Origin of the sequence: Streptomyces sp. CB02414, assembly GCF_001905385.1 — a bacterium.
Lineage (GTDB): Bacteria > Actinomycetota > Actinomycetes > Streptomycetales > Streptomycetaceae > Streptomyces.
Genome location: NZ_LIPF01000018.1, coordinates 1 through 57,671, shown reverse-complemented (window position 1 = coordinate 57,671; position 57,671 = coordinate 1). Strand labels below are relative to the sequence as shown.

Annotated in this window: 46 protein-coding genes and 2 pseudogenes (1 of these 48 running past the window's edge); 24 read left to right on the top strand and 24 right to left on the bottom strand. The window is 71.6% G+C overall.

Annotated features, from left to right (window positions below; genetic code table 11):
- Both AMK11_RS36410 and AMK11_RS36405 read right to left on the bottom strand, forming a co-directional pair.
- Positions 1-81, bottom strand: the start of a protein-coding gene (locus tag AMK11_RS36410) for a PP2C family protein-serine/threonine phosphatase (RefSeq protein WP_079187930.1). Its footprint begins 1,530 nt before the window's first position; the window shows 81 of its 1,611 coding nt (coding positions 1-81); its start codon is at positions 79-81; its stop codon lies off the left edge, out of view.
- A gap of 254 nt (positions 82-335) precedes the next feature.
- Positions 336-1,496 carry a PP2C family protein-serine/threonine phosphatase gene (locus AMK11_RS36405; protein ID WP_073732421.1) on the bottom strand — a complete coding sequence of 387 codons (1,161 nt, stop codon included), beginning with the start codon at positions 1,494-1,496 and terminating at the stop codon, positions 336-338.
- Positions 1,497-1,644: 148 nt separating this feature from the next.
- Between AMK11_RS36405 and AMK11_RS36400 the strand changes: the two genes are divergently transcribed.
- Positions 1,645-2,127 carry a MarR family winged helix-turn-helix transcriptional regulator gene (locus AMK11_RS36400; RefSeq protein WP_073732420.1) on the top strand — a complete coding sequence of 161 codons (483 nt, stop codon included), beginning with the start codon at positions 1,645-1,647 and terminating at the stop codon, positions 2,125-2,127.
- A gap of 1,419 nt (positions 2,128-3,546) precedes the next feature.
- Here AMK11_RS36400 and AMK11_RS39080 read toward each other — a convergent pair.
- The gene (locus tag AMK11_RS39080) at positions 3,547-3,804 is read right to left on the bottom strand and encodes a triose-phosphate isomerase (protein WP_274535694.1); all 258 of its coding nucleotides are present in this window, start codon (positions 3,802-3,804) and stop codon (positions 3,547-3,549) included.
- 1,632 nt (positions 3,805-5,436) lie between these two features.
- A complete protein-coding gene (locus tag AMK11_RS36385; RefSeq protein WP_073732417.1) occupies positions 5,437-12,813 on the bottom strand; it encodes a type I polyketide synthase in 7,377 nt (2,458 codons plus the stop codon).
- Between the two features lie 222 nt (positions 12,814-13,035).
- Here AMK11_RS36385 and AMK11_RS36380 point away from each other — a divergent pair, with 222 nt between their 5' ends.
- The 8 genes from AMK11_RS36380 to AMK11_RS36340 all read left to right on the top strand — a co-directional run bounded on the left by AMK11_RS36380 (position 13,036) and on the right by AMK11_RS36340 (position 21,467).
- Positions 13,036-13,998, top strand: coding sequence for a 3-oxoacyl-ACP synthase III family protein (locus AMK11_RS36380; RefSeq protein ID WP_241847182.1), 963 nt, complete (start codon positions 13,036-13,038; stop codon positions 13,996-13,998).
- Positions 13,995-14,936, top strand: coding sequence for an alpha/beta fold hydrolase (locus AMK11_RS36375; protein ID WP_241847181.1), 942 nt, complete (start codon positions 13,995-13,997; stop codon positions 14,934-14,936). Before AMK11_RS36380 ends, AMK11_RS36375 begins: the two co-directional genes overlap by 4 nt.
- Complete coding sequence (locus AMK11_RS36370; RefSeq protein WP_073732414.1) at positions 14,933-16,510, top strand: AMP-binding protein; 1,578 nt, start codon at positions 14,933-14,935, stop codon at positions 16,508-16,510. The genes AMK11_RS36375 and AMK11_RS36370 overlap by 4 nt, the downstream gene beginning before the upstream one ends.
- Positions 16,507-17,547 carry an NAD-dependent epimerase/dehydratase family protein gene (locus AMK11_RS36365; protein ID WP_073732413.1) on the top strand — a complete coding sequence of 347 codons (1,041 nt, stop codon included), beginning with the start codon at positions 16,507-16,509 and terminating at the stop codon, positions 17,545-17,547. The genes AMK11_RS36370 and AMK11_RS36365 overlap by 4 nt, the downstream gene beginning before the upstream one ends.
- Complete coding sequence (locus tag AMK11_RS36360; protein ID WP_073732412.1) at positions 17,511-17,771, top strand: acyl carrier protein; 261 nt, start codon at positions 17,511-17,513, stop codon at positions 17,769-17,771. Before AMK11_RS36365 ends, AMK11_RS36360 begins: the two co-directional genes overlap by 37 nt.
- Positions 17,768-18,997, top strand: a complete 1,230-nt coding sequence (locus AMK11_RS36355) for a beta-ketoacyl-[acyl-carrier-protein] synthase family protein (RefSeq protein WP_073732411.1) — start codon at positions 17,768-17,770, stop codon at positions 18,995-18,997. The genes AMK11_RS36360 and AMK11_RS36355 overlap by 4 nt, the downstream gene beginning before the upstream one ends.
- 103 nt (positions 18,998-19,100) lie before the next feature.
- Positions 19,101-19,568, top strand: a complete 468-nt coding sequence (locus tag AMK11_RS36350; protein ID WP_073732410.1) for a hypothetical protein — start codon at positions 19,101-19,103, stop codon at positions 19,566-19,568.
- A gap of 705 nt (positions 19,569-20,273) precedes the next feature.
- Positions 20,274-21,467: an RCC1 domain-containing protein gene (locus AMK11_RS36340; protein ID WP_073732408.1), complete on the top strand. Its 1,194-nt coding sequence runs from the start codon at positions 20,274-20,276 to the stop codon at positions 21,465-21,467.
- Positions 21,468-21,581: 114 nt separating this feature from the next.
- Here the strand turns inward: AMK11_RS36340 and AMK11_RS36335 are convergent, their stop codons facing one another.
- Positions 21,582-21,824: a DUF6411 family protein gene (locus AMK11_RS36335; RefSeq protein ID WP_073732407.1), complete on the bottom strand. Its 243-nt coding sequence runs from the start codon at positions 21,822-21,824 to the stop codon at positions 21,582-21,584.
- Positions 21,825-22,271: 447 nt separating this feature from the next.
- Positions 22,272-22,772: a TetR/AcrR family transcriptional regulator gene (locus AMK11_RS36330; protein WP_073732406.1), complete on the bottom strand. Its 501-nt coding sequence runs from the start codon at positions 22,770-22,772 to the stop codon at positions 22,272-22,274.
- A gap of 213 nt (positions 22,773-22,985) precedes the next feature.
- On the opposite strand from AMK11_RS36330, the gene AMK11_RS36325 reads away from it, so the two are divergent.
- Positions 22,986-24,047 carry a glycoside hydrolase family 5 protein gene (locus tag AMK11_RS36325; protein ID WP_079187928.1) on the top strand — a complete coding sequence of 354 codons (1,062 nt, stop codon included), beginning with the start codon at positions 22,986-22,988 and terminating at the stop codon, positions 24,045-24,047.
- Positions 24,048-24,156: 109 nt separating this feature from the next.
- Here the strand turns inward: AMK11_RS36325 and AMK11_RS36320 are convergent, their stop codons facing one another.
- From AMK11_RS36320 to AMK11_RS36305, 4 genes are all read right to left on the bottom strand, one after another.
- Entirely contained in the window at positions 24,157-25,116 is a 960-nt protein-coding gene (locus tag AMK11_RS36320; protein ID WP_073732439.1) for a glycoside hydrolase family 43 protein, read from the bottom strand.
- A 377-nt stretch (positions 25,117-25,493) separates the two neighbouring features.
- Positions 25,494-25,922 (bottom strand): alpha/beta hydrolase fold domain-containing protein, encoded by a 429-nt coding sequence (locus AMK11_RS36315; RefSeq protein WP_198941552.1) that lies wholly within the window; start codon positions 25,920-25,922, stop codon positions 25,494-25,496.
- Between the two features lie 382 nt (positions 25,923-26,304).
- Entirely contained in the window at positions 26,305-27,918 is a 1,614-nt protein-coding gene (locus AMK11_RS36310) for an MFS transporter (RefSeq protein ID WP_073732405.1), read from the bottom strand.
- Between the two features lie 129 nt (positions 27,919-28,047).
- On the bottom strand, positions 28,048-29,055 hold the full coding sequence (locus tag AMK11_RS36305; protein WP_073732404.1) for an NAD(P)/FAD-dependent oxidoreductase: 1,008 nt from the start codon (positions 29,053-29,055) through the stop codon (positions 28,048-28,050).
- A gap of 92 nt (positions 29,056-29,147) precedes the next feature.
- Between AMK11_RS36305 and AMK11_RS36300 the strand changes: the two genes are divergently transcribed.
- Positions 29,148-29,762 carry a helix-turn-helix domain-containing protein gene (locus AMK11_RS36300; protein ID WP_198941551.1) on the top strand — a complete coding sequence of 205 codons (615 nt, stop codon included), beginning with the start codon at positions 29,148-29,150 and terminating at the stop codon, positions 29,760-29,762.
- Positions 29,763-29,893: 131 nt separating this feature from the next.
- Complete coding sequence (locus tag AMK11_RS36295; protein ID WP_073732402.1) at positions 29,894-30,784, top strand: class I SAM-dependent methyltransferase; 891 nt, start codon at positions 29,894-29,896, stop codon at positions 30,782-30,784.
- Positions 30,785-30,923: 139 nt separating this feature from the next.
- Here AMK11_RS36295 and AMK11_RS36290 read toward each other — a convergent pair whose 3' ends face one another.
- Positions 30,924-31,790, bottom strand: coding sequence for a hypothetical protein (locus AMK11_RS36290; protein WP_073732401.1), 867 nt, complete (start codon positions 31,788-31,790; stop codon positions 30,924-30,926).
- Positions 31,787-32,410 (bottom strand): ATP-binding cassette domain-containing protein, encoded by a 624-nt coding sequence (locus AMK11_RS36285; RefSeq protein ID WP_073732400.1) that lies wholly within the window; start codon positions 32,408-32,410, stop codon positions 31,787-31,789. Before AMK11_RS36285 ends, AMK11_RS36290 begins: the two co-directional genes overlap by 4 nt.
- Positions 32,411-32,523: 113 nt before the next feature.
- Between AMK11_RS36285 and AMK11_RS38080 the strand changes: the two genes are divergently transcribed.
- The 3 genes from AMK11_RS38080 to AMK11_RS36270 all read left to right on the top strand — a co-directional run bounded on the left by AMK11_RS38080 (position 32,524) and on the right by AMK11_RS36270 (position 34,813).
- Positions 32,524-33,120: a phosphatase PAP2 family protein gene (locus AMK11_RS38080; RefSeq protein WP_073732399.1), complete on the top strand. Its 597-nt coding sequence runs from the start codon at positions 32,524-32,526 to the stop codon at positions 33,118-33,120.
- 113 nt (positions 33,121-33,233) lie between these two features.
- Positions 33,234-34,292 (top strand): SDR family NAD(P)-dependent oxidoreductase, encoded by a 1,059-nt coding sequence (locus AMK11_RS38075; protein WP_158071014.1) that lies wholly within the window; start codon positions 33,234-33,236, stop codon positions 34,290-34,292.
- Positions 34,293-34,447: 155 nt separating this feature from the next.
- Positions 34,448-34,813, top strand: a complete 366-nt coding sequence (locus tag AMK11_RS36270) for a nitroreductase/quinone reductase family protein (RefSeq protein ID WP_079187926.1) — start codon at positions 34,448-34,450, stop codon at positions 34,811-34,813.
- Positions 34,814-35,283: 470 nt separating this feature from the next.
- On the opposite strand, the gene AMK11_RS36265 is transcribed toward AMK11_RS36270, so the two are convergent.
- Positions 35,284-35,883, bottom strand: a complete 600-nt coding sequence (locus AMK11_RS36265) for a TetR/AcrR family transcriptional regulator (protein ID WP_073732397.1) — start codon at positions 35,881-35,883, stop codon at positions 35,284-35,286.
- A 112-nt stretch (positions 35,884-35,995) separates the two neighbouring features.
- Here AMK11_RS36265 and AMK11_RS36260 point away from each other — a divergent pair, with 112 nt between their 5' ends.
- Together AMK11_RS36260 and AMK11_RS36255 are read left to right on the top strand one after the other, a co-directional pair.
- Complete coding sequence (locus AMK11_RS36260) at positions 35,996-36,568, top strand: hypothetical protein (protein WP_073732396.1); 573 nt, start codon at positions 35,996-35,998, stop codon at positions 36,566-36,568.
- Between the two features lie 490 nt (positions 36,569-37,058).
- The gene (locus tag AMK11_RS36255; protein ID WP_073732395.1) at positions 37,059-37,592 is read left to right on the top strand and encodes an EF-hand domain-containing protein; all 534 of its coding nucleotides are present in this window, start codon (positions 37,059-37,061) and stop codon (positions 37,590-37,592) included.
- 87 nt (positions 37,593-37,679) lie between these two features.
- Here AMK11_RS36255 and AMK11_RS36250 read toward each other — a convergent pair whose 3' ends face one another.
- The 4 genes from AMK11_RS36250 to AMK11_RS36235 form a co-directional block, all read right to left on the bottom strand.
- A complete protein-coding gene (locus AMK11_RS36250; protein WP_073732437.1) occupies positions 37,680-38,585 on the bottom strand; it encodes a class I SAM-dependent methyltransferase in 906 nt (301 codons plus the stop codon).
- Positions 38,586-38,665: 80 nt separating this feature from the next.
- On the bottom strand, positions 38,666-39,772 hold the full coding sequence (locus AMK11_RS36245) for an NAD(P)-dependent alcohol dehydrogenase (protein ID WP_073732394.1): 1,107 nt from the start codon (positions 39,770-39,772) through the stop codon (positions 38,666-38,668).
- 2 nt (positions 39,773-39,774) lie between these two features.
- Positions 39,775-41,178: an aldehyde dehydrogenase family protein gene (locus AMK11_RS36240; protein WP_073732393.1), complete on the bottom strand. Its 1,404-nt coding sequence runs from the start codon at positions 41,176-41,178 to the stop codon at positions 39,775-39,777.
- An 8-nt stretch (positions 41,179-41,186) separates the two neighbouring features.
- Complete coding sequence (locus tag AMK11_RS36235; protein ID WP_073732392.1) at positions 41,187-41,942, bottom strand: (5-formylfuran-3-yl)methyl phosphate synthase; 756 nt, start codon at positions 41,940-41,942, stop codon at positions 41,187-41,189.
- A 448-nt stretch (positions 41,943-42,390) separates the two neighbouring features.
- Here AMK11_RS36235 and AMK11_RS36230 point away from each other — a divergent pair, with 448 nt between their 5' ends.
- A complete protein-coding gene (locus AMK11_RS36230; RefSeq protein ID WP_073732391.1) occupies positions 42,391-43,194 on the top strand; it encodes an SDR family NAD(P)-dependent oxidoreductase in 804 nt (267 codons plus the stop codon).
- A 161-nt stretch (positions 43,195-43,355) separates the two neighbouring features.
- The gene (locus AMK11_RS36225) at positions 43,356-44,465 is read left to right on the top strand and encodes an urea transporter (protein WP_398566415.1); all 1,110 of its coding nucleotides are present in this window, start codon (positions 43,356-43,358) and stop codon (positions 44,463-44,465) included.
- 58 nt (positions 44,466-44,523) lie between these two features.
- Here AMK11_RS36225 and AMK11_RS36220 read toward each other — a convergent pair whose 3' ends face one another.
- On the bottom strand, positions 44,524-44,994 hold the full coding sequence (locus AMK11_RS36220) for a hemerythrin domain-containing protein (protein ID WP_073732389.1): 471 nt from the start codon (positions 44,992-44,994) through the stop codon (positions 44,524-44,526).
- A gap of 243 nt (positions 44,995-45,237) precedes the next feature.
- Positions 45,238-45,517: pseudogene (locus AMK11_RS36215) on the bottom strand (hypothetical protein); the annotation flags it as partial.
- Between the two features lie 273 nt (positions 45,518-45,790).
- Here AMK11_RS36215 and AMK11_RS36210 point away from each other — a divergent pair.
- Positions 45,791-47,917 (top strand): SpoIIE family protein phosphatase, encoded by a 2,127-nt coding sequence (locus AMK11_RS36210; RefSeq protein WP_443333934.1) that lies wholly within the window; start codon positions 45,791-45,793, stop codon positions 47,915-47,917.
- Positions 47,918-48,240: 323 nt separating this feature from the next.
- Here AMK11_RS36210 and AMK11_RS36205 read toward each other — a convergent pair whose 3' ends face one another.
- The 4 genes and pseudogenes from AMK11_RS36205 to AMK11_RS36190 form a co-directional block, all read right to left on the bottom strand.
- Positions 48,241-48,426, bottom strand: coding sequence for a hypothetical protein (locus tag AMK11_RS36205; protein ID WP_073732388.1), 186 nt, complete (start codon positions 48,424-48,426; stop codon positions 48,241-48,243).
- 137 nt (positions 48,427-48,563) lie between these two features.
- Positions 48,564-48,867, bottom strand: a pseudogene (locus AMK11_RS36200) (TetR family transcriptional regulator); the annotation flags it as partial.
- A 143-nt stretch (positions 48,868-49,010) separates the two neighbouring features.
- A complete protein-coding gene (locus AMK11_RS36195; protein ID WP_073732387.1) occupies positions 49,011-50,225 on the bottom strand; it encodes a phospholipase D-like domain-containing protein in 1,215 nt (404 codons plus the stop codon).
- A 218-nt stretch (positions 50,226-50,443) separates the two neighbouring features.
- Positions 50,444-50,866 carry an ATP-binding protein gene (locus tag AMK11_RS36190; protein WP_073732386.1) on the bottom strand — a complete coding sequence of 141 codons (423 nt, stop codon included), beginning with the start codon at positions 50,864-50,866 and terminating at the stop codon, positions 50,444-50,446.
- Between the two features lie 464 nt (positions 50,867-51,330).
- On the opposite strand from AMK11_RS36190, the gene AMK11_RS36185 reads away from it, so the two are divergent.
- Positions 51,331-53,229 carry a CASTOR/POLLUX-related putative ion channel gene (locus AMK11_RS36185; RefSeq protein WP_073732385.1) on the top strand — a complete coding sequence of 633 codons (1,899 nt, stop codon included), beginning with the start codon at positions 51,331-51,333 and terminating at the stop codon, positions 53,227-53,229.
- A gap of 104 nt (positions 53,230-53,333) precedes the next feature.
- On the opposite strand, the gene AMK11_RS36180 is transcribed toward AMK11_RS36185, so the two are convergent.
- Positions 53,334-53,867 carry a GNAT family N-acetyltransferase gene (locus tag AMK11_RS36180; protein ID WP_073732384.1) on the bottom strand — a complete coding sequence of 178 codons (534 nt, stop codon included), beginning with the start codon at positions 53,865-53,867 and terminating at the stop codon, positions 53,334-53,336.
- 164 nt (positions 53,868-54,031) lie between these two features.
- Between AMK11_RS36180 and AMK11_RS36175 the strand changes: the two genes are divergently transcribed.
- The 3 genes from AMK11_RS36175 (at position 54,032) to AMK11_RS36160 (ending at position 57,473) form a co-directional block, all read left to right on the top strand.
- Positions 54,032-54,514, top strand: a complete 483-nt coding sequence (locus AMK11_RS36175) for a GNAT family N-acetyltransferase (protein WP_241847180.1) — start codon at positions 54,032-54,034, stop codon at positions 54,512-54,514.
- A 334-nt stretch (positions 54,515-54,848) separates the two neighbouring features.
- Positions 54,849-55,247, top strand: coding sequence for a hypothetical protein (locus AMK11_RS36165; RefSeq protein ID WP_143194624.1), 399 nt, complete (start codon positions 54,849-54,851; stop codon positions 55,245-55,247).
- Between the two features lie 495 nt (positions 55,248-55,742).
- The gene (locus tag AMK11_RS36160; RefSeq protein ID WP_073732380.1) at positions 55,743-57,473 is read left to right on the top strand and encodes a SpoIIE family protein phosphatase; all 1,731 of its coding nucleotides are present in this window, start codon (positions 55,743-55,745) and stop codon (positions 57,471-57,473) included.
- The last annotated feature ends 198 nt before the right edge of the window (positions 57,474-57,671 follow it).

Here is a 57,671-nt window from a genome sequence, read left to right as displayed (position 1 = left end):
GACCACCACCGGATAGGGGGCGGTGGCAGCGCTCATCGCGCTGACGGCACCGGTGCGGTGGCGGGCCGGGGAAGAAGTCATGCAACGGGGCCCCTACGCGTGGACCCTCACCTCACTCAGCGAAGAAAAAAGATGTCTAAAGGCAACAGTCCCCCAGCTCGGTGGTTTCGTGCAACCACCGAGCTTCCCCGTGAACGTCGGTTCATCCGGGCGAAGGGCGACTGCCCTTCGTTTCTGGGGAGTTGCCGGGTTCCGCCCGGCCGCGAGAGCGCCAACATTCACACTCTGCGCACATCCCCCTGTCGACCGGGTGAGATCGGCCGCCGCGCCCTTGCTCAACGACCCAGCCAGTCCAGGCAGACCACCAGGGCATCATCGTCCACGGCCGACCGGCCGCGGTGATCGGCCAGTTCCCGCAGGACGGCACGAGGCACCTCGGCCGCGGGCAGCAGGCGTGTGGACTGGATGGCCCGGGCCAACGTCGCGTCTCCGTACCGCTCCCCACGTGAAGAGGCAGTCCCGTAGACACCGTCGCTGACGAAGATCAGCCGATCACCGGGCTCTGCGCGCAGCTCCTGGGACACGTAGTCGGTCTCGTCGAACATGCCCAGGGGCAACTGCGCCTCGAGCTCGACGCGATCGACCACGCCGTCCCGCAGCCGCAGCATCCGCGGCGAGCCGGCGTCCACCACGGACACCCGCCCGGTGGCCAGTTCGAAGTCGAGCATCAGCACCGACAGGTAGCACTGGCCCCGGTAGTGGGCGTAGAGCGCCTGGTCGGCGAGAACCGCTTGGTCGGCCAGGGGGAGCCCGGCCCGCCGGGCGTTGCGCAGGGCACTGATGGCCAGGTTCGTCAGCACGGAGGCCGCTGTCCCCTCCCCCATTCCGTTGGTGACGTAGAGCATCAGGTGGTCCGCGGTGGCGGACCAGTCGAAGTTGTCACCGAAGATGGCGTAGGCGGGCTCCAGTTGGGCGCCCAGCTCGTACTCCGGCCGGGCGCAGGAGCGGCCGGGCAGCAACTGCCACTGCATCTCCGCGGCCAGCGTCAATCGGTCCCTGCGCCGCGCCTGCGTGTACACGTCCGTGTCGCGTTCCGCGACGACGACCTCGTGCGCGAGCACTTGGGCGACGTCCCCGAGTTCGCCCAGAGCTCCTGCGGCCTGATCACCGTCGGGCAACGTCACCGAGAGCACGCCGAGTCGGTCACCGCGCACCGTGACGGGCAGGTGCAGGCGCGCCAGGCCGTCCCCGACCCTTTCGACGAAAGGCTCCTGGGCACCGAAGGCCCGACCGGCGGCACTGCTGTGCACCGAGATCGGTTCCATGGTGTGCGGCAGCACGGACACCGGCTGCAGTACGGTCAACCCGTAGTCGGCCATGAACAGCTCCACCGACTGCGCCGCGTAGTGTTCGGTCAGCACGCTCCGAACGGCGTCGAGCAACTTGTGCGGCGCCGCCGTACGCAGAGCGCGCTCAGCGGCCACGAATCTGTTCACGAGGATGGAAACACCAATCTCTTGCCGGGCCCGTACGGGCCTCGCTCGGTACCTGGCTCGTTCGACCGGCCGTCCCGGTCGCCCGAGTCGTCTGCGTCCAGCTTCGCGCGCCTAGTACGCTGAGATACGTACCAGCGCCTGCGAGAGTGTGACCGTGACTGCTTCCCGTCCCCGCCCCCGGCCCGACGAGGTCGCCCGCGTGACGTCCACGGCCGCGGAGCTGCTGGAAGTGCTCTGGGGCAGAGCCTCCACGGCGCCCGCTTCGGCGTCCCAGTTGCGCGTGCTGTTCATCCTCGAACACCACGAGGGCATCAACCTGCGCACGCTCGCCGATTCCCTCGCCTCCACTCCGCCGTCGACCAGCCGGCTGTGCGACCGGCTGCAGGCCTCCGGCTTCGTCGAACGCGCCGTCAGCGCGACCAGCCGGCGCGAAGTGCGCCTGTATCTCAGCGAGCGGGGCCGCGCCTTCCTCGACGACCTGCGCGAGCGAAGGGAGCGGGAACTGCGAGCGGTTCTGGACCAGATGCCCGCCGCGAAACGGACCGCCCTGCTGGCCGGCCTGGAAGCCTTCTGCGACACCGCGGCGAGCCGGATACACCATGACGCGGGCTGGGAGGCCCACTCCGCCTGATGGGACAGGTGAGGCCGCGGCTCCTGCCACCGGCCACGACACCGCCGGTCGGCGCCTCACTGGCCAGTGGCCTTCCACCGGACTACGACCGTTCCTCCCCGCACACATTTCTGCCATCCGCCCCTAGCTGTCTCCCCGCCCCGGCTGTCCGGTGACAGCGGCGCGCCTCGGTTGGCACCTGCCTGACCGCGTGTGCATCCGAATACCCCGTACCACCACGTCAAACGAGCCTGTGGCCCGTATCTCCCCCAGAGCGCTCAAACGTGCAGGTATCGGGTGTGCCGGGCACGCCAGGGTCCCGGACAGGACAGAAGGATCACCGACTTCGGGTCGTAGCGTGGGAGGACCTGTCATCCGTGCGGGGGGCATTGTCAAGCGCGAGCCACTCCGAAGGAGCGCCGCAGCAGCGACATCCGGCTCCGCGTGCGGCCGTGGAGGCCGCTTCTCCGTCGATGTCCCATCCCGGAATCGGCGGTTTGTTCCGTCGTGTCGGGTCGCCCCCGGTGATGGTTCTGTCGCCGGTGAGGCGGCCGGCCATGAGGTCGCGCTGATCTCCGTGTCGACGCCGAGGGGGGCCGGGTGCTGCGTCGAGCCGCCGCTGCGCTGATCACGACCGGCCGGTGCCATCGTCACTGTCCGGTGGGAGTTGCACGGAGATCCCGTCACCCCGCTCTTCCGGGCTCGCATTCCGGTCGGATACACGGACAGGTCTGGTCGAACTCGCGGTGGGCATCGACAGGTCCGTCGTCGCGGGCAGCGTCGTCGCCGGACGGGCGAACCGTCGCTCTTCGGCGGCGTCGCAAGGCGTAGTACCGCTGCGGCAGCCGAGGAAGGACCTCGGCGTCAGCGGCGGCTCCCCGCATCGCGGCCGAGATCAGGCCGGCCGCGTTCGACGAAGGTTGGGGGCTTCCTCATCGCTGTCCGTCACCGCCATGCCGGTGCGCGCGGCCGAGGTCTCCTCCGCAGTTCCCGTTCCGGCTGCGGCAACGAGGCAGAATCAGCCGGAGGGGCGCGTCAAGGCCGACCTTCACGTCGATGGCAGGCAGGCATCACGCCGAGGCCAAGGTCCCCGCTGTCCTCAGCTCGCCGAACAGGTCACCCGGGTGCTTGAGCGCATCGCCCAGCACATCGGGACCTTCGCCTCGCCCATTGACCTATCGGCACGGGGAACCGTCGTGGTCGGGCTCGCTACTGTGGCAGCCAGCACGGAGCGGGCGCCCCGCCGCTATGACGGCCGCGACCTCAGCGGCCGGGATCGAGCGCGGAGAAGTCACCTTCAGGATGTGGCCGACACCGTTCGGGTCGAGCTTCGGGCACCGCCGATGGCCCAGACGGATTCATACAGGACGACCGTCGGCCGATCGTCGCGGACACCGGCCGGCGCTGCGTTCACCTGGGCAACGAGGTGCTCACCGGCTGTTACGGGGCTCTGCGGTGTCGTCTCCCCAACGCGTACGAGGGAACGACGGCGTCCGGTGCGGCAGCGGCCTCGCTGCCGACGAGGTCGTCGTCCTCCTGGAAGAGGCCGCGACGTTCCGCGTGGCCGACCCTCACGTACGTGCAACCGATCTCGGACGGCAGGGCGGCCCACCGTGCCGGGCTCGTGACGTGAAGCTCTGAACGTCCCGCGCGGGCGGACGGGGCACGCCGGGCAGCGCTCTGCGCGATGCCCGGCACAGAGGTGTGCTCATTAACGGGGCCGGGTGTGACCGTCCCCGTCACCGGCCGAGGCCGGCAACGGGAGCAGGCCGGCGCCCGCAGCACGCGTTCCGGACCCCGGGCACCTGGCGGGCGCCGACCGCCCTGGGAGACTGCCGTTCACCGCCTGCCACCCCGGTGCCCTGCGGGCGGCTCCCATAACACGGACCGCAGCGGGTAAACGGGGCTCAGCCCGCCAGGCGGGACAGAAAGCTACAACTCACACGACTGAGAGTGACGATCTCCATGTCTCAACCGCTAATGAAGCAGGCGGACGGGCAGGAACCGACCGCACTCTGCGTCGGCACCTGGCCTGGAGCGGCCCCCCGCCGCCAGCCGCCTCGAACCGCTCCGCCCCGTCGGGCAGGACTGCGGGCACCGGCGTGGTCACCAGCCGTACGGCGTTCCGGCCGCCCCGCAGGAACGGCGCGAGCTGTTCCGGCTCCCATACGTCGTCCAGCACGATCAGGGTGCGGCCTGTGGTCCAGCAGCCGCCCGAGGTGGTCGCCGGCCCGGTCGGGGTCCTCGAAGACGCTGGTGTCTCCGGTGACGAAGGCCGTCACCTCCCCGACCTTGGCCGCTACGGCCGACCTGCCGCGGACGTCCCGCCCGACGGTGACGACGTAGACCCGGCCCCTGAACCGGCGGCGCACCCGTCGGTCGGCGCAGACGCGGGTGGCGAGCGTGGTCTTGCCGAAGCCGCCCGCCCCCTCCAGGGCGGTGGTGAGGCCGACCGCCCCTGCCCGGCGCCGGCACACCGCCGCCGCGGCACGGCGGCACTCCGCGCGGTCCACCACCCAGGAGGGCACCGCGGGCGCGCCGGGCGGGGGCGGGTCCCCGGCCGTCGCCGGCGCTCCACCGCCGGCCAGGACCCCCGTCACCGCCGAGACCACCGCCGCTGCCCCGAGACCGCCGACCCAGGGCCACGGGTCGGCCCGGAGGGCGTCCAGTACGCCTGGCCACCGGTCGTGCGCCGTCGCGGCGTTGGCCGCGAGCGAGGCCAGCAAGGCGACGGCCGCGGTCAGCGCCGCCGCCAGGCACATGGCCGCGGTCCTCCAGGCCCGCCGCACTCGTCCACCCCCTCGCCCCGGGATCACCCGTCCGCCCGACGCGCCGCCCGTCCGGGCCGAGGCGCGCCGGCAGCGGACGGGTGGACCGCTCCCACCACGCCTCGGCCCACCGGCCGATCATGCCTCAACCGCGCGACGGGCAGGGCCCGATCCGCGAGAGGCAGCGCAGGCTCCCGGGTGGGTGCGCGGCACAGCTGCTCAGGCGTGCAGGGCCGGCCCTCCTGCCATGTCGCATCCGAGTCGCACCCGGCACCTCCCTCGAGGATGTCGCGGGCGACGCCCGCGACTGCTGGGCGGCTCCGACGGAACCACCGCGTCCGCGTCGTTGCCGGGGCCGGTGTCGCCGTCCAGTTGCTGGGCACGGCGAAGCTCGCACCGCCCCCTCAGTCGGCCTCAGGGCTCCGCTGCACCGCCGACGAGGTGGTCTTCGGGGGCATCGAAGCCGCCAAGTGCTTCGCCGGGGAGACACCGTGGCGAGCCGCTTCCGGCTGCGGTGTCCGCCGTGCCGGGCTGCCCCGCACGTCGGACACCGCCCTTGCGTCTACTGCCGCTCGTCGGCGCCCAGGTCCAGCCGCTGGTGGACCAGACGAGCGAAGTGGGCCAGGGTGCGCCCGGTGGCCAGATCGGCCGGTCCGAGGCGGATGTCGAACAAATCCCGGGCCTGCATCAGGAACTGCATACCCAGCAGCGAGTCCAGTCCGAAGTCGGTGACGTTGACCGTGGGGTCGAGGTCGGCCGGGTCGGTTTGCAGGACACCGGCGAGGAGACGGGTGACCACGTCGGTGATCTGGCGCACCGCCTCGTCCGCGGGGAGGTCCGCCAGCGCGTTCAGGAGCTCGTTGCGGGCGTCCGGGGACGCCGCGGAGGACGCCGGAGCCAGCGGGGCGAACCGGGCGGTGGCCAGGGCAGGCAGCAGATGGCGTGCGGTCCCCCAGCGGTAACGACCGGCTCCTGCGACGTCGGTGCCGGCGGCCAGGAGGTGGTCGGTGGTGGTCAGTACCTCGGTGGGGGTGAGCAGTTCGAGGCCGCGTCCGGCCATGGCGGCCTCCATGCCGCTGCGGGCGACGTAGCCCGTTTCGCCGATCGGCCCCCAGGCCAGTGCCGTACCCGTCCGTCCGGCCCCGCGCCGGGCCCGGACGAGGGCCTCCAGGTAGGCGTTGGCGGCCGCGTAGGCGGACTGTCCCGGGTTTCCGATACTGGCGGAGACGGACGAGTACGCGAGGAACAGGTCCAGGTCGCGGTCGGCGGTGAGGTCGTCCAGAAGGGCCGCGCCCGCCGCCTTGGGCGCCAGGACGGCGGCGAATCGGTCGTCGGTGAGGTCGGACAGCACCGCGTCGTCCATGTGCATCGCCGCATGCACGATGCCCCGCAGGGCGTGCCCGGTGGCGTCCACGGCGGCGAGGACCCGGCGCAGCGCCGATTCCTCGGTGACGTCGGCGGCGTGTGCGGTGGCCCGCACACCGCGGTCGGTGAGTTCCCGGAGCAGGGCGTGCGCACCGGGGGCGCCGGGTCCGCTGCGGGAGAGCAGGGCCAGGTGCCGGGCCCCGCGGTCGGCCAGCAGGCGGGCGGTGGCGGCGCCGAGCCCGCTGAGTCCGCCGGTGATCAGGTAGGTGCCCTCGCCGTCGAGGCGGAGGGAGCCGAGTGCGGGTTCGACGGGTACGGGTTCGTCCAGGGGGTCGAAGGTGACGACGACCTTGCCGGTGTGCCGGGAGTGCTGCAGGAGGTGGAAGGCCTCGTCGACGCGGGCGGCGGGGTAGGCCGAGTGGGGCAGGGGCCGGTAGGTGCGGGAGCCGATCGCCGCGTCGAAGTCCTCGACGAGCCGGGTTCGCAGGGCCGGGTCGTCCACGACGGTGTCGAGGTTGAAGCCGATGAAGGTGAGGCTGCGGTGGAAGGGGCGCAGCGTGATCGGGGTGTTGAGGAAGATGTCCCTCTTGCCGAGTTCGATGAAGCGGCCGTTGGGGCGCAGCAGGTCCAGGCCCTGGGCGATGGCCTCGCCGCTGAGCGAGTTCACCACGACGTCCACGCCCTGACCACCGGTCAGCTCCCGCACCCGGGGGACGAAGTCCAGGCTGCGGGAGTCGAGGACGTGCTCGACGCCGAGCGTGCGCAGCAGGTCGCGTTTGGTCTCCGTGCCGGCGGTGGCGATGACGCGGGCGCCTTGCCGGCGGGCGCACTGCAGGACGGCCAGGCCCACCGCCCCGGCTCCGCCGTGGACGAGCACGGTCTCCCCGGCATCGAGACGGGCCTGGTGGACCAGTGTCTGATGAACGGTCAGGAAGGCGACGGGGAAGGTCGCCGCCTCCGTGAAGCTCATCTCGTCGGGAACACGCACGACGGCGAAGGCGGGGGTCGTGGCGTGCGAGGCGAGTGCGGCGGGCACGAGGCCGCAGACCCGGTCGCCGGGCTTCAGGTCCTCCACCCCCGCTCCCACGGCGCGCACGATGCCGGCACCGTCGGTGCCCAGTCCGCGGCCGAGCGGACTGTTCTCCACCGCCTCGGGCGGCAGCAGGCCGTTGGCCCGCATGGGGTCGCGGTAGTTCAGTGCCACGGCCCGCATCTCCAGTGCCACCTCGCCCGGCCCCGGCTCGGGGGCGTCCGTCTGCCGCCAGACGAGCCGCCGGTGCAGGCCCGGATCACGGGCTTGCAGGATGAACGGCGTACCGGCGGGGACGCCCGGGGGTTCGTTCACCGGGTGCTGTACCTGCCGGGGCACGAACCGGCCCCGTGCGGTCAGAACGATCTCGTCCTCCCGAGCGCTCCGGTCGTCGTCGCCGGGTGCGAGAAGCTCGTCGGCCAGGCGGTGGGCGTCGGTGTCGGCGTCACCGGTGCGGTGGCAGGACAGGCGGCGCAGGCTCAGGTCCGGGCGTTCGTTGGCGAGGGTGCGGCAGGCCGCCCAGACGGCCGCGTCCACCGGGTGGGCCGGCTGCTCCGGGGCCGGGAAGAGGCCGGTCGGGCGGGTGACGAGCCATACCTGAGGGTTGGTTCCGCCTGTCGGGCCGTCGTAGGCGGTGGCCAGGGAGCGAAGGAGGGCCGCGCGGCGGGTGGTCCGCGTGACGGTCTCGTGCGGGCCGGGTGCGGCGAGCAGCAGGACGACGCGCGGATCGGAGGCCGTGGGCAGGGCCGCCTTCCAGGCGGCGGCCTCGGCGGGCGCGGTGATCACGACGGCCTTTCCGAGGCGGGCGGCCAGAGCTCGCGCGGTCGCCGTCTCGGTGTCGTCCTCGACGGCGATCACCCAGGTGGTGCCCGGAACCGGCCGCGCTGTGTCGGTGGTGGCCGCCGCCTGGCCGTGATCCGCTGCGGCGAGGAGGACGGTGCGGTCCTCGGGCCCGGTCTGCACCACACCGGAGTAGCCGCACCGGTGCAGCAGTGGCACCCACCGGTCCCGGGCGAGGACGCGGGAGACGGGACGCAGGGTGTGGTCCCCACGCTCCCAGAAGTCGTTCAGCGTGCCGTACAGCAGGGCCTGGAGCGGGGCGTGGTGCGGTTCGGTGACCAGCAGGTGTCCGCCGGGGGCCAGCACGCCGTGCAGCCGGCGCAGGGTCGCGGCCAGGTCGGTGGTGGTGTGCAGGGCGTCGCCCGCGAGGACGAGGTCGAATCCGCCTCGGGTCAGGCCCTGGTCGGCCGGATCGGCGTTCGGGTTCACAGTCCGGTAGTCGACGAAGCCGTGGGCCGAGAAGCGGTGTTCGGCGCGGGTGAGGGTACTGCCGTTGGGCGCGGTGCAGGTGTAGCGGGTCCGGTCGGCCGGCAGCACGGGCAGGACCGCTGCCGTCAGGGCGGTGGTGGTCGCGCCGAACTCCAGGACGCGCAGCGGACGGTCGGCGGGCCAGCGGGCGACGATGTCGCCGAGCAGGGCCTGCACGGCACGGTGGGCGAAGCGGAGTGCGGGGCCGGACTCGTGGAGTTGCTCGTAGGCGCTGTCCCCGGCCGGCAGGAGTTCGCGTGCGTCGGCGTGTCCCCGCACCGCGTCGGGCAGCCGGCGCAGGTGCCGGTTGAGCAGCAGTGTCTCGGCGCCGTACGCGGGATGGTCCTCGACCAGGCGGCGCAGCAGGGCCTCGGCGTGGGTCTCCGCGCCGCTGAGCCGCCAGGTCTGCCCGGCCGGCCGGGCGAGACCGTGTTCGGCCAGCAGGGGCAGCATCAGCCGGGCGAGCCGCCGGTGCCGGGGCTGGAGGCCCCCGGCCACCAGGTCGTCCATCGAGAACGGGGCCGCCGGCTCGGCGAGTAGACCGCGCAGCGTCCCGGCCCAGCAATGGGCACCGGCCTGCTCGGCGGCCGCGGTGAACCGGCGGTGGCCCCCGTCGTCCAGGGCGGTGCGGGCGGCGGCGATGCGCGGCTCGGCCGCGGACGCCACCTCGGTGGGCGTGGGAAGCGGGGAGGGCGGGGCGGCGGCGTCCGGGTGGGGGGCGGCCCTGAGGACGGTGCGCTGGACGGTCAGCGGGGTGCGTTCGGCCAGGTGTGCCCGACGGGTGCGGCAGCCGTCGATCTCGACGGTGACCGTGCCGTCGGGATCGGCGTAGGTGATGTCCCAGCACATCTCGTTGGCGCTGCGGCTGCGACGGCGCAGATGCACGACGCCGGTGGGCGCGGGAGTGCGCCACACGCGTACGGCTCCGAACACGGTCGGCAGGAACGCGGCGGACTCCCCCTGCGCGTCGGCGAGGGCCACGGTGGCCTGCAACGGCGCGTCGATCAGGACCGGGTGGGCGGTGTAGGCGTCGGCGGGGTGCGCCAGCCGGTAGCCGACCAGTGCCTCTCCGTCGCCGGTGTCGACGCGGTCGATGAGCTGGAAGTCCGGCCCGCAGTGCAGACCGATGTCGTGGCACATGCGGTAGAAGCCCGGGCCGTCGACGCTCCGGTCGCAGCGTGCCCGGAGCGCGTCGACGTCGAGCGGGGCCGGTGCCGTGCCGAGCAGGCTGCGGACCTGTGCGCGGACCACGGGCAGGCACTCACCGCCATGTTCCTCACGGACGCTGATGGTCACGGCGCCGTCGCCGGGGGTGACCGCGGTCTGCAGGGCGGCCGGCGTCGGGTCCGGCCACCGCAGGGACAGTGGGCGGCCGATCTCCAGGTGCCGTACCTCGACCGGACGGTCCATGGCCCGGCGGCCGGCGCTCAGGGCCATCTCCACGTAGGCGGCGGCCGGCATGAGGACGTCGCCGCCGATCCTGTGATCGCCCAGCCAGGGCACCAGTTGCGGCTCGACGGTGCCGTGCCACACGGGGTGCGGGGCGGGCATCCGCTCGCCCACCAGCGGATGATCCAGCAGGCCGCTGCCGCTGGTGTGGGCGACCAGGTCCTGCGCGGTGCCGTGCCAGTGCCGTTCGTGCTGCCACGCGTAGGCGGGCAGGTCGACCACCCGGCCGGGGCGCGGGAAGTGCTGCCGCCAGTCGGTCGCGGTGTCGGCGGCGAGTACGGCGGCGGCGGCCGCCGCGGTCTTGCGGAGGCCGTCCCCGTCGCGGTGCAGGGTGGGGACGCAGATGGCGCGGGTGTGGCGCAGATAAGGGCGCAGCACCGGGTGCGGTCCGATCTCGACCAGGACGCCCGCGTGCTCGGTGGCGAGGTGAGCGGCGGCCTCGGCGAACCGTACGGGTTCACGGACGTTGCGCCACCAGTACACGGCGTCGAGACCGGGCCCGTCCACCGGGGTGCCGGTGACGGTGGAGACGAACGGGATGCGGGCCGGGGCGGGTTCGAGTCCGTCGAGGGCGTCGAGGAGTGGCTCCCTGATGGGGTCCATGACCCGGCTGTGGAAGGCGTAGTCGAGGTCCAGCTCACGGAAGAAGACGCCGCGGCCGGTCAGTTCGGCTCCCCAGGCCGCGAGGGCGTCGGCGTTCCCGGCGACGGTCACGTCCCGGTCGCTGTTGATTCCCGCGATCTCCAGTGCGCCGTCGTGGCGGAGCAGTTCCTCACGTGCCTGTGCCTCGGGCAGGCCGACGGCGGCCATCCGGCCCCGGCCCGCGGTGGCGCCTTGGGTGCGGCTGCGTTCGGCGATCACCAGCGCGGCCTGTTCCAGGGTGAGGGCCCCGGCGGCGAGGGCGGCGGCGACCTCGCCGACGCTGTGTCCGGTCACCGCCCGCGGCCGCACGCCGTGCGAGGCCAGCAGCGCGGTGAGGCCCACCTGCACGGCGAAGAGGGCGGGCTGGGCCACTTCGGTGCGCTGCCATTTCCGGGGGGACGGGTGGGCCAGTTCCTTGGCCACCGACCAGCCGAGGTGGGGGGCCAGGGCCGCGTCGGCCTCCTGGACGGCTCCCCGGAAGACCGGTTCGCCCCGCAGCAGGTCGGCGGCCATGCCCGGCCACTGGGAGGCGTTGCCGGAGAACACGAACGCGGTCCCGTCCCGTTCGCCGGTGCGGACCATGGCCCCACTCGCGGGCTCCGCGGCCGTCAGCCGGTCCAGCTGCCGGGCGGCCTCCTGCGGGTGGGCGGCCAGTACGGCGGCGCGGTGCGGGTGCGCGGTGCGCCGTACGGTACTGGTGTGGGCCACGTCGTAGAAGTCCGCCGGTTCGGCGTTCCGCAGTCGCTCCGCCATACGGGCGGTCATCTGCTTCAGCGCCTTGGCGGTCCGGGCGGAGACGACGAGTGGCAGCGGGCGCCCGTCCGGCACCGGCTTGGGCTCGGGCCGCCGACCGGCGGGCGGCTGGACCACGACGGCGTGGGCGTTGGCTCCGCCGAAGCCGAAGGCACTCACTCCGACGGCTGCCCTCCGCCCCGGGTCCAGCGGGACGGGGTCGACGGCGGGGGCCAGTCCCAGACCGTCGAAGTCGATGCGGGGGTTGAGGGGAAGGGCGTGCAGGGACGCCGGTACCAGCCGGTGGCGCAGGACCAGCATCGCCTTGAGCAGGCCGGCCATTCCGGCGGCGGGTTCCAGGTGGCCGATGTTCGTCTTCACCGAGCCGATCGGCAGCGGTCCGCGGCTGCGGCGCCGGCCCAGGGCCCGGCCGATGGCCTCGGCCTCCGCCGGATCACCGGCCTGGGTGCCGGTGCCGTGGGCCTCGACGTACACCAGGTCGTCCGGTTCGATCCCGGCCTCCGCGTAGACCGTGTGGAGCAGCGCCTCCTGGGTCTCGGCGCTGGGGACGATCATTCCGGTGCTGCGGCCGTCGGTGTTGTTGCCGGTGGCGGCCAGTACGGCGTGGACGCGGTCGCCGTCCGTCACCGCGTCCGTGAGGCGCTTGAGGACGAGCACCGCGCCGCCCTCCGCGCGGACGAACCCGTCGGCGTCGGCCGAGAACGCCGCGCAGCGTCCGCGGCGCGACAGCATGCCCGCGTAGGAGAATCCGGCGAAGGAATAGGGGTTGGACAGTACGTTGACGCCGCCGACCAGGGCGACGCGTCCCGGGCCCTCGCGCAGCGTGCGGCAGGCCCGGTCCAGGGCGACCAGGGCGGAGGAGCAGGCCGTGTCCACGGCCATGCTCGGCCCGCGCAGGTCGAACGCGTACGACATCCGGTTCGCCGTGATGGACAGGGTGGCGCCGGGCATGGTGTGCGGGCTCGTGTGGTCCTGCATCATGGACAGGTTCACGCCGTATCCGGGGTCGGAGACGCCCACGTACACGCAGGTGTCCGACCCGGCCAGCGACTCGGCGGGGATGGCGGCGTCGTCCAGCGCCTCGGCGGCCATCTCCAGCAGCAGCCGCTGTTGCGGGTCGATGTGCCGGGCCTCCGCGGGTGACATGCCGAAGTAGGCGGCGTCGAACGAGGCGACGTCCTCGAGGAAACCGCCGGCGGCGGTGTAGCTGCGGCCCGGCCGCACGCCTCCCGGGTCGACGGTCCGGTCGCGGGGCAGCCGGTCGGCGGGCATCTCGCCGACCATGTCGCGCCCGTCGCGCAGCACGGCCCACAGGCCGTCCAGGTCGGTGATGCCTCCGGGAAGCCGGCATCCCACGCCCACCACCGCCACGGCCCGTTCAAGCTGCTGCATCGCCAAGTCTCCGCCCCTTCACCCGGTCACTGGCCTTCGTGCGGATTGAAGAGGACGAAGTGGGCGGCGAGAGGGAAAATCCAGGACACGGTACTCGTTGTAGTGAATGTCACTACACATGCACCATGACGGTTTCGCACCGGCTACGGTGACCCGGTGCCCGAAGCCATCCGAGCCCGTATCGCCGCCGTCTCCGCTCATCTTCCGTCCCATTACCGGACCTTGGACGAAACTCGCGTCAAGATCACCGAGACGGGTGGCTACGCCCCGCCGCCCGGCCTGCTGGAGGATCTCACCGGTGTCCGCGGCGTCCATGTCCACGAGGACGGCGAGAACGCCTCCGACCTGGCCGTAGCGGCCGCCCGCGACGCGCTCGACGAGGCCGGCCTGAAGATCGGCAACGTGGACCTGCTGCTGTTCGCCTCGACCTCGCAGGACCTGATCGAACCCGCGACCGCCCACCTCGTGGCCACCAAACTGGGCGCCTCCTGCCCGGTGTTCGACGTCAAGAACGCCTGCAACAGCTTCCTCAACGGCATGGAGGTGGCCGCTTCGTTCATCGAGACCGGCCGCTACGGCACGGTCCTCATCGCCTGCGGGGAACCCTCCACACTGGCCACCCGCTGGCACCTTCCCCACCGGGAGGACCTGCTCAGGGCACTGCCCGGTTACACGGCCTCCGACGCCGGTGCCGCGATGGTGCTCACCGCCGGCCCCGCGGGCGACGGCGATCCCGGCCTCCTGTCCCTCCGGTTCGTCAGCAACTCCCCCGCCTGGGAGGCCTGCACGGTGGCCGGCGGCGGAAGCATGCACCACCTCTCCGTCCACGACGACCACACCACCCTGCGCCTGAACGGGGACCTGCGGCAGAGCGCGCTCGACGTGCTCCCCCGGATCATGGACACCGCCGGGGACGAACTCCGGGCGGCGCAGGCCGGCGCCTTCTCCTTCATCGCCTTCCACCAGATCGCCATGCCGCAGTACCGCGAGGTGATCGACACCTTCTCCCTGCCCGAGAACCGGTGCATGCCCGCGGTGGCCGAGCACGGCAACTGCGCGGCGGCCTCCCTGCCCCTGCAACTGACCAAGGCGCGGGAGACCGACCGCATCGAGAGCGGGGACCTGGTGGCGATGATCGGTCTGGCCAGTGGTTTCAGCTTCGGCCTGGCCCTCGTCCGGTGGTGACCGCACGAGCCGGGCACACCCCGGTACCGGATCCGGCCGCGCTGGAACGACTGATGCCGGGCTACCCCGCGCCCCGGCACTGGCGGCGGGTACCGGTCACCGGCCAGCACTACCTCGACCTCGGCTCCGGCCGGCCGGTGCTGTTCCTGCACGGCAACCCGTCGTGGAGCTACGTCTGGCGCAAGCTGCTGCACCGGCTCGCCCCGCACGCCCGCTGTCTGGCCCCCGACCTGCCGGGCTTCGGGCTGTCCCGGCACCTGCGGCCGCTGGACGGGGTGCCGGACCCCTACGAGGCTCAGCTGGAAGGCCTGGACAGCCTCCACCGTCATCTGGTGCGGAACGAGGGCCTGCCCGAGCGGGGCTGGACGTTCGTCCTGCACGACTGGGGCGGCCCGCTCGGATGCGCCTGGGCGCTGCGCAGGCCGGGCGTCGTGGCCCGGCTGGTCGTCTGCAACACCGTGGCCTTCCCCTTCCCCGACGGTTTCCGACTGCCGTTCTACCTGCGCTGGATCCGTGACCACCGGCCGGCCGCCGCGTTCGTCCACGCCACCAACGCCTTCGCCCGCGTCGCCGTACGGGCCGGAGTCCACCACCCGCTGCCCCCGGCCGTGCGGCGCGCCTACCTGCGGCCCTACGTCCGCCGTGCGGAGCGCCGGGCGGTCACCGACGCCGTACGCGCGATCCCCCGCGGCCCCGCGGATTCCGCGTGGCACCTGCTTGACACCCCGGGAACCGGGGCCGGATTGGCGGACCTGCCCCTGCTCGTCGGGTGGGGCATGCGCGATCCCGTGTTCACGCCGGACCTGCTTCAGGAGTGGGCACGCCGGTACCCGCAAGCCGTCATCCACCGCTTCCCCTGCGCCGGGCACTTCGTCATGGAGGACGCCGCGGCCGAACTGGGCGACCGCATCCGTGACTTCCTCCAGGGAGCCCCATGACCACGACCGCCGAGGACATCGCCGGGCGCCTGGCCGAGCGGCCCGACGCCATCGCTCTCGTGGAATGCCGCAAGGGGGCCTCTCGGACGACCCGTCGCGGCGAGTTGGTGCGCCACTGCCGCCGCATCGCCCAGGACCTGAGCGACGCGGGAGTCCGGCCCGGCCACAAGGCCGTCGTGATGACCCGCGACGCCCACGATCTCACCGCCGTCTCGTACGCTCTGGTCCTTCTCGGCGCCGTACCCGTGCTGATCGAACCGCGCGCCGAGGTGGGCCGCTGCCTTCAGGACATCACCCCGGACGTCTTCGTCGGGGAGCCGCTGGCCCACCTGGGGCGCCGGGCGCTGGGATGGGGCCGCCCCCACGTCCGGACCGCCCTGGTCACCGGTTCCGCGCCGCTCCCCGTAGGACGGCGACTGGTCACCCGGAGGCCGGCCGGCGGTACCCCGCCCCCGCGGGTGCCTGAGCCCGACGGCGACGCACCGGCCCTCATCGCCTTCACGTCCGGCTCCACGGGACGGCCGAAGGGCGCGGAGTACCGTCTCTCCACCCTGGCCGGGCAGCTCGACGCCCTGTCGACACTCATGGTTCCCCGGCCCGACGACGTGCTCCTCGCCGGATTCCTGCCGGTCGCGCTCCTCGGCCCGCTGCTGGGCCTGGCCACCGTCGCCCCGGCCGTGAACCACCTGGCTCCGGCCCGCACCTCGCCGGAGGAGGTCGTCGGACCCCTTCGGGAACACCGGGCGAGCATCGTCCTGGCCTCCCCCGCCGTGCTCACCCTGATCGCCCGTCACTGCGCCCGGTACGGCGTCACCCTGCCCTCGGTCCGGCAGATCCTTTCCTTCGGAGCACCGCTGCGCACAGATCTCGCCGACGCCCTGCGCAGGGCCGTGCCGGGCGACGCGGAGATCCTCAGTGTGTACGGCGCCACGGAGTGCCTGCCCGTGTCCGCGATCGGCGACCACGAACTGCGGGCTATGCGCGCCGCGCCGCCCGCCGGGCAGTCGGGCACCTGCCTGGGCCGGCCACTGCCCAGGATCCGCGCGCGGATCCTGGACGCCGACGCCACCGGGCTCGGCGAGATCGCGGTCACCGGCCCCACCGTCAGTCCCGCCTACCACGCGCGTCCCGACGCCGACGCCCTCACCAAGAGCGACTCCGACGATGGTGTGCTGCATCGCACCGGGGACCTGGGCCGGCTCGACGGCGAGGGCCGACTGTGGTTCCAGGGGCGTAAGGCCCACCTGATCAGCGGCGCCGGTTTCACCCTGACCACCGAGGACATCGAAGCCGCGGCGGACAGCGCCCCCGGCATCCGGCGCACCGCCCTCGTCGGCGTCGGCACGGCCGTGTGCCAACTGCCGGTGCTCTGCGTGGAACCCGTCCCCTCCGTCCCCCGCGCCTCCGCCCTGGAGGCCGTCCGCACCGTACTGAAGGGCCACCCGGACGGGCACCGCGTCGGCGCCGTGCTGATCCGTACCGCCTTCCCCACCGACCCCCGGCACAACTCCAAGATCGACCGCATGCGACTGGCCGGCTGGGCCGCCAAGCGCCTGCGCGGGAGGGTTCGATGAAAGTACTGGTCACCGGAGGAACCGGCTTCCTGGGGCTGGAGATCTGCCGACAGCTGAGGGCACGCGGCGTCCTCACCTCCTCCCTCAGCCGCCGCCCCAGCGGCGCGCTGGAACGACTGGGTGTCCACCAGCACCTGGGCGACCTCGCCGATGCCGCCGCTGTCTCCCGGGCCGTCGCCGGGTGCGACGCCGTCATCCACAACGCCGCCCTGGCCGGCGTCAGCGGCCCTCCGCGGCCCTACTGGGCCACCAATGTCGTCGGCACCCGCCATGTGATCGGGCAGTGCCGCGCCCACGGCGTGCGCACGCTCCTCTACACCTCGACGGCCAGCGTCGTCTTCCGGCCCGGCGGCCTGGAGGGTGTCACGGAGAGCCTTCCCATCGCTCCCCGTCACCTGGCCGCCTACCCCGCGACCAAGGCCCGCGCGGAGGCCCTGGTGCTGGCGGCCCACGGCCCGGAGCTGGCCACCGTGTCGCTGCGCCCGCACATCATCTGGGGGCCCGGCGACCCCCATTTCGCCCCCGCTCTCGCGCGCACGGTACGGGCCGGCCGCCTGCTGATGCCCGGTGACGGCGGCAACCTCGTCGACACCACCCATGTCCGTACCGCCGCCCACGCCCATCTGCTCGCCCTGGACAGGCTGCGGCAGTCGCCGCAGACGGCGGGCGGGCGCGCCTACTTCATCGGCCAGGGCGACCCGCGTCCGCTGCGCGAGATCACCCGGCACTTCCTGCGGGCCGCCGGTATCGACGCCCGCTGGTGCGCCGTCCCGCCCCGGCTCGCCACCGCCGGGGCCACGGTCGGCGACACGCTCCTGCGCGCGGCACGCAGTACCCGCACCCACGCCCTGAGCCGCTTCCTGGTCGCGGAGCTGCTGAATCCGCACTACTTCGACCTCACCGCGGCCCGCCGCGACCTGGGCTTCGCACCGCCGGTCGGATTCGACGCCGGTATCGCGGAACTCACCCTCTCCACCCCGAACGACACCGAGGAGACACCGTGCCGGACACCTACGACACCTTCCGGTCCATCCTGAGCAGCGCCTTCCGCATCCCCGAGGACGAGATCCAGCCCGACCTCACGCTGGAGCAACTGGGCCTGGACTCCCTGGCCCTGGCGGAGCTGGTGCTCATCGCGCACGAGCGCTTCGGGGTGAAGGTCGCCAGTGCGTACGCCGCCCGGAGCACGACCGTCGCGCAGGTCGTCGACCACCTCGACACCTTGCGCGCGGCCGGCACCGGGGCGGTGGCCTCCACGTGACCGAGCCCGTCGCCGTCACCGGTCTCGGCCTGATCACCCCGGCCGGGGAGGACACCGGCACCACCTGGGACACGGTCCGCCGTGGTGCGGGCACCGCGGCCAGGCACGATCCGGCGCTGGCCGGCCTTCCCGTGGACTTCTCCTGCCGCGTCCCGCTCTGCCGCGACGACCTGGACCGGCGCGTCGGCCGCGCCGCCTGGCGCATGTCGCACAACGCCGTGCTGGCGGTGCTCGCCGCCCGCGAGGCGGTGCGCGACGCCGGCCTCGATGCCCGGACGTGGGACGGCGACCGGGTCGCCGTCGTCATCGGCTGCGGGCTGGGAGCGGACGCGGTGCGCGAAGAACAGGCCAGGCGGCTGGCGGAACGGGGCCCCGACATGGTCTCCGCGCTCACCATCCCCCAGATCATCCCGAACATGGCGGCCGGGGAGGTATCCATCGACCTCGGGGCCCGCGGCCCCGGCCTCGCCCCGGCCACCGCCTGTGCCTCCGGCGCCACCGCCGTCGCCGTCGCCCGCGACCTCCTCGCCGCCGGCCGGTGCGACGTCGCGGTGGCCGGCGCCGCCGAGGCGGCCGTCACCCCGCTGACCACCACGGGCTTCTGGCGCGCCGGCGCGCTGTCCCGGCGCACCGACGCGGTCACCGGCGCGTCCCGGCCTTTCGCCGCCGACCGTGACGGCTTCGTCATGGCGGAAGGCGCCGGCGTCCTCGTACTGGAGAGGACCGCGGACGCGGCCACCCGCGGGGCCCACGTCCGTGCCCTGCTGGTGGGCTGTGGCAGCACCTCGGACGCCCACCACCCCACAGCGCCCGTCCCGGACGGCCGGGGCGCGGAGGCAGCCCTGCGCACCGCCCTGGCGGACGCGGGTCTGGCCCCGCACGACGTCGACCACGTCAACGCCCACGGCACCTCCACACCGGCCAACGACGACGCCGAGTCGGCCCTGATCGCCCGGGTGCTGCCGCACCGTCCCAGTGTCACCGCACCCAAGGGCGTGCTCGGCCACACCCTGGGCGCGGCGGGCGCCGTGGAGGCGGCGCTGACCGTGCTCACCCTTCAGCACGGCACGGTGCCCCCGGTCGCGAACCTGGACGCCCCGGCTCCGGGGTTCGACATCGACTGCGTCACCAAGGAGCCCCGCCGACAAGACGTCCGTATCGCCGTCAGCCACTCGTTCGGCTTCGGCGGACACAACGTCGTCCTGGCTCTGGCCAGGGCCTTCTGACCCGCTCAGCTTCGGCCGCGCTTCGCGTCGTCGCCTGCGATGCGGCCCCAGCGAATCGGGCGCACTCTGGAGAGAAGGAACCACAGCCCGGGCAGGAGTGGCGATGACTGTCGCTACCGAAGCCGTCGTCTGGGACACCGTCGAACGCTACTTCGACCTCCTCCAGGCGCATGCGGACGCGGACGTCATGCTGGCCGAAGTCCTTACCACGGACTTCCGTACCGGTTTCCCGGACGGACACGTGTGGGAGGGACCGGAGGGACTTCGCGAGTTCCTGACGACACGCTCCGTGTTCTTCGACGAGCGCCACACTCTCCAGCAGATGTCAGAGCCGGTGCGCGGAGCCGACGGTCGCTGGACCTGCCGGACGCGGCTGTCCTTCTTCCTGCGCCGACTCGCACCCGGCGCCGCTGTGAGTGAGGAGTTCAGCGGACTCGCCTGGCACACCTGGGTACTGGAGGCGCGGCGCCCCTCATGGCGCGTGGCGGCGCAACTCGTCGACGGCTTCGCCAACCTCAACGACAACGCCCGCACCCTGTTCTCCCGCCCGGACGAAGGCCTCCGCACCTGAGGCGGTGGGCGTCCGGTCGCGAAGTTCCGCCGGATCGAGTGAAGGACCCGCGCGGAGCTGTCCGGACGGTGGTCCAAGCCGGACTCGCCGCCCCGGACCGTGCCGACCACCGTGCGTGGCTGCTCACGCGTACTGCACCGCCTGTCGGGCCCGAGGCCCGCCCGCCCGGTCGGTCCGGGTGGTCCGTGGCAGTCGGAAGGTCCACTCCGGTCTCGGTGTCGAAGTCGGGGGCCAGGACGTCCAACCACGCCTCCAGGCCGACCAGGCGGACCACACGGCGGGTGGCACGTCGGGCGAGGTGCGGACGGTGTGCCCATACATCCCGTCGATGTTCTCTTCGATGCCCTGCTCGCCCTTTCCGTCGCTGTGCCATCCGGTCGCAGTGCCGGCGCACTTCGGGCGTGCGGTGTTCCAGTCGGCAGTCCTGAGCGCGTGGAAGTGACAGGCGCGGTTTCGCTTTTCCGCCGGACACCGTTCCGGGAGGCCGCGGGGCCACGCCGAGTGCCGTCTCTCCGTGACCGCGGGGCGCCCCTGTCCGTACTCATGCCCGAGGGCACCGCTCCCCGGCCCGGAATGAGTACCGGGTGAGTAGCTGCGCCCTGCCTGCGAAGGGGCGGTGTGCCGCACGGTGGTGGCCGGAGCAAGTCCCCGCCTCCGGCCGTCGGTGAGCGCGCCGGGTGTCCTTTCGCGTGGAGGGAGAGTCGTATGGCCGTCGGTTCCTGGTTGCGGCTGCTGATCGTGGGTGCCATGGTCGTCGGCACGGCCGCGTGCAGCAAGGCGGACCGCGCCGTCCTCGGTGCGCCCGGCTGTCCGGACGAGGCCGGACCCGCCCCGTCACCGCGCCGCGTGCCGGCGGGTGCCGTCTGGGCCTGGGCACCCCAGTTCGGTGCCCCGGCCGGTGCCCCGCAGCAGGGGCCGGTGCCCGGCTGGACGGACGTCGTCTCGCTGGCGGACGGTGGTCACACCACGGTGGCGGTACGCGCCGACGGCACCGTGTGGTCCTACGGCACCAACGTCAGCGGCTCACTCGGGCACGGCACGGGCGGGCGCTACCACGAGCCCATACCTCGGCAGGTGAGGGGCATCGACGACGCCCGCGCGGTGTACAACAGCGGGCAGACGTTCTACGTGGTGCGGCGGGACGGCACCCTCGTGGCCTGGGGAAGCGACCGGTTCCTGGTGAACGCCGGGAAGCGGGAGGGCTACGACGGTGTCCCGGTGCCGCAGCCAGTACCCGGGGTGAAGGACGTCGTCTCGATGGGGCCCGGGCCGCTGAACGCGTTCGTCCTGCGTTCCGACGGACGGGTCCAGGGGTGGGGAATCAACGTCACCGAGGTGCTCGGCGACACCGACGGCACCCGTCTGACGACGGTGAGCAAACTGAGAGGCGTGGTCGACGTGGCCTCGGCCGGCGCGGCGGTGATCGCCGTGACGGCCGACGGGGACGTCTGCGCGTGGGGCAACAACGCGCACGGTCTGCTCGGAGTCGAACCACGCGGTGGCCAGACGGGCCGCCCCCTCCTGATCCCCGGAGTGAAGAACGTGGTGCAGGTCGCGGGCGGGAACGACGTCGCCTATGCCCTGGACCGCGGCGGGAAGGTCTGGGCCTGGGGGCGAGGGGTGAGCGGTGCGCTGGGCGACGGTGACACGTCGGACCACTCGTCGGTGCGGCCGGCTCCCGTGACCGGTCTTCCCACCGTTCGCCGGATCTCGGCCGTCGGACTCGCCGGACTGGCCATAGACGCCGAAGGCGGGCTGTGGGGCTGGGGATCGGGGCTGGGTGCGGGTCGGCACGCCGAGGGCGGCGCCGCCCGGCCGGTGCGCATTCCACTGCCCGCGCCCGCCGTGGACCTGGCAGGGCGGCACGTGATCCTCGAGGACACACCCGACCCGGCCTGAGTACTCCGACTCACCTGACACGAACCGGCGACCACGGCAGGCGGCGGGTTCGCGTGCGCGTGACCTTCACGGCCCGTACGCCCGGCGCCGCACCGCCGGCTCCGGCGCCGGGTCTCAGAAGGGCATGCGTCCCCTGGCCCGACGCCCTGCGGATCCGCTGCGCCCGAGGGCGCGCGAACTGGAACGGAAGGGCTTGCTGAACAGCCTGCCCAGAGGTCCGGGCGCCTTCGAACCGGCCCGGGAACCGACGCCCATGGTGCGCTGCGCGCCGCTCTGGGCTCCCCGCGACAGCCTGGGCAGCAGGAACGCGAGTACCGCCAGTACGACGCAGAAGACGATGATGCCTGCGATGACCATGTCGTTGCTCCAGGTTCTGGGGCGTCGGGGCTGTTGTCCGTGAACCTCCTCGTGCCCCGAAGGCAGCGGAGCACGCGCGGTGAACGGCCCGACACGGACCCGCGGTTCTGGCGCACGGGTGGCCGACGGCCCTCTCCTGCCCGGGACAGTGCCCGGCCCAGCCATTCGGCTCGGTCACGACGCGGCACGGGCTCGCTCGTGCGGTACGAGCGAGCGGAGTCGCCCGGGAACTTCTCGTCGTTGGCGTCGAGTCGTGCCGCAGACCACGGGTCGGCTCCCCCACGTGCATCCGTCCGGCCCGTCACCCACGGCCGGTTCGGCATCCCGGGCGGCCGCGTTTTCCGTCGACAGTGCCGTCCGGCTGATACGTGCCGGCTGGTCGTCAGGCCGCGGCGACTGTGCCCGCGCCGTCGGGACGGTAGTGGCCAGGGCGCCGTCTCCCCTGCGTCAGCCGGCGGTCGCCGCGGCGGCCACGGCCTCACCGAAAGCGCGGGACCCGGCCGAGGTGGGGTGGAGCGGAGCTCCGTCGATGCTCGCCAGCATCGCGCTGTGCACCGCGGGCACGGTGAAGGCGTACCCCAGACGGCGCCGCAGGTTCGTCAGTTGCCCCTCTGTCAGGCTGCCCAGGCCAGTGGTGACCGCCCGGTTCCACGTATGCAGAGGCGGCTCGTCGTCCGGGGACTGCTCGACCAGCAGAGCGATGGCCGGGTGGTACTCGTCGTGGAGGACCAGGTGCTCCTTGGTCCCGAAGTGGCGGTAGACCGTGCTGGCCGACACGTCGGCGGCCTCGGCGATGCGCTCGATGGTCACCGAGTCGTATCCGTGCGCGTCGAACAACTCGAGCGCGACGTCCTGAACGTGCTGCATCAGCTCGCGCCGCCTGCGGGCCCGCAGGCCCTGCTCGGCACCGAGGCGAATGCGGGTGCGGATGGTCGGTCGCTCAGCCATGGGCGCATGCTATCGGGGGTGCTCGGTCGCCCCGGGCCGGGCCGACCGACGGGACGCCAGCGACAGCGCCGGGCTCGCCGGGCGCACCGTGCCTGTGCACACGTCGCGCGGTGGATGCCGTCAGCACCCTTGCCAAGTGGACCGCCTCTAGGCTTCCCTTCTTGTTAGGAAAGTTTCCTATCAGATCTCGGCACACTACTGATCGGGGTCCACATGAGTAAGCGACGCAAGCGGCTGCGGCTCACCAGCGCACTCGCCACGTTCGGCAGTGCCCTCCTCCTGTGCGCGGGCGCGGTCCCGGCCTCGGCTGCGGCGCCGTCGGGAACCGACCGGGCCGCCGGTACACCGGTGGGCCTCAACGGCCAGCTGGCGGTCTGCGGCAAGAAGCTCTGCAACAGCCACGGCGAACAGGTCCAGCTGCGGGGCATGAGCACCCACGGAACCCAGTGGTATCCGCACTGTCTGACCAGCGGGTCCCTCGACGCCCTGGCCCACGACTGGAAGGCCGACGTCCTGCGCGTCTCGACCTACGCGCAGGAGGGCGGCTACGAGACGAACCCGCGGCACTTCACCGACCTCGCGGACTCGCTGATCCAGCAGGCGACCGCCAGGGGCATGTACGTGATCGTCGACTGGCACATGCTCACGCCGGGCGATCCTCACGCCAACCTGGGCAAGGCCCGGCAGTTCTTCTCCGAGATCGCCAGGCGGAACAAGGACAAGAACAACATCATCTACGAGATCGCGAACGAGCCCAGCGGAGTGAGCTGGTCGCGCATCAAGAGCTACGCGGAACAGCTCATCCCGACCATCCGCGCGATCGACTCGAACGCGCCCGTGCTGGTCGGCACCCGCGCCTGGTCGTCGTTCGGCGTCTCCGAGGGCGCCGACGAGTCCGAAGTGGTGCGCAACCCCGTCAGGGCCGGCAACATCATGTACACCTTCCACTTCTACGCGGACTCGCACCGCGAGGAGTACCTGGCGACGCTCGCCCGGGCCGCCGACGCCCTCCCGGTCTTCGTCACCGAGTTCGGCACCCAGAACTACGCCGGAGAAGGGAGCAACGACTTCGCGATGTCCCAGCGCTACCTCGACCTCATGGCGAGCGAGAAGATCAGCTGGGTCAACTGGAACTTCTCCGACGACCACCGTTCCGGGGCCGTCTTCAGGACGGGGACCTGCGACAGCAACGGCCCCTGGGCGGGCACCTCGTCCCTGAAGCCGGCCGGCGTCTGGATCCGCGACCGCGTCAGGTCCCCCGACGACTTCGGCTGAGCCGCGTCACGTCGCACGGCCGGGTGACAAAGACGGCGTGGGCGCGCGGACCCGCCCCTCGGACGCGTCACGTCCCCACGCCGCTCGCCCGGCCGGGCCTGCGCCGCGGTCACTCGAAGAACTTCAGACCGAAACCCACGTCGGTGTTGGCGCCGGGCACGTTGGCCCGGCGGTAGGTCGTGTTGCCCCACCAGACGGCGGTACCCGTGTACCAGTGGCGGTTGGACCACGAGTACGGGGTCCCCTTCTCGACCGCGTGGAACATGGTCGGGAACCGGTTGCCCGAGGGAGGGGCGGCACCGACGTCACCTCGCGGCAGGACGAACGTGTGGTGCCCCGGACCATCGACGTTCACCGTGGTGTGCCACCCCGCCATCATCGACGGCGCGTGCGACCCGAACAGGCAACCGTTGCTCTTGTACCAGTCCCACACGTACGTCGGGTCGCCGCCCGCCCGCAGACGCAGGTCGGCGATGCAGTACTTGCTGCTCCAGCTGCCGTTGGCGGAGTAGACGACGTGCAGACGGCCGCTCGGGTCCACGACCGGCTGCGGCGCCTCGTTGATGTAGGGGTTGCCGACCACCCGCTCCCACGGTTCACGGGGCTGCGAGATGATGTGGCGGCCGCCCGTGGTCGCGGTCGGACCGCTCATCCGCGCTATGTACAGGTTCTGTTCGACGTTGGTGTCCCCGGACCAGCCGGACCACACGAACCAGCGCTGGCCGCCGAAGGTGAAAGGCACCCCGTCGATCGCCCACTTGTCCCCGGGCAGCGCCACCTTGACGGCGGCGGAGTAGCCGGTGTCCGGATGGGGCGAGCCGATGTGGTACATCCGGTGGGCGGCGCCGCGGCCCGCGGCGAAGTAGATGCGGTACTGGCCGTCGTGGTGCACGATCTCCGGCGCCCAGACCTCGCCGAGCCCACCCGTGTCACGCCACACCTGCCGCTTGGGGGCCTTGGCGACGCCCTCCAGGGTCGTGGCCGACCGTACGGCGATGCCGCCGTCCACGGACTTGGCGCTGACGTACAGGCCCCCGACCTTGATGACGCTCGGGTCGGCGCCTCCCAGACCGGTGTTGCCGCCGGCGGAGGACAGGCCGTCCGCGGCCGCGGTCGCCGCGTGCGCGGGACCGGCAGGGGCCATCGCCTGCCCTACGACGAGCGCTCCGGCGAGACCGAGCGGTACGAGGCCGACAAGCCGTCGTCGAGAAAGAAACATCGCATGCCTCCTGATCATGTTCACGTCAGAGAGCGCTCTCAGAATGGTCGCCGCGCGCCGGACGGGCGTCAATACGCGGCGCTGCCGTCACCATCGTCGTCCGGTACGGGGACGGGCTGAGCACCCGGTCGGCAGCCACCGCACCTCAACCGCCTGCCCGGCGCGACACCGCCGGGCGGGCCTCGTCTCCGTCGCCGGGCTCCGCCGCGTCCTGTTCACCGGGCCGGTCACTCGGGAGGGTTCGCCGCGGCGACCCGCTCCGTGAGCAGGCGACGCGCGATCCTCGACTCCGGCAGGAAGGTGCCCGTCACCGGGAAGAACATGAGCTGGAACGCCGGCGCGGGGCCCTCCTCGGTGTGCGTGATCTGCGAGACCACCGCGGCGAGGTTGCCGCCGGCGCTCTCGCCGCCGACGCCGATCGCGCTCGGGTCCACGTCCAGGAGGGCCGCGTTGTCGACGGCGTAGCGGAAGGCCGCCACGGCGTCCTCGACGCCTGCGGGGAAGGGATTCTCCGGAGCGAGGCGGTAGTCGACCGAGAGGACCGACAACTCGGCGTTGGCAGCCATGAACCGGCAGGCGGAGTCCGCGGAATCGAGGTCGCCGAGGTCATTCCGCTCCTCGACCGAGCGCTCGACTGTCGACCTGGGTCGATGCACGTCAGGAACTGCCGCGGGACGGTGTACTGGTGGCTGCTTCGGCGTCTGCCTGGCGGGCTGCGGGCCACGCAGGAACGGCTGCGCATCGCCTGCGAGTCGCACGATGTTTGTCGCTGCTTTCTTGGCGTGTCTCACGGCGCGCGCGACAGGTCACAGGTCGTGGTGACGGCCTATGAATACGGGTTGGTCCGCCCCGGCCAACTCGACGGTTGAGGGCACGAGCACTGCGTGGAACAGGCCGGCTCCCTCAAGGCCACGGCGGGCACCATGGCGGCCGTCCCCGCTCAGCACCGGTCGGGCACACAGCAAGGTCGCGGTGCGCCCGACCGCCGGCTGACGTGCGGACGGCGTCGTGGTCCGTCCGCACGGGGCTCCTGCGAGGTCAGCGAGCGGCAATCCTGTCCCCGGCCCCCGGCCCGGGTACCGGCTCGGGGTCCGGCGGGAGTGGTGCGGTGCTGTTCGGGCCGCGCAGGGCGACGTAGCCGAGCGGCACGGCCATGACGGCGGCGCCGACCCACATGGACTGCTGCCAGCCGTCGACGAACGACTGCTGCGCGGCATGGATGAGGTCCTGCGTGTGGCTTCCGGCCGCGGGCGCGACCTCGACGGCGTTGGCGATGCCTTCGCGTGCGGTGTCCGCGGCCTCGTCGGGGATGCCGTCGAGCTTGCCGTCGATGGCGCTGCGGTAGCCGTTGGCCAGGAGCGCGCCGAGCATCGCGATACCGAGGGCGGTGCCGAACTCGCGGGTGACGTCGTTGAGCGCGGAGGCGACCCCCTGTTTGGCGCGGGGCAGGGAGCTGGTGATCGCCTCGGTGGAAGGTGTCATCGACAGACCCATGCCGATGCCCATGGCGAGCAAGCCGGCCAGGATCGACAGGTAGCCACCGTCGACGGAGACGAACAACGCCATCAGTGCCAGGCCGAGGGTGGCCAGGGCGACGCCCACCGTCATGGTGGCGCGGGCGCCGATCCGGGCGGCCATCTTGGGAGCCAGGCCCGAGGCCATCATCATCATGACGGCCATCGGCATCATCGCCACGGTGGACAGCAGCCCGGACCAGCCGAGTACGGCCTGGAAGAACGGGAAGAGGACGACGTTGATGCCGGCCTGGACGCCGAAGACGACCAGCAGGGTGATCGAGCCGCCGGCCAAACCGCGCTCGCGGAACAGGCGCACGTCGAGCAACGAGGCGTCGCGGCGGTGCAGTTCCCAGGCGACGAAGGCTATGGCGGCGACGACGCCGACGGTCAGGCCGACCAGGGTGACCGGGGCGGTCCAGCCGCGCTCGGGGCCTTCCTGGAGGATGAAGATGAGACCGGTCACTGCGATGGTGGAGACCAGGGCACCGATGGTGTCGAAGGAGTGGGCGGAGTGTTCGCGGGAGTTGGGCACCGACTTCAGTGTCATCGCCAGCGCGACGACGGCCAGGACGACGGGCAGCACGAACAGCCAGCGCCAGTCGGCGACGTCGACCAGCAGTGCGGAGAGGAACATGCCGAGGATGCCGCCGCCTCCGGCGACGCCGGTCCAGACACCGATCGCCTTGCCGCGCTCCTTCTCGGGGAAGGTAGAGGTGATGACGGCGAGGGTGATCGGCATGATGATCGCGGCGCTGATACCCGCGGCCACCCGCGCGACGATCATCACCCCGGCCGACGGAGCGAGTCCCGCGACGACGCTGGCGGCGCCGAAGACGACCAGGCCGGTGATCAGCATGGGCTTGCGGCCAAGGCGGTCGCCGATGGCGCCGAGCGGCAGCAGGAGCGCGGCCAGGGCGAGAGTGTAGACGTTGATGATCCACAGGACGGTGTTCTGTGAGGCGCCGAACTCGACGGCCATGTGGGTCTGGGCGACATTCAGCCCGGTCACGGAGGCGATGACGGCCATCAGAGCGATGGAGACGGTGACCAGGATCGCGCGCAGCTGACGCGCGCCCAGCGCGCCCCCGCCGTCTTCCGGCGCGGTCGCCGCTTGAGGGGGCTGATTGGTGTTCATGGTTTCCTTCCGTAAGGGCAGGCGGAACCAGCGCCGGTACAGGGCCGGGCGCCAGGTCGGTGAGACGGGAGATGCTCAGCGCGCGGACCGCTGAGTGGCGGCCGCGCGGAAGTCCGGCAGCGACTTGCGTCAGCCGGTGGTCCTCTGCGCGACGGCGAGCGCGGCGTCGGTGTCCGCGGTGGCCAGCATCGCGTTCATGTGGGAGCCGGCCAGGGCACCGGCCGCAGCGGAGGCGCCGACCTGCGCGGCGAGGTCGGTGGCGTTGCCGGCCACCCACACGCCCGGGATCCCGGTGGTGCCGGCGATGTCGGAGGCGAGGCGGCGGCCCATGTTGTCGGGCAGGTCCTCCATGGGCAGCTTCAGCCCGTCCAGGCCCTCGGTACGGGCCTGCATCCGGGTGGCGACGGCCAGGACCCGCCGTTCGACGAAGGTGTCGTCGGTCAGGCGGACGCCCGCGAGGGCTCCGCCGTCGTCATTGACGATCTCCCTGACGTCGGTTTCGATGATGCGGATGTTCCGGGCGGCGAAGCGGGCACGAGTCTCCGGGTTCAGATCGGTGCCGCGGGTGAAGTAGACGAGGTCATCCGTCAACTGACGAAACAGCCAGGCGTGGTGGATGGAGGCAGGACCGGTGGCGATGATGCCGATGGGCTCGTCGCGTACCTCCCAGCCGTGGCAGTAGGGGCAGTGCACCACGCTGTGGCCCCAGTGCTCGGCCAGGCCGGGCACCTCGGGCAGCACGTCGCGCAGGCCGGTGGCTACCAGCACCCGGCGCGCCGTCAGCGTGCGGCCGTCGGCCAGAGTGACGCTGAAGCGCAGGTCACCGTCGGCCGTGGGTGCGGCGGGTTCGGCTGCGGCCACCTCCCCGAAGACGACCTGACCGCCGTACTCGCGTACCTGTTCGCGTCCGCGCCTGAGGATCTCGGTCGGAGGGGCACCGTCCAGGACGATGGAGCCGTGCATGGCTGTTGCGGGTGCGTTCCGCGGGTCGCCGCTGTCGATGACGACGACCGAGCGGCGCGAGCGGGCCAGCATCAGGGCGCCGTTCAGGCCCGCTGCGCCGCCGCCGACCACCACGACGTCGACGATTTCGGTGGGCAGTGGGTCGCTTTCGTATTGGGAGGTCTGCGCAGACATGTCGCGCCCTTTCGTCGTACCTGACCCCCTGTACTGGGCCATCTGCATTCGACGCTAAGGGCATGCTGCATGTATGGCATAGCATGTTGCCTATGACGCAAGAAGATGGGCAGCTGGACAGCCTCGTACGCAAACGGATCCGCGCGCTGCGCGTCGCACAGGGCTGGTCGCTGGAGGAACTGGCGGGCCGGGCCAACCTCAGCCAGTCCTCGCTGAGCCGCATCGAGAACGGTCAGCGCCGCCTCGCCCTGGACCAGTTGGTCACCCTCGCCCGCGCCCTGGACACCACCTTGGACCAGCTCGTGGAGAACGCCGCCGACGACGTCGTCATCAGCCCGATGATCGACGGCGCCCACGGGGTGATGCGCTGGCCCATGAAGGGCGACCCCGGCATGAGCGTGATGCGTCAGCGGATGACCGACCCGCCGCCCGACAACCCTGCCCGCATGCGCGCTCACCCCGGCCACGAATGGGTGGTGGTGCTGTCCGGTACCGCCATCCTCATGCTGGGCGGCCGGCGCTTCCGCGTCGAGACCAACCAGGCCGCCGAGTTCCCCACCATGATGCCGCACGCCATCGGCGCCGAGGGCGGCCCCTGCGAGATCATGGGCATCTTCGACCGCGACGCCCGCCGCGGCCACCAGAAGGACGCCGGCTCCGACGCCTCCGCAACCGACAGCGGAGGCACCCAGGGCTTCTGCGCATAGTGGGTCGCAGTCGAGCTGAAGACCTCTCGCACGGTGGGCGATGTTGCGTCGCGGGCAGTACACCAAGCCACCTTCTTGCGTATTACGCAAGCGAGCGTGCTGACCGCGCATGGCGGGTCTACGGTGGAGCCATGCACCACACGCATCAGCACACCCGCCACGGCAACAGCGGTCACCAGCCCGACCATGGTCATGACGGCCGCCACGAGCACAGCGACAGCGGTCAGGCGGAGATCCTCGACCTGGACGCCGAGGTGCTCGCCGAGCACACAGCGTCCATTACCGCCTGGCTGCCGCTGAAGGAGCAGCCGCGGCAGATAGTGGACCTGGGCTGCGGGACCGGCGCGGGAACCTTCGCGCTCCTCGAGCGATTCCCGGACGCGCACATCACCGCCGTCGACACCTCGGCCGAGCACCTCCAGCTCCTGCGCGAGAAGGCGTGCGCCCGCGGTGTCCAGGGACGGGTACGGACCGTGCAAGCCGACCTCGACAACGACGACTGGCCCGACCTCGGCAGGCCGGACCTGGTGTGGGCCTCGGCCTCCATGCACCACATGGCCCATCCCCACAGCGCACTGCGCAACGTCCGCGGACTACTCGCCCCTGGCGCCCTCTTCGCCGTCGTCGAGCTCGCAGGCGTCCCCCGCTTCCTGCCCGCCCACGCCCCGGAGAACCGGCCCGGCCTCGAAGAGCGAGCCCACGCCGCGACCGGCAGCTTCCATGCCGGGCACGTACCGCACCGCGGCGCGGACTGGGGCCCGATGCTGACAGCCGCCGGCTTCACCGTCGAGGACGAACGCACCCTCACCGTCCATATCGAAGGGGCGCGCAGCGAAGCGATCGGCCGCTACGCCTACGGCGTCCTGCAACGCATCCGCAGCGTCGCCGCCCCTGCTCTCAGCCCGGAGGACCTCGCCGCACTCGACGAGCTCCTGGACACCAGCAGCCCGACCAGCCTGCTGCACCGCGAGGACCTCGCCGTACGCACCGAGCGCACGGTCTGGGCCGCCCGCCCCGCCTGACCCGGGCCGCCCACCGGGCAGCCTCAGCACCCGATTGCTTGCCTCACACACCATCACCGCCTGCGCAGCGCCATGCGCTCCGTCGGGCTGATCAACTACGCCCGCGCAGTCCCGCTCGCTGCGAGGCGAGTCGGGCTCGCTAGCCGTCCTTCGCCAGACTTCGCGGTGTCTCCTGAGACAGCGGGACGGCTCCCGCCCGGCACTCGTCATTCGAGCGGGTACTGGCCGGTTCGATGCAGGGCATGGGGCGGTGATGGTGCCGGGTACGCAGGAGGAAGACGACCGCGGCCAGGGCGCTGGTGGCGATGAACCAGGTGAGGGCGCGGGCTGAGCAGGGGAGAGAAGGCGTGGAGGTGAACGCGGAGGCAAGAGCTGCCTGGGCGGGGCCGTACAGCGGCAGGGCCGTCAAGCCGGTCTGGTTTCCCGCGGGGTTGGAGACGGGGCTTTGCATGCCGACGTCGATCAGCGTGGCCATGACCACGACGAAGAAGCCTTCCAGTTCGCCTCTCAGCAGGAAGCCGGCCATGAGGCCCAGCCCGCCGTACGCGAGGATCGCCGCTGACATGGCGGCGGCGACCGCCCATGGCTGGGTCAGCGGCCAGGACAGGAGCAGCAGGCCAGTTGCGTAGCAGGTCAGGGCTGCGGTGATCAGGAGCAGGGCGACGAGCTTGGCGGCAAGCAGGTGGGAGCGGGGGTAGCCGGCGAGAACCAGGCGCTGGTCCATGTCCCGGGCGCTGAAGGTGGCCATGAACATCATGAAGCCGGCGATGACGGTGACGGCGTGCAGAGCGCTGGAGATCTGGATCGTGCGGTTCATCGAAGCGGTCACTTCGGTGCCGAGTGCACTGGTGTGGAAGGTGATGCTCTTGTCCAGGGCGGTCGCGCGGACCACGTAGATCCAGGTGGGGATGAAGAAGACGGTCATGCCCATCGCCAGGCGGTTTCGCAGGTGGCCCGTCAGGGTGAAGCCGAGAGCGACGGTGAATGCGGTCCAGTGATGCTTCATCGCGTCGCGGCCTCCGCGTGCAGTCGGCCCTCGCGCAGGTGGTGGATGGTATCGAAATGGTGGAGGTCGTGCAGGAGGTGCGAGACCACGACCACGGCCTGGCCGCGGCTGCGCAGCCGTCCGGCCAGGTGCCAGAAGCGCTGGTGGGTGTCCCAGTCGAAGCCCTGGTAGGGCTCGTCGAGTACCAGCAGCGGTGGGTCATGCATGAGCGCCAGGGCCAGGTTGAGTTTCTGGCGGGTCCCGCCGCTGAGTTCCCCCGCTCGAGTGCGTCGTTCGGCGTCAAAGCCGAGCAGGTCCACCAGTTCCCAGGCGTACTGAAGGTCCGGTAGCCGGTGGGCGACCTGGAACAGCCGCAGGTGTTGCGCGACGGTCAGCATGTCGTTGATCACCGACCTTTGCGGGCAGTAGCCGATCGTGCCGAGGCGCCGGACCGTTCCGCGGTCGGGTGCCAGCATTCCGACGGCGATACGGAGCAGTGTGCTCTTCCCCGATCCGTTCTCCCCCACCACTCCGGCGAGCGTGCCTGCCGCCACGGTGAAGTCGATGCCCCGAAGCACGGAGCGCCGACCGTACGCCTTGTGCACGGCGTCGATATGCAGCCGGGTGGCGGCTGGTCGCATGCTGTTCTCCTCTGAGAAGGCGGACTTGTGCACAGCACAACGGCGGGACACCAGGCGGGGATATGCCCGGCCGTGCAACTTCGCTGCGAACCGCTCGTTCACCGGTCGTGCTGATGATCACTGTGGAATACGACCGGACATGGTGGGCACGGCTGCTCAGCACGTGCTTCACCCCGCCGCTGCTGCCCGTGGTGGCCGGCGCCGCAGTCGGCTGGCACCTCACCCGGCCGCACCCCTACGGGCTGTTGTGGGGGCTGGGGGGAAGCGGAAGCTGGGCGCTGCTGTGTGCCGCTCTTGCCACCACGGGCACCCGCATGGGGTGGTGGCCGAGTCCCGTGCCCTCCCAGCGCGGGCCACGGTTGCTGCTGCTGGGCATGAGTCTCATCGCTGCGGCTGCCGTGTGGCTGGTCTGCGGCCACCTGGGCGCACCTCCGGCTCTGCTGGCACTCGGCCGTACCGCCCTGCTCCTGACCACCTTGGTACTGGCTTGCACCTCGGCCAGCAACATCTCCCTGCACACCAGTTCGGCCGCAGCCAGCATCACCCTCGTAACGCTCCAGGTGCATGTGTGGGGGGCCGTACTGTATCTGCTCGTCGCAGCGATCGCCTGGTCCCGCCTGCACCTGCGTGTCCATACACCGGCACAGGTTCTCCTGGGGGCCGGTCTGGGCACCGCGGTATGCACGGCCACCGTGTACCTACCGCTGTGACCCGGTCCGTTCACACGCACGGCCGGCTAGCCGCCAACTCAGCCATCGCCGGCGTCTTCCCCCCGACCGGACCTGAGGCGCCACTCCCGGTGGCGGCCGTCGTTGAGCCTGACGTGACTGACGATCAGCAGGCCCGGAAAATGGTTGATGCCTCGTCCGGACGCGATCCTGCCGTGCTTCCTCCGCCGTGGCGGCGCTGGGCCCGCCCAAGGGGCGGGTGGTCGCTGTCCCTGGTTCCCGACCTGTCCGGGCAGACGGCGGTGGTCACCGGCGCCGGCCGGGGAATCGGGTTGGTGGCCGCCGAGTACCTGGCCCGCCACGGGGCTCACGTCCTCACGCTCTGCACCGCAGCAGAAGACGATGGACGCACGGCAGCGAGCGCCTTGCGGCAGCGAGGGCAGGGCGTGGACAACGTCCCGTGCGACTTGGCCGAGTTGGCGCAGGTACGCCGAGCTGCCAGGGACATCTTCAACCTGACCGGCGGGCGGCTGGACATCCTGGTCAACAACGCCGGGGTCGCCGCCCTGCCCCCCACCCGCAGCGCGGACGGCCACGAAGCCCACTTCGCCATCAACCACCTCGGCCACTTCGCCCTCACCGGTCATCTGCTGCCGGCGCTGCTCAACGCGCCCCAGCCACGGGTGGTGAACGTGACCTCGGTACTCCACTGGCTCGGCCGCTTCCGCGCCGACCAGGCGGCGACGCCACGCCGCTATCACCGATGGACGGCGTACTTCGACTCGAAACTGGCGAACCTGCTGTTCACCCGCGGCCTCCACGCCTTCGCCGAGGCCCGCGACCTGCCGCTGCGATCCATTGCCGCCCACCCCGGCCTGGTCAGTACCACCCTGGGCTCCCGCGCCCTGCGCGCAGACGCGCGCCACCTGGAGGCCCGTGTGCTGGAACGGCTGCAAGCACGCTGGCACTCCCCGCAACAGGCAGCACTGTCACTGCTGCGAGCCGCCACCGACCCGTGCATCGGCAGCGGCGACCTTCTCGGCCCCGGCGGCCGATGGGAGTGCTCTGGACCACCCGTCCTCACCCGAGCAGCGCGACGCGCCACCGATCCAGGCGCCACCGAACGCCTGTGGCAACTGTCGCAACACCTGACAGGCCACCCCTTCCCCACCGACGGTCCGCGGCCGACCCGTGACCGTGGAGAGAACGAGTGACACCCGAGCGCCGTCGCCCGGCTGCGCGGGCCGCAACACGCCTCCACCGAAGCCTCCTGACCGCCGTGGGCAACAGTTGGCTGCTGCGGCACTGGGGGCCGCGCCTGCTCCCACCTCTTGACCTGCTGGCCCACCGCTTCACCAGGAGCCGCTGGATGCCCAGCCGCATGCTGTCCTCCACCGCCGTTCTGCGGACGACCCGCCGCGACGGCACACCTCACCTCACCCCCCTGATCGCCGGCCAGGACACCTCCGGAAGATTCCTGGTCATGGCTACGAACTTCGGACGGCGCCACCACCCGGCCTGGTCCTGTCACCTTCTGCGGGACCCCCATGCCGTGATCGATTGGCAGGGCGCATCCATTCCCGTCCACGCTCACCTGCTCACCGCTCGCCAGCAGGAGGAGGCCCGGTACCGAATCCTCGAAGTCATGCCCGTTTTCGACGAGTACGTCAGGCACAGCGGCCGCCACGTCCGCGTCTTCTCCCTCACACCCGCCGCCGACCCAGGTGGCCGGTGACGGCGGCAGGCCGACAACGCGGCCAGCGGGACGGGTGCGCCGAGAGGAAGACATACGCGATCGGTCGGACTCAGCCCTTCTTCACCCTGCCCAGCGGACGTCGATCCGCCCGGTCGAGCTGGTGCTGTCCTGATCACAGCAACCGGCGCACGCGGTCGTACTCCTCCGGTCTGGTCGTCGCCGGTGCCGTCGGCACCGCGCTGTACGCCTGCAACATCGCGGCGGTGGGCCCTGCCGACACCGGTGTCGCCGTAGCTTCAACATGGTGCAGGGTTTCGGACCCGGTAACGGGCTCGTCGACGGTCGCCCCCCCCCCGCATGAGCGCGCTGTCACTTCAAGCCTCAGGCCGAAAAGTGCGCCGGGTGCATGAACCAGCACCAGCCGGGCGGCCACGACGCAGTTCACCGAGTAGGGCCACGGGTGGTCGCAGCGATGAGTACCTGCAGTACGCCCAGACACCCAGCCCGACTCAATCCGCCGCGTGCACCGCGGAACGCGCCTGCAGGATCCCCTCGACACTCTCCACGAACGTCTCGGTGATCAGTCCGGGATCGGAGAGGCACCCTGCGGCCATGGCTCCGTCCCGGAGCATGACGAAGTGCCGCCCCGCTGCCTCGGCGGGCGCGTCACCGACGTGTGCCAGCATCTCCGTGACGGTGTCGAGGAACCACTGCCGGTGCGCGAGAACGGCCTGGTGGATCGGGTGCGCCGGATCGGGATACTCGGCCACGGCATTGAGGAAGGCACAGCCGCGGAAGCCCTCCGAACGAATCCCCTCGGCGATGGCACGTGCGACCGCCCGCACCTTGTCACCAGGGGTCCGAGCACCGGCCTGTGCGGCCGACAGCTGCGCCCTGATGCCTTGGTCCGCCTCCTCGAGATAGGCAAGGACGAGATCCTCCTTCCCGGAGAAGTGACGGTACAGCGTCGCCCGGGTCACCTGAGCTTCCTCGATGATCCGGTCAACGCCGACGGAATGGATCCCCTCGGCGTAGAAAATCCTCACCGCCGTACCGAGCAGCCGCGCTCGGGCCTCGGAGGTGCTGCCTTCTCTTGACTTCCGGCTCATGAGCGCCACCTTACCGCCGAGGGAGAACGTTCGGTCTTGACACGTGGCGCAGGACACCCAAAGATGAAAGAGACCGAACGTTCTCCCTCGCCATGGAAGGCGGATACACGCCATGGGCACCGTCGTCGACCACTCCCCTCCCACCGCACCGACCGAGATGTCGGTGGCCCTGCGCAGGCTGTACCTCTCGCGCTTCGCGTTCGCAGCAGTCTGGGCGGCCCTGCTGTTCGCGACGGCGGACACGCTGGGCCCGCTCAGCGGAACGCTGCTGGTGCTCTATCCCTTCTTCGACGCGGCCTGCGCAGTGGTCGACCTGCGGTCGACGCGGGCGGCGGACGGCGCCGTCACGAGGCTGTGGGTGAACATCGGGCTCAGCGTCCTCACCGGCGTCGCCCTGGCGGTCGCACTCGCCGCCGGCATCCCCGCCGTCCTGCGGGTGTGGGGGGTGTGGGCTGTCACGGCGGGCATCACGCAGCTCGCCGTGGGAGTGGTCCGGCGCCGGATGGGCGGGCAATGGCCGATGATCGCGAGCGGGGCCATCTCCACCCTGGCCGGAGCGAGCTTCTTCCTCCAGGCCGGCAAGGACGGCGCCACACTCACGAATCTCGCCGGGTACGCCTTCCTCGGCGGGGTCTTCTTCCTCGTCTCGGCGCTGCGCCTCAAGTCTGCGGACCGGAACGGCTGAGCGTCCGTCTGCGCGCCCCCTCTCCCTTCACGGCGGGCGGCCGTTCGCACCAGCCGTCGAACTGGCGTCTCGTCCTGCACGACAGCTGTCGCTCGCTCGCCGTCCCACGCGATGGGGCGACCGAGCGACGACGAGCAAGGCACCGAGCGGCGCCACGGATCTTCCCGCGACAGGGACGACTGCGCAGGCTTCGTCGGCCTCGATGCTGTCGGGGTTCGTGCGAGGCCGGCCGAGCCGGCGAACGGGATCGACGGAGCGGTCCAGTTGTGACAGCACCGGCCTCCGACTTGTCGCAGACGGTCATCGTGCAGTCCTTGCACCACCAAAAGAGGAGATCGGGACCGTACACCGATTTGTAAGAGTCCTATAGGACATAGCTGATACGCACATCGGGGCGGCAGGACGTTCTCGTCCTGCCCCGCCCGGTCGCGTAGAGGCGCTCATTGGGCCAGGCCCGCGATCGTCGGGCCGCAGAAGACAGGTGATGTGAATGCGAGACGAGGCCGCCAAGCGGGTCGAGCTGGTCTTCTCCCTCTTCGACGCCAACGGCAACGGAGTCATCGACTCCGACGACTTCGACCTGATGACCGACCGCGTCGTGGAGGTGGCAGCCGCGTCGGACGACAGCGCCAAGTCCGCCATCCGGGCTGCGTTCCGCCGCTACTGGACGACACTCGCCGCTGAACTGGACGCCAACGGCGACGGCGTGATCACCGTGGACGAGTTCCGTCCGTTCGTGCTCGACCCCGAACGCTTCGGTCCCACCATCGCAGAGTTCGCCCGGGCGCTCTCCGCGCTCGGCGATCCCGACGGGGACGGGCTGATCGAGCGCCCCCTCTTCGTCTCGCTGATGAAGGCGATCGGATTCGAGGAGGCGAACATCCACTCACTGTTCGACGCCTTCGGTCCGGACGCTGCGGACCGCATTCCCGTGGCCACGTGGGCCGCCGGCATCGAGGACTACTACGCGCCGGACATGGCCGGGATTCCGGGCGACCACCTGGTGGGCGCCCAGGCCGTCTGACGTCGCGCGTCAGCAGCGATCCCGAGCGGGGCCCGCGCAGGCCCCGCTCTCCAGCGCGTGCGGACGCCGTCGTGAGCGCCGCGAACGTCAGGGCGCGGGCTTGCGCGCGAAGACCCACCGGTTCCCCTCCAGCGCGTCGTTCGGCTCGGGGAGGGGACCACGCCCGTACCGGCGGGTGAAGTCGAAGGGCGTGTGCATCGAGGTGTCCCAGCCCCTGGCCGTCAAGTCACCCGCGGAGTCGGGCCGTGGCCCCTGGTCGAAGAGGAGGAGCAGGTCGATGCCGATCTGCTCGCGCGTCGCCGTGTAGATCGCACTGTCGCGGTACGCCAGCAGGTCCTTCTCGAGCTTGGCCTCGAAGGCCAGCGCGCTGCCGCCGGTGGTCAGCCTGTCGACCGTGTCGACGAGGAACGACTCGGCGGGACCCGGCAGGTAGAAGAGCAGTCCCTCGGCCAGCCAGACGCTGGGCGCGGTGGGGTCGAAGCCCGCCGCGGTCAGCGCGCCGGCCCAGTCCGCGCGCAGATCTACCGGGACGGGAACGCGCTCCGCCTTCGGGATGGCCGACAGATCCGTGAGCACTTGCTGTTTGAAGGCCAGTACGCCCGTCCGGTCGATCTCGAAGACCGCGCACCCCGACGGCCAGTCGAGCCGGAAGGCACGGGTGTCCAACCCCGCGCCCAGCAGGACCACTTGCCGGGGGCCCGTCCGGACCGACCGGAGCAGGAAGTCGTCGAGGACCCTGGTCCGCAGGCCGAAGTAGCGGGCGAACCGTCCCCACAGCGGGTCGCCGTCCCCGTCGGGGACCTGCTCGATGCGCACCGGCCAGTCCGCGCACGCCGGGGCGGCGCGCACGAAGTGTTCCGCGTGGACGTCCTCGGCCAGGCTGTCGTCGCGGTGGGTCTCGATCGCCCGCGCGGCGGCGACCAGGAAGGCCGTCAGACCTACACCTCCGTCCACGCTCTCCACGTCCATGTGCTGCGGCGCCGTGCCGGTCATGTCTCCTCCGTTGGCGAAGTGGGAGCCGCGAGCTTCCTGCTCGTCGGGTGCGGTGAGGACCGCGGTGCTGCGGGCCGTGCTCACCGGCTCTTTGCGGGCGGGAGCAGGACGGGTTTGACCACGAGGCCCGCGTCGCAGTCGCGCTCGGCCTCGTTGACGTCGGCCAGCGGGTAGGTACGGATGAGCTGGTCGAAGGGGAAGCGTCCGGCCTGCCAGAGCCGGGTCAGCAGTGGTATCAGCAGCCCGGGCACGGCGTCCCCCTCGCAGATGTGGCGGATGCTGCGGCCCCGGTCGAGCGTGCCCGGTTCGAGCGGCAGCGCGGTGTGGAGCCGTGCCACCAGGCCGAGGCTGCCGGTGGGGCGCAGTGCGCGCAGCGCCTCGTTGATCAGTGGGGCGCAGGCGGTCGTGTCCAGGGCGTACCGCGCGCCGCCGTCCGTGAGCCGCCGGATCCGCTCGGCCAGTCCGGACTTTCCGGCGGGCAGCGGGACCGCGCCGAACTGCTCGGCCAGCGCCAGGCGACGGGGGTGCCGGTCCACGGCCACGGACGGTGCCCCGGCGGCGGTGGCCGCCATCACCGCGGCCAGGCCCACGGCGCCCGCGCCGAGCACGACAAGGGTGTCGCCCGGGCCGGCGGCGAAGGTGTTGAGCACAGCTCCGGCTCCGGTGAGGAAGCCACAACCGAGCGGCCCGAGCAGTTCGACGGGCAGGGCGGGGTCGACCCGGACGGCGTTGCGGGCGGAGACGAGCGCGTACTCGGCGAAGGCGGACTGGCCGAACCACCGGGGGGCCAGTGCCATCCCGGACGCGTCGGTGAGCCGCGGCGCGTCCTCCGCACGGCCGCCGAAGAGGTTGAGGGAGGCGAAGGAGTCGCAGTAGGCGGGGGCCGCCGCGCGGCAGTTGCGGCAGTTCCCGCAGGAGTCGAAACTCAGCACCACATGGTCACCCACGCCGATCGCGGTGTCCGGGCCGCCGCCCGTCCGCACCACCACCCCGGAGCCCTCGTGGCCGAGCACCGCCGGCAGCGGGCTCCGGCCGGCCGAGCGCCGGACGGTCAGATCGGTCCGGCACATCCCGCAGCCGGCGATCTCGACCAGGATCTCGCCGGCGGCGGGCTCCGTCCCCAGAGTCACCTCCTCGACCGTGAACGGATCCTCGTACGAGCGCAGTACGGCCGCCTGAAAGCTCACCGTCACTCCCCCTGCGGCCGGTGGACGACGAACGGGCGGAGGTTGCCGTACAGTCCCCACGGCCCGCCCGCGACACCGACGCCGCTGTCCTTGACGCCGGCGAAGGGCTGAGCGAGGGACAGTTCGGCGTGGTGGTTGACCCAGACCGTGCCGCATTCGAGCCGGTCGGCCACCGCCTCGGCCCGGTCGGGGTCGGTGCCCCACACCGAGCCACCCAGGCCGAAGCCCGTGCCGTTGGCCGCGTCGACGGCTTCGTCCAGGCTCCGGTACGGCAGCACCGGCAGCACCGGCCCGAACTGCTCCTCGGTCACCACCGGGCTGTCGGGCGGGACGTCGGTGAGGATCGTGGGGGCGAAGAAGTAGCCCGGCCCGTCCAGCCGGTGACCTCCGGCCGCCGCCCGGGCGCCGTCCGCCAGAGCGCGCCGTGTGATCCGCTCGACCCGGGCCAGCTGGGGGGCGTTGGAGACCGGTCCCAGCCGGGTGCCGGGGTCGAGACCGGGCCCGACGACGACGGCCTTGGCGCGCTCGGTGAGGGCTTCGACGACCTGTGCGTGGAGGCGGACCGGTGCGTAGACGCGCTTGACCGCCATGCAGACCTGCCCGCAGTTGCGGAAGGCGGCCCAGAACAGCCGGTCGGCGATCCGGTCCACTTCGACGTCGTCCAGCAGGACGGCGGCGTCGTTGCCGCCCAGTTCCAGGGTGACCCGGGCGAGCGAGGCCGCCGCCGCTTTGGCGACGGCCCGGCCCGTGGGCGCCGATCCGGTGAAGGTGACGTGGCGGATGCCGGGGTGGGAGGCGAGGTGGGCGCCGAGCGGCTCGCGGCCGGTGACGACGGTCAACACGTCCTCGGGCAGGGCGGTGGCGAGGACGGACCCGAGCAGCCGGGTGGCGAGCGGGGTGTAGGGGGACGGTTTGAGGACCATGGTGTTGCCCGCGGCGAGCGCGGGCGCGAACTTCGCCGCCGCGAGTTGGAGGGGGAAGTTCCACGGCACGATCGCGGCGACGGGTCCGAGGGGTCGCCAGCGGACCTCGCTGCGCACCGGCCGGCCGTCGGTGATGCGCCGGGTCCGGGGAGCCAGGCCGGCGAAATAGCGCAGGCGGGCCGCCGTGCGGGCGACCTCCGCGTGCGACTCGGCCAGGGGCTTTCCCTGTTCCCGGGTGAGCAACCGGGCGAGGTCGTCCCCGGCCGCCTCGACCGCGTCGGCGGCCGAGCGCAGCGCGGTGGTGCGGGCATCGGGATCGGCACGCCAGCCGTACCAGGCCCGGCGGGCCCGGTCGACGGCGGCGTCCAGCACGTCCGGTTGTTGTTCGGGGGCCTCGTCGAAGGCCGTTCCGGTGGCCGGATCGACGACCGCGAGACGGGCGGGCTGCTGTTCGGGAGCGTGGCCGTGTTCGGGGCTCGGCATACCGGCGGTCAGCTCGCGGCGGTGACGCCGGCCCGGTGCTCGCGGGCGTGCCGGTCCATCTCGGCCCGGAAGGCGGCCACCAGGTGCGGCCGGATGCGCCCGGCGTTGCGGTCGCCGCCCTCGCAGACCGCTCCGCGCACCCCGACGAAGTCCGTGCCGATGCGGGTCAGCGGGCCGAGGTCGGCCTGCCTGACACTGCCCGCGAGGGCGGCGAGCAGGCCGGCGGCGTGGGTGCGGCGGACGAACTCGGCGCAGGTGTCCGGCGGGACGTGGTCGAACAGCCGCGTGCCGTCCTTGACCGCGGTGTCGAGCATCGCGGCGTCGGCGCCGGAGCGGGCGGCGATGTCGGGCAGGGCGAGCGGGTTGACACAGCCGATGCGGTGCGCGTCGGCATATCCGGAGGCGACGACGAGCGCTTCGGGACGGTGGTCCTTCACCGCCCGGACCACCGCGCGCATGACCGCGATGCCCTGTTCGGGCGTCGTGCATCCGTAGAGACCGACCTTGATGTACGTGGCCCCCGAGACGACCGCGCCGAGCGCGGCCTGCGCCACGGTGCCGGGCTTGTACGGAACGTCTCCCACGGTGGCGGAGACCGGCTTGTCCGCCGGTACCGCGTCGCGGATCTCCCTGATGACCCACGGGAAGTTCGCGCCCAGGGAGCCCTCGTCGGGCTTCTTGACGTCGACGATGTCGAGGTGCTCAGCCGCCTTCGCGCAGTCGAGGGCTTCCTCGACACCGTCCGGAGAGATGAGAAGCAACACCGTGAGCTCCTTCCGTCACCGCCCCTGGCCGGGCGGCAGGGGACCGCGGACCACCTGGCCCGTCGCGGTGCGCTCATCATTTCCGTCACCCAGCGGAACCGGGAGGGCGCACTTAGTGTTCATCGGGTGCTCTCACCCACGCTTATGCGCCGTGCATAACGGCGCAAAGTTCCGCACTGGTGTTATTTCGCCCGCCAGGTTGATGGACGTCCGGCGCGGCAGCTTCGCTGAGCCTGGGGAGGCCGGATCGCCCGGCATGACTCACACGCGTCAGTCTCATGAGTGAACGCGAGGCAGCCCATCGCCTCGCGCAGGAAACGCGCAGGCCAGGCCCGGCCGATGCCCCGGCACCCGGCACCCGGCAAAGGGGGGTGCGCCGTACGGCGGCGCGGGTACCCGCCCGCGGGCGTCACGCCGTGGCCCCGGCGCGGAAGGAGGCGAACAGGCCGTGAACACAGCAGGGAAGACGGCGAGTACGGCCCTGGTGACAGGTGCTTCCTCGGGCATCGGCGCTGCCTACGCGCGGCGGCTGGCGAAGCGGGGGTGGAACACCGTCCTCGTGGCCAGGCGAGCGAACCGTCTCGACGACCTCGCCCACCGCTTGCGCGCGGAGGGAGCCACGACGGTGGAGACGCTCGTGGCAGACCTTTCGGCCCCCGGAGATCTCGCCCGGATCGCCGAACGCGCCGCGGGAGAGGACATCGGTTTCCTGCTGAACAACGCGGGGATCAACGGCTACGGCCCGTTCGCCGAACTTGAGCCGCCCCTGCTGCGCAAGGTGCTCGACGTCAACGTGCTAGCCGTCACCGTGCTGACACACGCGGCGGTGCCGGCCATGCTTTCCCGCGGCCACGGGACTCTCGTCAACGTGGCCTCACAGCTGGCGTTCGCCGGCTCCCTGGCGCCGGGTCCGCTGTCCGAGCGCGCGGTGTACGGCGGCAGCAAGGGGTTCGTCGTGACCTTCACCCGTACCCTCGCCGCCGAACTGGCCGGCACTCCCCTGCGCGTCCAGGTCCTGTGCCCGGGTCTGACGGCCACCGAATTCCACCGCTCGCGTGGCCGGGAACCCGTCCCGGGGCGGGAGTCGGCGGTGCACGAGGAGGGCGGGGCGCCGGTCGGCGAGGTGATCGACGCTTCACTGGCCTCCCTCGACGCCGGAGACGTCGTCTGCGTGCCCGGCCTCGACGACAACAGCCCGGTGACCGCCCTCGAACAGGCCGAACTCGCCCTGCGTGCCGCAGCCCGCCGGTGACGAGGGGACCACACGTCCCCCTGACGCGAGAAGCCGGATCAACGATCAACGCGCAAGTCTGCCCCGCCCACCCGGAATCTCGAGCTGCGCTTCGCCGCACCCACCCGATATCGTATTGCGGAAACTCAATATCGCTTTGCAGAAGGATCGGGGGGCGGGGCGTGCGACGGTCGGTACGATCCCGGTGGTGGGGGCGTTCCACACACGCACCGGGCTTCTGCGCGCAGGTGCTGCGCGGCTTGGGTCAGGTGGTGTTCCAGGCCAACGCCTGGACGGGGGCCGTCTTCGCCGCGGCCCTGTGCGTGGCCGACTGGCGGTTCGCCGCGTACGCGGTGGGGGGCGCAGCCCTGGGTACCTGGACCGCCCGCGTGCTCGGCGGGTCACACGACCGCCGAGAGGCGGGTCTCGAGGGCTTCAACTCCGCGTTGCTCGCCCTCTGCTTCGCCGTCTTCCTCAGCCGGGACCGGCCTGCCACGGCGCTCCTCGCCGCCGCGAGCTGCATCGTGGTCACCATCGCCACGGCGGCGACGGTCCGTCTGCTGAGCGTCTGGAATCTGCCGCCGCTGACCCTCCCGTACTGCCTCTTGGCGATCGCGGTGATCGTGGCCGCACCCGCCTTCCGGCAGATCTGGCCGTTCGGTGACAGCCTCGCTGCGCTGCCCGGCTCGGCCTCCGGGCGGACCGCCCTGCATCTGGACGAGCTGGCGCCGGCCTTCTTCCACAACGTGTCCCAGCTCTTCTTCCTGGAACTGTGGCACGTGGGGGCGCTGGTGCTCTCGGGCGTCTTCCTCGCAAGCCGGACGGCCGGGCTGATCGCCTGCGCGGGCAGCGTGACGGGCATCATGACCGCCTGGGCGCTCGGTGCGCCGGCCGAGCAAATCGCCGACGGCACCATGGGCTACAACGCGGTGCTGGTCGCGCTCGCCCTGTGCGGGGTGTTCCTTCCGGCGGCGCCGGCCACGCTGTTCTACGCCCTGCTCGGCGCTGCGACCGCGACGGCTCTGACCCCCACCGTCGCCGCGCTGCTCTCGCCGTCCGGCGGGCACGCCTTCACTTGGCCGTTCGTGCTGACGACGCTGGGCTTCCTGGCCGCCGCCCGCTCCTTTCCGCGGTTGTCCGGCCCAGGCGGCGATCGGGCCTCCGGTCCGGCAGTGGGTCTCCGCCGCCGTACCGGTAGTCGTGCGTGCCGAAGGCCCGTGCAGGCCGGTCGCCGACCGGTCGGACACGTGGGCGGCGGGGGGACGATACGGAGTCGGTCACGTGCACGGTGAGGTCGGTCAGGCTTCGATTACGCGGGCCGCGGCGGGCGTCGGAGGGCCTGGTCCAGGGTCATATCGGGCCCAGTACCTCCCCGGGGACTGCTGCCAGCTCAAGGGTTTCGAGCACCGTGAGCAGCTGCCGTTCCTCGTAGCGGAAGTGACTCTCCATGATCGCTGCGATGCCTTCGAGGTGCTGGTCGAGCTCCTCGGGCGGCGCGGCCCGGTCGACCGCGGCCCGGAGACCACCGAGCAGGTGGGCGATCATCGAGTGGTCCTGCTCCAGGCTGCGCAGTACCGGGCGCAGCTCGGGGTGCGCGGCCGCTATGGCCGGGAACAGGGTGCGGTCTTCACCCTGATGGTGGCCGTCGAGAGCCGCGCAGAAGCCGTGGCAGTACAGCAGCAGTTCCCGCGTGGCCGCCTGACCGGGAGTGCCCTCGGCCAGGGAGGCCCGGGTGACGGACAACGCTTCTCGTAGTCGGTGGTGCACCCGACGGAGTTCATGGCTCCAGGCGACGAGCCTGGTCGTCTCGCGCTCAGTCACGCGAGAGCGAAGGGTACGACGAGTACATCGTCGGCCTCCTTCGATTCGGCGCCTCCATACCTGACACGGTCTGCCACCGGCACGCGACGTTGTCCATACAGTACCGCCCCTGTAAGGAAACTGGGGCCGTAGTTGCCACCTGGCCGCTGGCACCTGAACGCGTGCCCCGGAACATGAACGGCACCGGGTCGTCCTGCCTACCCCGTGGCGGAGGACGACCCGGGCCCTCCGGTGGCCGCCCGGTCAGTACAGCTTGGCGACTGTCATGCTCGTGGTCTTCTCGGACGCCGCCACGGGCGCGCCCTCGAAGCCGCCCTTCTGCCCCCACTCCCCGGTGACGGTCCTGCCGTCCCGCACCACCGACAGCAGGGCGATGTCGGTGGCGCCCCACGTCGGTGTGCGGGCCGCGGACGCGAGCGCCTTCCCCCACCGGCACCTTGCCGTAGTCGCGGCCCTCGGCCCGCACGCCGGGCGAGGCCTCCTCGATGCGGTCGGCGCAGGTGCGGATCAGGTCGTCGTAGTACGGAGTGTCCCGGCCGGCGAGGGCGGTCCATGTCCAGCGCCTGGATGGTGAGGCCACAGGACAGTGTCGCCCGCGCGACCGCTCCAGCCTGCCGGCCAGGCACGGCGAGCGGCGGAGCGCCGGAAGCCGGCGCGCGCAAGAACGCGGCGGCATCGAATGACTGGAAACGCCGCGTCAGGGCTCCTCAAGAGGACGCAGGCGCGCCTTCCGCGCGGTCACGTCGGCAGTCGGCCGCACCACCAAGAACGCCCGAGTTGGCATACCGTCGTATATGTGAGTGATGACCTGCCTGTCCGCGACGGCGACACGGCTTCCCTGGACGAGACGCTCAGCGCCACGGTCCGTCGCACGGGGGCTTTGGCAGGTGGCCTGTACCTGTTGGCGGCACGGGAACCCATGCTCGGTCTGGCCGCGGTGTGCGGCATGCCGACGGCGACCGTGGCCCCGTGGCGGCGGGTGGCGATATCGGCCGCAGGGCCCCTGTCGGAAGCTGTGCGGGAAGACCACCTGGTCTGGGTCGGCCGCCAGGAGGACCTCGCCCGCGTGTACCCGAACGCCGCGGCCGGCATGCCCTACCAGTTCGCGGCGGCCTTCGCGCCCCTGCACGGTGTCCGCCGCTACGGGGCGATGGTGCTCGTGTGGTCCCGGAGTCACCCGCCGTCTCTGACCCCGCGGGAACGCGGACAGATCCAGTCCAGCGCACGGCGCCTCACCCAGGTACTGGACCAGGCACCCGCCTCGTGGGCCCTCCCGGACCAGCCGCGCACCGTGCCCCTGCGACGGCCCGACATGGCTTCGGCACAGGCCCAGGTCGCCGCCGTCGACCTGGTCCAGCGACTGCCCGTCGGCGCGCTCAGCCTCGACCTGGAGGGACGCGTCGCGTATCTCAACGACGCCGCGGCACAACTGCTGGGCCGCCCGGCCGACCGTCTCCTGGGCACCATGCCGTGGCAGGCTGTGCCGTGGCTCGACGACCCGGTCCACGAGGAGCACTACCGCGCGGCGGTTTTCAGCCGTGAGCCCGTCGCCTTCACCGCGCTGCGCCCGCCCGGCACCTGGCTCGACTTCCGGCTCTACCCGGACGAGAGCGGCATCAGCGTCCTCGTCTCTCGCAACAAGGACCACCAGCACCCGCCCGACGGGCCACCACCTCCTATCAGCGCCCCGCTCACCTCTCCGGCAGGACCCGCCACGGGGCGGGTCCACCAGCTGATCCATCTGTCGGCCGCGCTCAGCCAGACCGTCACCACGGCTGACGTGATCAACGTGGTGGCCGACCAGATCCTGCCCGCGTTCGAAGCCCAGGCCATGGTCGTCTCGGCCGCCGACTCCGGACGCCTCAAGATCACTGGCCAGCGCGGGTACGACCCGCGCACCATCGCCCGCCTCGACGGACTGCCCCTGGAGACGGACGTGACACCCGCGGGTCACGTGCTGCGCAACGCCACTCCGGCCTTCTTCGCCGACCCCGACGAGATGGCCCGGGCCTATCCGAGGGCCCCCGCGCTGAGCGGCAAGCAGGCATGGGCGTTCCTCCCACTGGTGGTGTCCGACCGGCGCGTCGGCTGTTGCGTCCTGTCCTACGACGAGCCGCACTCCTTCGGTGCCGGCGAACGCGCCGTGCTCGTCTCGCTGGGCGGGCTCATCGCCCAGGCGATGGACCGCGCCCTGCTCTACGACGCCAAGCACGACCTGGCCCACGGCCTGCAGCAGGCACTGCTGCCGACGACCCTGCCGCGCGTCCCCGGCCTCGACGTCACCGCCCGCTACCTGCCGTCCGCGCACGGCATGGACATCGGCGGTGACTTCTACGACCTGATCCGTCTCAGCGACACCACTGCCGCCGCCGTCATCGGAGACGTGCAGGGACACAACATCAACGCCGCCGCCCTCATGGGACAGGTCCGCACCGCCGTCCACGCCACCGCCGGCGCGCACCCCGAGGAAGTCCTGGTCCGCACCGACCGCGTTCTGTCGGACCTGGAAACAGACCTCTTCGTCTCCTGTCTCTACATCCACATAGACCTCGCCGCCCAACGCCTTCGCCTCGCCAGCGCGGGGCACCCTCCTCCGCTCCTGCGCACCGTGGCGCCCACACCGCACACCCGTGTCATCGACGTGGAGCCCGGCCCCCTCCTGGGCATCGGCTCGACGCCGGGAACCGACTACCCGGTCACCACCAGTCCCCTGCCGACCGGATCGCTTCTGGCCCTCTACACCGACGGCCTCGTGGAGACACCGAACACCGACATCACCGAATCCATCGACTCCCTGGCCCAGCACCTCACCACCGCGAGCAGTCAGCACATCAGCGATCTCGCCGACGACCTGCTGCATTTCGCCGTTCCGCGGCACACCTACACCGACGACATCGCCCTGCTCCTGCTGCGCAACCGGTGAGACGAGTCCTCGGGCAGCCACGTGACGCGATGACCGACGTGCCGTCCGGCAGCCCTCTCGGCAGGCCCAGCACACGGGACCAGCGCACCGTCACCCGGTAGGCGCCGGGCGGTCCAGCCACGGCACACCCCGCTCGGTGCCCGCGCGATCGACGACGGTCGCTGTCCCCGTGCACAACACCCCTTGGAGGTGCAGCGCCGGTACCGACCGCCACCGGGCCAGTGCGTGAGCGACCCGGTCGATGAGCATGGGGGCTTTCAGAGCCCGGCGCCGATGTCTGCCGTCTGCCGTCTGCCGGGACAGGGCAAGCCGACAGCCCAGGCCTACTGGGCGCTGGGCGGCGTCTTCGGCTCGAACACGCTCTGCGGCGCACTCGGCGGGTTGGCGGCTGCCTGGTGCAGTATCTGTGCCAGATCGCGGTGTATCCGGTCGGCTTCGCCGCGGACCTGGACGGGAATGTCGCCGCGTTCGGCGACGAGGCGATCGTAGACGGGAGTCTGCTGGAACACGGGGGGGCTGCTTCCCTTCAGCGGGCGGTTCGCCGGACTCGAGCAGCCTACGGGTCCGTCCCCGCGGACGGTCCCACCGGGCCGCTCGAGGGTTGCGGGACGGCCGGGCCGTATTCCCTAGGCGCCGTCTCCGGCGCTCACTCGGTGTGCCCCGAGAGCGCCCCGTGCAGCAAGAACTCCACCAGCTCCGGCGGGGTCAGGTCGGGCTCCAGCAGCTCCGCGCGGGCCGCGCGGATACGGGTCGTCGATTCGTTACGGCCCGCACTGCGCGCGGTGCGGAAATACTCGCCGCCGCGATGTCCCAACCCAAAGAGCCGGGAATCACGCCCATGCTGGGCAAGTGCACTTGCCGAGCCTCGACCGCCTGCGCCAGCCGGTCAGGCAGCGTCTGCACACGTCGATCGCGTCGAGTTCGCGGACCGCGTGCTCGGGAGAGAGCGCCCAACTCGGGGGCTGTTCGTTGTCCTGCCACAAGGGCGGACACGCGGCCGCGGCTGGGCCCAGCCAAGAGCTGGGAGCCGACCCTGCGCCCGATTCACGACACCGAGCTCCGCTGAGCGAACCCGATCAGCGCCGGTGGGTCGTCACAGGTATCGGCGAATGGGCTGGACAGCGCACTCGCGGGCGCGTTGGAGCAGGGAGCGTCTTCTCCAGCGGCCCCGCTGCATGGATCGGCTTTCCGCCATGTCGGCATCGAAGTGGGCGTCGAGGGTCGCGGTGAACCCTTCGTCCAGGACGGCGAGCATGACTTCCTCGTCATGGGCGAGCGAGCGCCGATTGAAGTTGGTCGAGCCGACGAGAGCCGCCGTGCGGTCCACGGTGATGACCTTGGCGTGCATCATCGTCGGCTGGTATTGGTGGAGTTTCACTCCGCACGCGAGCAGGTCCTCGTAATGATGCTGCCCGGCCAGCTGGCAGACCCGCTTGTCGGTGTGCGGGCCGGGCAGCAGGATCTCCACCTCTACGCCCCGTCGTGCGGCGGCACACAGCAGCTCGACGAAGTAGGTGTCCGGGGAGAAGTATGCGGTGGCCAGTCGAAAGCGTTCCTCGGCCGACTCGATCATGACCCGGATCAGGGTCTGCATGTCCTGCCAGCCGAAACTGGCCGAGCCGCGCACCACCTGCACCACGGCGTCGCCCTGCGGGCGATGGCCGGTGAACCGGTCACGGTCGTCGAAGAGCTCGTCGTGGCACTCGGCCCAGTTCTGCGCGAACGCCGCCGCGATGCCGTCCACGGCCGGACCGCGCACCTGCACATGAGTGTCCCGCCACTCGCGCGGATTGCGGGCGTCCCCACACCACTCCTCGGCGATGCCGACGCCGCCGGTGAACGCCACCTGCTCGTCCACGACCAGCACCTTGCGGTGGCAGCGGTGGTTCTGCTTGAGGGGCGACAGGTACAGCGGCTTGCGGAACCAGGCCACCTGTACGCCTGCCCGGTCCATCTCCTCCAGCAGGTCCTTGTCGATCAGCCGGCTGCCGAAACCGTCCAGCAGCAGCCGCACCCTGACCCCGTCCCGGGCCCGTTGTGCCAGGGCGTGCGCGAAGTCGCGGGCTATGGCGCCCTTCCAGTAGACGAAGGTCATCATGTCCACCGTGTGCTCGGCGGAGCGAATGGTGTCGAGCATGGCAGGGAAAATCTCGTCGCCGTTACGGAGGGCGACCAGCTCGTTTCCTTCGGTGGCCGCGATGCCGATCAGACGCTCCAGACGACGCCGTATGCGTACCGCCCGCTCACCGACGGCCCTGCCACCCCGCGTGCCGTCCGCGGTATCCGGTATGTACTGGATGCCGGTCATTCTTCTCCTTCCGGGCCCGACGAGAGGCGGAAGCACCTGCCGGGACAGGCCAACACCGGCTCGGACCCCGTCGTGCACGGCGCCTTCAGCCGGAGGAACCCGATGGCGTGGGCCGCGGCCGACGACACACGGTACTTCCGGCGGCCGCCGCCGGGAATGGTTCACCCGCTGGCGACCGACCCTTCTCGCCGTGTGCTCACTTTCCTCCGGTGCACATGTCAGTCGGAGTCGGCCGAGGCGGCCGACGGACAGAAACAGGCAGTCACCGACTTGCCGCGAGGGCACGGACGCACTTCCCAGGCATCGGCCAGAGCGTCGACCAGGAACATGCCGCGTCCGCCGAGGCGGTCACGGCTGGGCTCGCGTGGACTGGGCAGGGCGACGCTGTCGTCGTGCACGGTGATGTGCAGGCACTGGCCGTCCCAGGCCAGCACGAGACGGGCGGTGGAGTGGGCGTGGATGTGCGCGTTGGTGACCAGCTCGGAGACGGTGAGCAGGACGTCGTCCACCGTCCGCGAGAGGCTGTCCGACCAGCCGAGGGCCTTCAGATGCTCGCGTGCCCAGTCGCGTGCCGCCTTCGGCTCGGTATCCACGGGCAGCGAGCGCGCCCAGCCCACCGCCCGCACTGACGACTCGTCCACTGTCGATCCTCCCTGCCCGCGCTCGCCAAGCACAGACGGCTGCCACACCTTCGTACCGGGTCCTACTGCCACGCCTTCCCCCGTTCGGCGACGGCATGGCCGGCCCAAGGCCCACGCGCACCTCCTTCTCCTCGGTCGCGGCAATGGACGCCGCCTTGAGCGCCCTGTGCGTCAGGCGGGGTCGGTCACGCCGCTCACACGACGCGTCCGCTCTTCGCTCCGACGTTGACTCGAAGGAGCCAAGACGGTGGCGAGTCCGGCGTCTCCGCAGGTCCGCCGCCATGAGTGACTGGGGCACCCGAAGGGATGAACACTGCTCGAACTCCGGCTGCCGCCCGGGCCGGTATCCCACACTGCGACATGCGTGTCCACGTCCGCGCTCTCCGGCAGGCCCGCGCGGCGCATCGTTCATGCGGTGCCGACGTGGCCTCATGGGAGCACGGGGAGACGGAAGGGGGGGAAGGGTGGCGCAGCGGCGGACTCCGTTCGGTGACAGAGCCCGTTACTGGTTCGACAGCACTCTGGCCCGCGGCGCCGCCGCTCTCGTCGGCTGGATGGCGATGCTGTGTCTGGCCGTCGTCGTGCCGACCAGTGCGGTGCTGGTGTGGACCGACCCTGATGCCCCGCCGTCCCTGGCGGAGCGGCTGGCGGAGGTGTGGCGTCTCACCGGGGAGACACTGCGGCTGGGCGGTGCGACGGGTACGCCGCTGCGGGCGATGATGTCGGTGCTGCTCGCTCTGGTCACTCTGCTGTACGTCTCCACGCTCGTCGGCCTGATCACGACGGCGCTCACGGAGCGGCTCACCTCGTTGCGGCGGGGCCGTTCCACCGTGCTCGAACAGGGGCACGCCGTGGTCCTGGGATGGTCGGAGCAGGTCTTCACGGTGGTGAGCGAACTGGTGGCCGCCAACGCCAACCAGCGCGGCGCGGCGGTTGTGGTACTGGCCGACCGGGACAAGACCGTCATGGAAGAGGCACTGGGTACGAAAGTGGGCTCCTTCGGCCGTACGCGGCTGATCTGCCGCAGCGGCCCCACCACCGACCCGGCCGTGTTGCCGTTGACCAGCCCGGTTACGGCCGGTGTCGTGCTGGTCCTGCCCCCTGACGAGCCGGACGCCGACGCGGAGGTGGTGAAGACGCTGCTGGCGCTGCGGGCCGCGCTGGCCGGGGCGGAGCCGTGTCCGCCCGTCGTCGCCGCCGTCCGCGACGACCAGTACCGCCTGGCAGCCTGTCTCGCCGCCGGGCCTGGCGGCGTCGTCCTGGAGAGCGACACCGTCACCGCGCGGCTGATCGTCCAGGCCGCCCGCCGCCCCGGGATCTCCCTCGTGCATCAGGAACTCCTCGACTTCGCCGGAGACGAGTTCTACCTCATCAGCGAGCCGGCCCTGACCGGCCGCCCGTTCGGCGATGTCCTCCTGTCCTACTCGACGTCGAGCGTCGTCGGGCTGATGCGACGCGGCACCCCTCTGCTCAACCCGCCGCCGGAGACGCCGATCGCCCGGGACGACCTGCTCGTCGTCATCACCCGCGACGACGACACGGCCTGGCTGGAGGACTGTGCGGGGTTGGCGGAGGAGGTCGCGATGGCCTCCCGCCCCTCGATGCCCGCGCCGGCGGAGCGGATTCTCCTACTGGGCTGGAACCGCCGAGCGCCACTCATGGTCGACCAGTTGCACCGGAGCACCCGGCCCGGTTCAGTCGTCGACGTGGTGGCGGAACGGGGCGAAGCGACGATCCGCCAGGTGAGCGAGGCCGACGCGGACAGCGGGAACGGCCTGAGCCTGGCACTGCACCACGGGGACATCACCCGTCCCGAGACCCTGCGGCGCCTGGACGTCCACTCCTACGACAGCGTGATCGTGCTGGGCCGGGACCCCGTCCCGGGACACCCGCCGGACGATCCCGACAATCGCACGCTCGTCACCCTTCTGCTGCTGCGCCAACTGGAAGAGGCGACCGGGCGCGACCTGCCGGTCGTTACTGAACTGATCGACGATCGTAACCGGGCGCTGGCCCCCATCAGCCCCGCAGCCGACGTGATCATCAGCGGCAAACTCATCGGCCTGCTCATGTCCCAGATCTCCCAGAACCGGCACCTGGCGGCGGTGTTCGAGGAACTGTTCTCCGCCGAAGGCGCCGGGGTCCGCCTGCGGTCGGCGAGTGACTACGTGCTGCCGGGGAGTGAGACGTTCTTCGCCACGGTCGTGGCCGCGGCACGCCGTCGCGGCGAGTGCGCCATCGGATACCGCAGCCACGACGATTCGTCGACGAGCCCCCGCTACGGCGTGCGGATCAATCCGCCCAAACGCGAGCGGCGCCGGTGGACGGCCGAGGACGAGGTGGTCGTCATCGGCAAGGACTGACGGAGAGAATGGAGCAGGGGGCACTGTCGCCCCCAACGCCGCTTCGCCACTCGCGAAGAGTCAGCCTCAGCCCGGATCACCCGTTACGAGGCCGACCCCCGCGCCTATTCCTGATACTGCGTCAGGTCAATCCCGAACACCTTCAGGTCGTAACCGTGGACGGGGTGCTGTACCGCAGCTTCCGCCTGCATGCCCAGCTTGTCGACCACTGCCGCGGAGGCACTGTCACCCGTGCGCAATACGGCGACCACCCGCTCGAGACCGCGGTCCTGCAAGGCGAACTCCAAAGCGGCGTGCGCCGCTTCGGAGGCATACCCCTGCCCCCAGAACACCCGCCCGAGCCGCCAGCCGACCGCGACCTGACCGGCTACCTCGTCCGGCTCAGCGGCCACGGTCAGGCCCACCGCACCCGCCAGTTCACCGGAACCCAGAAGCTCGACCGCGAACACCCCGAATCCTTCGTCGTCCCACTCCTCCTCCCACGCCTCGATGTCCCCGGCGGTCTGCCCCGTCGAGCGCGGCCTGCCGTCACCGATGTTCCGCATGACCGCCGGATCGGCATGGATCTCGGACAGGGGGACGAGGTCGTCCTCCAGCCAGCGGCGCAGAAGGAGACGGGGCGTGCGGATCTCGGTCATTCCCCCATCCTGCCGATGCGGCGACCGGAGCGCGAACCAGCGGCATCGTAGCCAGGTCAGCGTGGCGATCCGGCTGACTGACAACTGGCCTCCTGGTGCGCCGGGAGGCCTCCGGTGAGGGAGCGTGGAGCCCCGGCCCCTTGCGGACGCGTAGCATGCTCCGTGTGCAATCGAGTATCCCGTCCGTACGCGGCGAGACCTTCGTACGCCGGGCGGTCGCCCGGGACGCCAAGCGGCTCACGCGGCTCGTCCGCGGCTCGCGCGCCTACGAGGGACAGTACGCGGCGATGGTCTCCGGCTATCGTGTCGGACCCGACTACATCGAGAACCACCGGGTCTTCGTAGCCGTCGAAGCCAATGATGTCACCGGACGGGTACTCGGATTCTATGCGCTGGTCCTCGTGCCGCCAGAGCTGGACCTGCTTTTCGTACAGGACGGTACGCAGGGCCGCGGCATCGGGCGGCTGCTTGTTGATCACATGAAGACCCAGGCCCGCGCCGCAGGGCTGGACCGTGTCCGGGTGGTGTCGCATCCTCCGGCCGAGGGCTTCTACCGCAGTGTGGGCGCCCTGCCCACCGGAACGGCCTCCGCGAACCCGCCCGCGGTGGCATGGGACCGGCCCGAGCTGGAGTTCCTGATCCCGTAACTGGCGACTTGTCCCCCCCCCCGTTGCCGTGGGCGACTCGCCCGACGGTGTGGGCTCGGCCGCATGGTTCGAGAACTTCCTGACGAGCCTGGTCGGGCCTGACCGGGACAGCGGGCGCCGCGGCTCTCGGTCGGTGACTGACGGAGTCCGGTGCCCCCGTACAGGTGCACGTCCTCGCAGTGCGGCCTCGGCTCCCCTGCCGGCCACAGCATGATTCCGGGCGTTTGATTCGTCTACCGCGGCCAGGGCTGGAGCGGGTACGTTCGGTGGGCGATGCGCGGGGTCGACACCAGGTGTCCGCCGGTCGGTACGGGAGAGAAGCGGGGTGAGCATCATGGCGACGAAGGTGATACCCGCGACCCTGGCCGTGCTCGCGTGGCAAGTCGCAGCCGTCGCGCTGCTCGTCTTCGGAATCACGCAGCTCGACGACGCCGGCCCTCATGGCTGCGATCCCGCCCTTGAGAAGTGTGTCGTCATGAGCGGTAGCGGGACCCCGGAGGACGTGGCGGCGGAACAGACCGCCGAAGCCGCCACTGACGCCTGGCTCCTCATCCTCATCGGCGGGACGGGCAGCATCCTCCTGCCCGCGTCGGCCGTCATCGCGATGATCGGCGGGCGCCGGGAAAGCCGCGAGCGTCTCGCACGCCGCGCACGGCTCGAACGCATCAAGCAGCGACGCAACAGGACAGACAGCACGTCGGCAGGGGACTCGGCCTCTTCTCCGAACCCGTGAAGGACCATGCTCGCTCGGGCGTTGTCGACCTCTGTCCGTCCCGAGAGTCCCCAGACTCGGGAGGCGGTCTCCAACTCCTCAACCGGGACTGACGCGCCTCGATCTCAGGTGTCCGGGCCGCCACTGGTTCCGGCAGTCCCAGGAATCGCGCGGGCGAAGCACGGGCGGCCTGTTTCCGGTGGCGGAGCACGGCGTGCGCGTCGGGTCCGGTATCGCCGACGGCGATCGACCGGGGTTCCGACGGACGTTCCCGGGTTACGTGTGCGAGGGGGCCGCGGACGCGGCCCTCCCCGAGCCGGCCGATCGCCTCAGGACTCGTGACGGAGATCGAACGGAAAGACCCTCGCTGCTGTGCCACCGGGGACGGCACGTGCCGGCTGTGCGGGGGCGCAGACGTCAGCCCTCGCGCAGCAGCGGATCACGATCGCCGTACCGGACGGCCCTATCAGGTACCTTCTCGGAAGGTCGAGCGTGTCTGTCCCCACGAGGAGGGCCATGGACGTCACCAGTACGGGTCCCGGGGGTGCTTCCACGCCCAGGCACCAGGCGTGGCCCGACCTCGTGCCCGCCCCGTCCCTGGAGGACGTGCGGGCGGCTGCCCTCACCGTCGATGAGGACGGCGTCATCGTCTCCGTCAACGGGGCGGCCGAGAGCCTGCTGCACCGGAGCCGTGAGGATTTCGTCGGGCAGGACATCCATGACCTGCTGCACCGGGACAGCCACGGGCGGGTCCCGCCCCGTACGCACTGCCGGTCCGGCGAGGCCCTGCGCGACCGGCGGACCGAGCACGGTGACCCGGACTGGTTCGCCCGCGGGGACGGCGTACTCGTCCGACTGGCCTGGTGCGTCGCACCGTACTCGTCCGGACACCGGAGCACGGGCGCCCTGGTCCTGCTGTACGGGCGGGGACGGAGCGCGCCCGAGGAAGACCTCGACGGGGCCCCGGAGGGCCTGACGGAACTGGACCGCCTCGCCCTGCTCGCCGAGACGACGACGCAGCTGACGTCCACCCTGGACACGGACGAGGCCCTGCACCGGCTGGCGGCCCTGACGGTGCCCCGACTCGCGGACTGGGCGGTGATCGATCTGATCGCCGAGCGGGACGAGGTGCGGCGCGCGCTGGTGATGGAGTACAAGGACGGCAGCCTGATCGGACACGAGGACCTGCAGGGGCCCATGCCGCCTGTTCCCGAGGAGTCGCCCATGCCCTTGTCGCGGGCGCTGCGCGGTGCCGCGTCCTCTCTCGCCGGCCCCGCCATCTACCAGGGCCCTCCCGATTCGGGCATCGCGGTGGAACAGCGGCGCCTGTTCGCCGAGACAGGCATACACTCCGCGGTCATCGCGCCCATCCGAGGGCTGCGCGACACCATCGGGGCGCTGACGCTGGGCCGCTCCCAGCGGCCGGGGGCCTTCAGCGCCGCCGACCTCCCGCTGCTGGAGGACATCACCCGGCGTGCGGGCCTGGCGCTCGACAACGCACGCCTGTACCAGCGCCAGCGCAAGGTCGCCGAGACCATGCAACGGCACCTGCTGCCCCAACTTCCCGCCGTGCCCGGCGTCGACATGGCCGTGCGCTACGTGCCGGCTCCGCACGCCTCGTCCGTCGGCGGCGACTGGTACGACGCCTTCGCCCTGACCGACAGCTCGCACGCCCTGGTCATCGGCGACGTCGTCGGGCACGACCTGGACGCCGCGGCGGGTATGGCCCAGGTCCGCAACATGCTCCGCGCCTTCGCCTGGGCCCAGCCCCGGGCCGAGCCCAGCGCCGTCGTCACCCAACTCGACGAAGCGGTGAAACACATCGCCGAAGTGCCGACGGCGACCATAATCCTCGCCACGCTCACCGTCGGCGAGGACGCGCTGTGGCGACTGCGCTGGACCAATGCGGGGCACCCGCCGCCGCTGCTCGTCAGCCACAACGGCCGGGCCGACTACCTGGAAGACGCCCACGGCATCCTCCTGGGGACGGGATTCAGTAGACCCCGGCCCAGCGCGGTCACCGTGCTGCCGCCCCGCGCCACGCTCCTCTTCTACACCGACGGCCTGGTCGAGTCCCCGCACCGCTCCATCGACCTCGGCCTGGACCGGTTGCGTCGGCACGCGGCCTCTCTGGCCCACCGGCCCCTGGGCTCGTTCTGCGACTCGCTGCTGGAGCAGGTCCGCCCCGAGGACAACGACGACGATGTCGCCATGCTGGCGCTGCGAACGCCCGATCGCGCACGGTGAACACGGGCAGCCCCCGTCCCGGCCACGACACCGTCCGCCGACTCCGTGTGAGCCCTCCCTCAGAAAAGATCTCCGCTTCTGTGCATACGTTCCCGTGCGGGGGGAAGCCGCCGAGTTGCCGGTCTGCGAGCGGGCCGCCGGAACAGGGAGGGCACATCATGGCGACGACGACCGCACAGACCATCGCGCACACCACCA

Bases quoted from the DNA above. Each gene is read 5' to 3' on its own strand.
- AMK11_RS36385 (WP_073732417.1), bottom strand. From the start codon at position 12,813: ATGCAGCAGCTTGAACGGGCCGTGGCGGTGGTGGGCGTGGGATGCCGG.
- AMK11_RS36370 (WP_073732414.1), top strand. From the start codon at position 14,933: ATGACCACGACCGCCGAGGACATCGCCGGGCGCCTGGCCGAGCGGCCC.
- AMK11_RS36365 (WP_073732413.1), top strand. From the start codon at position 16,507: ATGAAAGTACTGGTCACCGGAGGAACCGGCTTCCTGGGGCTGGAGATC.
- AMK11_RS36350 (WP_073732410.1), top strand. From the start codon at position 19,101: ATGACTGTCGCTACCGAAGCCGTCGTCTGGGACACCGTCGAACGCTAC.
- AMK11_RS36340 (WP_073732408.1), top strand. From the start codon at position 20,274: ATGGCCGTCGGTTCCTGGTTGCGGCTGCTGATCGTGGGTGCCATGGTC.
- AMK11_RS36335 (WP_073732407.1), bottom strand. From the start codon at position 21,824: ATGGTCATCGCAGGCATCATCGTCTTCTGCGTCGTACTGGCGGTACTC.
- AMK11_RS36330 (WP_073732406.1), bottom strand. From the start codon at position 22,772: ATGGCTGAGCGACCGACCATCCGCACCCGCATTCGCCTCGGTGCCGAG.
- AMK11_RS36325 (WP_079187928.1), top strand. From the start codon at position 22,986: ATGAGTAAGCGACGCAAGCGGCTGCGGCTCACCAGCGCACTCGCCACG.
- AMK11_RS36310 (WP_073732405.1), bottom strand. From the start codon at position 27,918: ATGAACACCAATCAGCCCCCTCAAGCGGCGACCGCGCCGGAAGACGGC.
- AMK11_RS36305 (WP_073732404.1), bottom strand. From the start codon at position 29,055: ATGTCTGCGCAGACCTCCCAATACGAAAGCGACCCACTGCCCACCGAA.
- AMK11_RS36300 (WP_198941551.1), top strand. From the start codon at position 29,148: ATGACGCAAGAAGATGGGCAGCTGGACAGCCTCGTACGCAAACGGATC.
- AMK11_RS36295 (WP_073732402.1), top strand. From the start codon at position 29,894: ATGCACCACACGCATCAGCACACCCGCCACGGCAACAGCGGTCACCAG.
- AMK11_RS36290 (WP_073732401.1), bottom strand. From the start codon at position 31,790: ATGAAGCATCACTGGACCGCATTCACCGTCGCTCTCGGCTTCACCCTG.
- AMK11_RS36285 (WP_073732400.1), bottom strand. From the start codon at position 32,410: ATGCGACCAGCCGCCACCCGGCTGCATATCGACGCCGTGCACAAGGCG.
- AMK11_RS38080 (WP_073732399.1), top strand. From the start codon at position 32,524: ATGATCACTGTGGAATACGACCGGACATGGTGGGCACGGCTGCTCAGC.
- AMK11_RS36270 (WP_079187926.1), top strand. From the start codon at position 34,448: ATGCCCAGCCGCATGCTGTCCTCCACCGCCGTTCTGCGGACGACCCGC.
- AMK11_RS36265 (WP_073732397.1), bottom strand. From the start codon at position 35,883: ATGAGCCGGAAGTCAAGAGAAGGCAGCACCTCCGAGGCCCGAGCGCGG.
- AMK11_RS36260 (WP_073732396.1), top strand. From the start codon at position 35,996: ATGGGCACCGTCGTCGACCACTCCCCTCCCACCGCACCGACCGAGATG.
- AMK11_RS36255 (WP_073732395.1), top strand. From the start codon at position 37,059: ATGCGAGACGAGGCCGCCAAGCGGGTCGAGCTGGTCTTCTCCCTCTTC.
- AMK11_RS36250 (WP_073732437.1), bottom strand. From the start codon at position 38,585: ATGACCGGCACGGCGCCGCAGCACATGGACGTGGAGAGCGTGGACGGA.
- AMK11_RS36240 (WP_073732393.1), bottom strand. From the start codon at position 41,178: ATGCCGAGCCCCGAACACGGCCACGCTCCCGAACAGCAGCCCGCCCGT.
- AMK11_RS36195 (WP_073732387.1), bottom strand. From the start codon at position 50,225: ATGACCGGCATCCAGTACATACCGGATACCGCGGACGGCACGCGGGGT.
- AMK11_RS36180 (WP_073732384.1), bottom strand. From the start codon at position 53,867: ATGACCGAGATCCGCACGCCCCGTCTCCTTCTGCGCCGCTGGCTGGAG.
- AMK11_RS36165 (WP_143194624.1), top strand. From the start codon at position 54,849: ATGGCGACGAAGGTGATACCCGCGACCCTGGCCGTGCTCGCGTGGCAA.
- AMK11_RS36160 (WP_073732380.1), top strand. From the start codon at position 55,743: ATGGACGTCACCAGTACGGGTCCCGGGGGTGCTTCCACGCCCAGGCAC.